The 55,746-nt window shown below is 60.3% G+C and carries 56 protein-coding genes (2 of these 56 running past the window's edge); 32 read left to right on the top strand and 24 right to left on the bottom strand.

The window, feature by feature from the left end:
* On the bottom strand, nucleotides 1-698 hold the 5' portion of the coding sequence (locus PG900_RS08620; RefSeq protein ID WP_024945712.1) for a ketopantoate reductase family protein. The gene continues 250 nt to the left of window position 1, outside the view; the window shows 698 of its 948 coding nt (coding positions 1-698); the start codon lies at nucleotides 696-698; the stop codon falls past the left edge of the window.
* A gap of 357 nt (nucleotides 699-1,055) precedes the next feature.
* On the opposite strand from PG900_RS08620, the gene PG900_RS08615 reads away from it, so the two are divergent.
* On the top strand, nucleotides 1,056-1,538 hold the full coding sequence (locus PG900_RS08615) for a YajQ family cyclic di-GMP-binding protein (protein ID WP_016349839.1): 483 nt from the start codon (nucleotides 1,056-1,058) through the stop codon (nucleotides 1,536-1,538).
* A 102-nt stretch (nucleotides 1,539-1,640) separates the two neighbouring features.
* Here the strand turns inward: PG900_RS08615 and PG900_RS08610 are convergent, their stop codons facing one another.
* The 6 genes from PG900_RS08610 to PG900_RS08585 all read right to left on the bottom strand — a co-directional run bounded on the left by PG900_RS08610 (nucleotide 1,641) and on the right by PG900_RS08585 (nucleotide 6,857).
* Nucleotides 1,641-2,483: a nucleoside-specific channel-forming Tsx family protein gene (locus tag PG900_RS08610; protein WP_011705056.1), complete on the bottom strand. Its 843-nt coding sequence runs from the start codon at nucleotides 2,481-2,483 to the stop codon at nucleotides 1,641-1,643.
* Between the two features lie 156 nt (nucleotides 2,484-2,639).
* The gene (locus tag PG900_RS08605) at nucleotides 2,640-4,019 is read right to left on the bottom strand and encodes an AmpG family muropeptide MFS transporter (protein WP_073349185.1); all 1,380 of its coding nucleotides are present in this window, start codon (nucleotides 4,017-4,019) and stop codon (nucleotides 2,640-2,642) included.
* Nucleotides 4,020-4,104: 85 nt separating this feature from the next.
* Nucleotides 4,105-4,434, bottom strand: coding sequence for a hypothetical protein (locus PG900_RS08600; RefSeq protein WP_073349187.1), 330 nt, complete (start codon nucleotides 4,432-4,434; stop codon nucleotides 4,105-4,107).
* Nucleotides 4,435-4,550: 116 nt separating this feature from the next.
* Nucleotides 4,551-5,102, bottom strand: coding sequence for a peptidylprolyl isomerase (locus PG900_RS08595; RefSeq protein ID WP_005303575.1), 552 nt, complete (start codon nucleotides 5,100-5,102; stop codon nucleotides 4,551-4,553).
* Nucleotides 5,103-5,117: 15 nt separating this feature from the next.
* Nucleotides 5,118-5,690, bottom strand: coding sequence for a YajG family lipoprotein (locus PG900_RS08590; protein WP_011705058.1), 573 nt, complete (start codon nucleotides 5,688-5,690; stop codon nucleotides 5,118-5,120).
* 24 nt (nucleotides 5,691-5,714) lie between these two features.
* Entirely contained in the window at nucleotides 5,715-6,857 is a 1,143-nt protein-coding gene (locus PG900_RS08585; protein WP_073349189.1) for a methyltransferase, read from the bottom strand.
* A gap of 206 nt (nucleotides 6,858-7,063) precedes the next feature.
* On the opposite strand from PG900_RS08585, the gene PG900_RS08580 reads away from it, so the two are divergent.
* The 9 genes from PG900_RS08580 to nqrM all read left to right on the top strand — a co-directional run bounded on the left by PG900_RS08580 (nucleotide 7,064) and on the right by nqrM (nucleotide 14,914).
* Complete coding sequence (locus tag PG900_RS08580) at nucleotides 7,064-7,372, top strand: BolA family protein (protein WP_011705060.1); 309 nt, start codon at nucleotides 7,064-7,066, stop codon at nucleotides 7,370-7,372.
* A 441-nt stretch (nucleotides 7,373-7,813) separates the two neighbouring features.
* Nucleotides 7,814-9,157, top strand: a complete 1,344-nt coding sequence (locus PG900_RS08575; RefSeq protein WP_268014475.1) for a Na(+)-translocating NADH-quinone reductase subunit A — start codon at nucleotides 7,814-7,816, stop codon at nucleotides 9,155-9,157.
* A gap of 3 nt (nucleotides 9,158-9,160) precedes the next feature.
* Nucleotides 9,161-10,390 carry an NADH:ubiquinone reductase (Na(+)-transporting) subunit B gene (locus PG900_RS08570; protein ID WP_011705062.1) on the top strand — a complete coding sequence of 410 codons (1,230 nt, stop codon included), beginning with the start codon at nucleotides 9,161-9,163 and terminating at the stop codon, nucleotides 10,388-10,390.
* The gene (locus PG900_RS08565; RefSeq protein WP_011705063.1) at nucleotides 10,380-11,168 is read left to right on the top strand and encodes a Na(+)-translocating NADH-quinone reductase subunit C; all 789 of its coding nucleotides are present in this window, start codon (nucleotides 10,380-10,382) and stop codon (nucleotides 11,166-11,168) included. Before PG900_RS08570 ends, PG900_RS08565 begins: the two co-directional genes overlap by 11 nt.
* Nucleotides 11,161-11,793 (top strand): NADH:ubiquinone reductase (Na(+)-transporting) subunit D, encoded by a 633-nt coding sequence (locus tag PG900_RS08560; protein ID WP_005303545.1) that lies wholly within the window; start codon nucleotides 11,161-11,163, stop codon nucleotides 11,791-11,793. Before PG900_RS08565 ends, PG900_RS08560 begins: the two co-directional genes overlap by 8 nt.
* A gap of 3 nt (nucleotides 11,794-11,796) precedes the next feature.
* Nucleotides 11,797-12,393, top strand: coding sequence for an NADH:ubiquinone reductase (Na(+)-transporting) subunit E (gene nqrE / locus PG900_RS08555; RefSeq protein WP_005303538.1), 597 nt, complete (start codon nucleotides 11,797-11,799; stop codon nucleotides 12,391-12,393).
* A 17-nt stretch (nucleotides 12,394-12,410) separates the two neighbouring features.
* Nucleotides 12,411-13,634 (top strand): NADH:ubiquinone reductase (Na(+)-transporting) subunit F, encoded by a 1,224-nt coding sequence (gene nqrF / locus PG900_RS08550; RefSeq protein WP_011705064.1) that lies wholly within the window; start codon nucleotides 12,411-12,413, stop codon nucleotides 13,632-13,634.
* Nucleotides 13,635-13,637: 3 nt separating this feature from the next.
* Nucleotides 13,638-14,678: an FAD:protein FMN transferase gene (locus PG900_RS08545; protein WP_270831265.1), complete on the top strand. Its 1,041-nt coding sequence runs from the start codon at nucleotides 13,638-13,640 to the stop codon at nucleotides 14,676-14,678.
* 11 nt (nucleotides 14,679-14,689) lie between these two features.
* Nucleotides 14,690-14,914 (top strand): (Na+)-NQR maturation NqrM, encoded by a 225-nt coding sequence (gene nqrM, locus PG900_RS08540; protein WP_011705066.1) that lies wholly within the window; start codon nucleotides 14,690-14,692, stop codon nucleotides 14,912-14,914.
* An 88-nt stretch (nucleotides 14,915-15,002) separates the two neighbouring features.
* On the opposite strand, the gene PG900_RS08535 is transcribed toward nqrM, so the two are convergent.
* Nucleotides 15,003-15,215: a hypothetical protein gene (locus PG900_RS08535; RefSeq protein WP_029301604.1), complete on the bottom strand. Its 213-nt coding sequence runs from the start codon at nucleotides 15,213-15,215 to the stop codon at nucleotides 15,003-15,005.
* Nucleotides 15,216-15,347: 132 nt separating this feature from the next.
* Between PG900_RS08535 and dinB the strand changes: the two genes are divergently transcribed.
* From dinB to rlmM, 6 genes are all read left to right on the top strand, one after another.
* Complete coding sequence (gene dinB / locus PG900_RS08530; RefSeq protein WP_270799522.1) at nucleotides 15,348-16,400, top strand: DNA polymerase IV; 1,053 nt, start codon at nucleotides 15,348-15,350, stop codon at nucleotides 16,398-16,400.
* A 68-nt stretch (nucleotides 16,401-16,468) separates the two neighbouring features.
* Nucleotides 16,469-18,610: a methyl-accepting chemotaxis protein gene (locus PG900_RS08525; protein ID WP_270831264.1), complete on the top strand. Its 2,142-nt coding sequence runs from the start codon at nucleotides 16,469-16,471 to the stop codon at nucleotides 18,608-18,610.
* 283 nt (nucleotides 18,611-18,893) lie between these two features.
* A complete protein-coding gene (locus tag PG900_RS08520; protein WP_005303519.1) occupies nucleotides 18,894-19,814 on the top strand; it encodes a transcriptional regulator GcvA in 921 nt (306 codons plus the stop codon).
* Nucleotides 19,807-20,439, top strand: a complete 633-nt coding sequence (locus PG900_RS08515; RefSeq protein WP_257688779.1) for an alpha/beta fold hydrolase — start codon at nucleotides 19,807-19,809, stop codon at nucleotides 20,437-20,439. The genes PG900_RS08520 and PG900_RS08515 overlap by 8 nt, the downstream gene beginning before the upstream one ends.
* A gap of 38 nt (nucleotides 20,440-20,477) precedes the next feature.
* Nucleotides 20,478-20,864, top strand: a complete 387-nt coding sequence (locus tag PG900_RS08510; RefSeq protein ID WP_011705071.1) for a DUF423 domain-containing protein — start codon at nucleotides 20,478-20,480, stop codon at nucleotides 20,862-20,864.
* Complete coding sequence (rlmM, locus tag PG900_RS08505) at nucleotides 20,857-21,951, top strand: 23S rRNA (cytidine(2498)-2'-O)-methyltransferase RlmM (protein WP_270799510.1); 1,095 nt, start codon at nucleotides 20,857-20,859, stop codon at nucleotides 21,949-21,951. Before PG900_RS08510 ends, rlmM begins: the two co-directional genes overlap by 8 nt.
* A gap of 71 nt (nucleotides 21,952-22,022) precedes the next feature.
* Here rlmM and PG900_RS08500 read toward each other — a convergent pair whose 3' ends face one another.
* From PG900_RS08500 to queF, 7 genes are all read right to left on the bottom strand, one after another.
* A complete protein-coding gene (locus PG900_RS08500; RefSeq protein WP_270831263.1) occupies nucleotides 22,023-22,463 on the bottom strand; it encodes a hypothetical protein in 441 nt (146 codons plus the stop codon).
* 118 nt (nucleotides 22,464-22,581) lie between these two features.
* The gene (locus PG900_RS08495) at nucleotides 22,582-23,592 is read right to left on the bottom strand and encodes an isocitrate dehydrogenase (protein WP_252451394.1); all 1,011 of its coding nucleotides are present in this window, start codon (nucleotides 23,590-23,592) and stop codon (nucleotides 22,582-22,584) included.
* A gap of 146 nt (nucleotides 23,593-23,738) precedes the next feature.
* The gene (xni, locus tag PG900_RS08490; RefSeq protein WP_162902007.1) at nucleotides 23,739-24,542 is read right to left on the bottom strand and encodes a flap endonuclease Xni; all 804 of its coding nucleotides are present in this window, start codon (nucleotides 24,540-24,542) and stop codon (nucleotides 23,739-23,741) included.
* A gap of 130 nt (nucleotides 24,543-24,672) precedes the next feature.
* Nucleotides 24,673-26,028 (bottom strand): nucleotide 5'-monophosphate nucleosidase PpnN, encoded by a 1,356-nt coding sequence (gene ppnN, locus PG900_RS08485; protein ID WP_011705076.1) that lies wholly within the window; start codon nucleotides 26,026-26,028, stop codon nucleotides 24,673-24,675.
* A gap of 150 nt (nucleotides 26,029-26,178) precedes the next feature.
* A complete protein-coding gene (locus PG900_RS08480) occupies nucleotides 26,179-27,798 on the bottom strand; it encodes a GGDEF domain-containing protein (protein WP_101614535.1) in 1,620 nt (539 codons plus the stop codon).
* A gap of 90 nt (nucleotides 27,799-27,888) precedes the next feature.
* A complete protein-coding gene (locus tag PG900_RS08475; protein WP_017408616.1) occupies nucleotides 27,889-30,159 on the bottom strand; it encodes a hypothetical protein in 2,271 nt (756 codons plus the stop codon).
* 134 nt (nucleotides 30,160-30,293) lie between these two features.
* A complete protein-coding gene (gene queF, locus PG900_RS08470; RefSeq protein WP_270799502.1) occupies nucleotides 30,294-31,142 on the bottom strand; it encodes an NADPH-dependent 7-cyano-7-deazaguanine reductase QueF in 849 nt (282 codons plus the stop codon).
* Between the two features lie 157 nt (nucleotides 31,143-31,299).
* Here queF and syd point away from each other — a divergent pair, with 157 nt between their 5' ends.
* A complete protein-coding gene (gene syd, locus PG900_RS08465) occupies nucleotides 31,300-31,848 on the top strand; it encodes a SecY-interacting protein (protein ID WP_270799500.1) in 549 nt (182 codons plus the stop codon).
* A gap of 69 nt (nucleotides 31,849-31,917) precedes the next feature.
* On the opposite strand, the gene PG900_RS08460 is transcribed toward syd, so the two are convergent.
* The 5 genes from PG900_RS08460 to PG900_RS08440 form a co-directional block, all read right to left on the bottom strand.
* On the bottom strand, nucleotides 31,918-32,703 hold the full coding sequence (locus PG900_RS08460) for a Zn-ribbon-containing protein (protein WP_039212951.1): 786 nt from the start codon (nucleotides 32,701-32,703) through the stop codon (nucleotides 31,918-31,920).
* A 3-nt stretch (nucleotides 32,704-32,706) separates the two neighbouring features.
* Nucleotides 32,707-33,003: a hypothetical protein gene (locus tag PG900_RS08455; protein WP_270799498.1), complete on the bottom strand. Its 297-nt coding sequence runs from the start codon at nucleotides 33,001-33,003 to the stop codon at nucleotides 32,707-32,709.
* An 88-nt stretch (nucleotides 33,004-33,091) separates the two neighbouring features.
* Nucleotides 33,092-33,328, bottom strand: a complete 237-nt coding sequence (locus tag PG900_RS08450; RefSeq protein ID WP_011705082.1) for a DUF2789 domain-containing protein — start codon at nucleotides 33,326-33,328, stop codon at nucleotides 33,092-33,094.
* A gap of 57 nt (nucleotides 33,329-33,385) precedes the next feature.
* The gene (locus PG900_RS08445) at nucleotides 33,386-33,685 is read right to left on the bottom strand and encodes a DUF3301 domain-containing protein (protein WP_011705083.1); all 300 of its coding nucleotides are present in this window, start codon (nucleotides 33,683-33,685) and stop codon (nucleotides 33,386-33,388) included.
* 69 nt (nucleotides 33,686-33,754) lie between these two features.
* On the bottom strand, nucleotides 33,755-34,783 hold the full coding sequence (locus PG900_RS08440; RefSeq protein WP_039212953.1) for a DUF3549 family protein: 1,029 nt from the start codon (nucleotides 34,781-34,783) through the stop codon (nucleotides 33,755-33,757).
* A 262-nt stretch (nucleotides 34,784-35,045) separates the two neighbouring features.
* Here PG900_RS08440 and PG900_RS08435 point away from each other — a divergent pair, with 262 nt between their 5' ends.
* The 6 genes from PG900_RS08435 (at nucleotide 35,046) to ptsG (ending at nucleotide 41,427) form a co-directional block, all read left to right on the top strand.
* On the top strand, nucleotides 35,046-35,381 hold the full coding sequence (locus tag PG900_RS08435) for a YqcC family protein (protein ID WP_011705085.1): 336 nt from the start codon (nucleotides 35,046-35,048) through the stop codon (nucleotides 35,379-35,381).
* A complete protein-coding gene (truC, locus tag PG900_RS08430) occupies nucleotides 35,378-36,151 on the top strand; it encodes a tRNA pseudouridine(65) synthase TruC (RefSeq protein WP_270831262.1) in 774 nt (257 codons plus the stop codon). Before PG900_RS08435 ends, truC begins: the two co-directional genes overlap by 4 nt.
* 76 nt (nucleotides 36,152-36,227) lie before the next feature.
* On the top strand, nucleotides 36,228-36,668 hold the full coding sequence (locus PG900_RS08425) for a flavodoxin (protein WP_085734646.1): 441 nt from the start codon (nucleotides 36,228-36,230) through the stop codon (nucleotides 36,666-36,668).
* Between the two features lie 528 nt (nucleotides 36,669-37,196).
* Entirely contained in the window at nucleotides 37,197-38,501 is a 1,305-nt protein-coding gene (locus PG900_RS08420) for a maltoporin (protein WP_286042392.1), read from the top strand.
* A 91-nt stretch (nucleotides 38,502-38,592) separates the two neighbouring features.
* Complete coding sequence (locus PG900_RS08415; protein WP_270831260.1) at nucleotides 38,593-39,564, top strand: MalM family protein; 972 nt, start codon at nucleotides 38,593-38,595, stop codon at nucleotides 39,562-39,564.
* Between the two features lie 432 nt (nucleotides 39,565-39,996).
* The gene (gene ptsG / locus PG900_RS08410) at nucleotides 39,997-41,427 is read left to right on the top strand and encodes a PTS glucose transporter subunit IIBC (RefSeq protein WP_016349865.1); all 1,431 of its coding nucleotides are present in this window, start codon (nucleotides 39,997-39,999) and stop codon (nucleotides 41,425-41,427) included.
* 179 nt (nucleotides 41,428-41,606) lie between these two features.
* Here ptsG and PG900_RS08405 read toward each other — a convergent pair whose 3' ends face one another.
* The 4 genes from PG900_RS08405 to map all read right to left on the bottom strand — a co-directional run bounded on the left by PG900_RS08405 (nucleotide 41,607) and on the right by map (nucleotide 46,653).
* Nucleotides 41,607-41,990 (bottom strand): DUF3461 family protein, encoded by a 384-nt coding sequence (locus tag PG900_RS08405; protein WP_011705091.1) that lies wholly within the window; start codon nucleotides 41,988-41,990, stop codon nucleotides 41,607-41,609.
* Between the two features lie 128 nt (nucleotides 41,991-42,118).
* Nucleotides 42,119-42,946, bottom strand: coding sequence for a 2,3,4,5-tetrahydropyridine-2,6-dicarboxylate N-succinyltransferase (gene dapD / locus PG900_RS08400; RefSeq protein WP_005303473.1), 828 nt, complete (start codon nucleotides 42,944-42,946; stop codon nucleotides 42,119-42,121).
* A 166-nt stretch (nucleotides 42,947-43,112) separates the two neighbouring features.
* Nucleotides 43,113-45,767, bottom strand: a complete 2,655-nt coding sequence (gene glnD, locus PG900_RS08395) for a bifunctional uridylyltransferase/uridylyl-removing protein GlnD (RefSeq protein WP_270799492.1) — start codon at nucleotides 45,765-45,767, stop codon at nucleotides 43,113-43,115.
* A 97-nt stretch (nucleotides 45,768-45,864) separates the two neighbouring features.
* Nucleotides 45,865-46,653, bottom strand: coding sequence for a type I methionyl aminopeptidase (gene map, locus PG900_RS08390; RefSeq protein WP_011705093.1), 789 nt, complete (start codon nucleotides 46,651-46,653; stop codon nucleotides 45,865-45,867).
* Nucleotides 46,654-47,012: 359 nt separating this feature from the next.
* Here map and rpsB point away from each other — a divergent pair, with 359 nt between their 5' ends.
* The 9 genes from rpsB to bamA form a co-directional block, all read left to right on the top strand.
* Entirely contained in the window at nucleotides 47,013-47,741 is a 729-nt protein-coding gene (gene rpsB, locus PG900_RS08385; protein ID WP_005303470.1) for a 30S ribosomal protein S2, read from the top strand.
* Between the two features lie 104 nt (nucleotides 47,742-47,845).
* The gene (gene tsf / locus PG900_RS08380) at nucleotides 47,846-48,727 is read left to right on the top strand and encodes a translation elongation factor Ts (RefSeq protein ID WP_016349867.1); all 882 of its coding nucleotides are present in this window, start codon (nucleotides 47,846-47,848) and stop codon (nucleotides 48,725-48,727) included.
* Nucleotides 48,728-48,798: 71 nt separating this feature from the next.
* A complete protein-coding gene (gene pyrH / locus PG900_RS08375; protein WP_011705095.1) occupies nucleotides 48,799-49,533 on the top strand; it encodes a UMP kinase in 735 nt (244 codons plus the stop codon).
* Nucleotides 49,534-49,627: 94 nt separating this feature from the next.
* Nucleotides 49,628-50,185: a ribosome recycling factor gene (gene frr / locus PG900_RS08370; protein ID WP_085734650.1), complete on the top strand. Its 558-nt coding sequence runs from the start codon at nucleotides 49,628-49,630 to the stop codon at nucleotides 50,183-50,185.
* A 72-nt stretch (nucleotides 50,186-50,257) separates the two neighbouring features.
* Nucleotides 50,258-51,034, top strand: coding sequence for a polyprenyl diphosphate synthase (uppS, locus tag PG900_RS08365; protein WP_017408605.1), 777 nt, complete (start codon nucleotides 50,258-50,260; stop codon nucleotides 51,032-51,034).
* A gap of 26 nt (nucleotides 51,035-51,060) precedes the next feature.
* Nucleotides 51,061-51,918 (top strand): phosphatidate cytidylyltransferase, encoded by an 858-nt coding sequence (locus PG900_RS08360; RefSeq protein WP_005303453.1) that lies wholly within the window; start codon nucleotides 51,061-51,063, stop codon nucleotides 51,916-51,918.
* A gap of 63 nt (nucleotides 51,919-51,981) precedes the next feature.
* Nucleotides 51,982-53,175, top strand: coding sequence for a 1-deoxy-D-xylulose-5-phosphate reductoisomerase (gene ispC, locus PG900_RS08355; protein WP_113994930.1), 1,194 nt, complete (start codon nucleotides 51,982-51,984; stop codon nucleotides 53,173-53,175).
* Nucleotides 53,176-53,257: 82 nt separating this feature from the next.
* Entirely contained in the window at nucleotides 53,258-54,610 is a 1,353-nt protein-coding gene (rseP, locus tag PG900_RS08350; protein WP_270799486.1) for a sigma E protease regulator RseP, read from the top strand.
* Between the two features lie 34 nt (nucleotides 54,611-54,644).
* Nucleotides 54,645-55,746, top strand: the beginning of a protein-coding gene (bamA, locus tag PG900_RS08345; RefSeq protein ID WP_011705100.1) for an outer membrane protein assembly factor BamA. 1,322 nt of this gene lie beyond the right edge of the window; only the first 1,102 of its 2,424 coding nucleotides appear in the window; the start codon lies at nucleotides 54,645-54,647; its stop codon lies off the right edge, out of view.

Genomic DNA, 55,746 nt, shown 5'->3' with positions numbered 1-55,746 from the left:
ATCTGCTGCAGGGCATCGGCAAAGCGCGGACCGGCCAGCTCGCCATTCTTGAGCTTGTAGAGTGCGGTGAGCGGGTTGATGGCGCAGTTGACCGCCAGCTTCTGCCACTGGCGCGCCTGGATCTGCTCATCCCAGCCGGCCTGGCCGAGGGCCGCCGCCAGATCGTCAGCCAGGGCGGCGTGGGCTCTGGCCGCCTCGTTGACCGGGCCGAGCCAGGTTTCGCCCTTGCCGGTGTGGCGGAACACGAAGTGGCCGCTCTGCATGGCTCCATGGCTGGTGACGCCGGCGATGATCGGATTGTGCGGGAACAGGGTGACTACCTGCTCGGCGATCCCCATGCCGTTGTGCAGCAGCACGATGGGCACGTCGGTCGCCAGCTGGCCCACCAGCGGAGTCAGTGCCTCGATGACCTGGCCAGCCTTGGTCATCACCAGCAGCCGTTTGACTTGGCCGGGCTGGCTGATGAAACCGCGCTCGATGTTGATGAGCTGGGTGTGGCCTTCCAGCGAGGTGAAGTCGATGCCGGGGTGCAGGGTGGAGCGGTGGCGCTCGCGCAGCAAGACGCGAGTGGCCTGGCCGCTTTGAGTCAACAGGGAGGCGAACACGCCGCCCAGGGCGCCGCAGCCCAGCAGTGTCCATTGGGGGGAGGAGGTGTGTCGACTTTGTGTCAGGTTGTAATCGCGTGATCCGCTTGGCATGGAGAGACTCAATCAAGGTAGGGGCTGCATTCCAGTCAACCGCCTGCCGGGGATAAGTGAAGATGTCGCCTGGCGGACACCAGAAACGAGTTCATCATCTTGCTGCGAGGTCGTGATCAAGGTTTGTATGAGACTTGCTTATAGGCAACCGGCAGCTGATGTATTCATGTACACGCCGGTTCCTGCGCTGCACTTTACCTTCTGGACGACCTATCGCGGCAGATCCTGAACAGGTTCTAACGGGTCTCGCCATTCCTGTGCGCAGGGGATTCTAGCAGAGCAGCCCCATCGAAATCAGCAAATTTGCCGTAATTCTGGTAGATTTGCCCCCTTATAGCGCAACATGAGGAGCCCACTATGCCGTCATTCGATATTGTCTCTGAAGTCAAAATGAACGAGGTGTTGAACGCCGTCGACAACGCCAATCGTGAACTGGCGACCCGTTTCGATTTTCGTGGTGTCGAAGCCAGCTTCGAATTGAACAAGGAAGAGGTCAAGCTGGAGGCCGATGCCGATTTCCAGCTCAAGCAGATGGTCGAGATCCTGCGCGCTGCCCTGCTCAAGCGCAACATCGAGAACAGCTCCATGGACGTGGGTGACAGCGTTCACTCCGGCAAGCGCTTCCACCTGACCGTGAAGTTCAAGCAGGGGATCGACAAAGAGATCGCCAAGAAGCTGGTGAAGCTGATCAAGGATTCCAAGATCAAGGTACAGGCCGCCATTCAGGGTGACGAAGTGCGCGTCACCGGCAAGAAGCGTGATGATCTGCAGGAAACCATGGCCCTGGTGCGCGGCGCCGAGCTGGGTCAGCCGATGCAGTTCCAGAATTTCCGCGACTGATGATGGCCGGGGGAGGGCGTGGCTCTCCCCTGTTGCCGGCAGCAAGCCATAAAAAAACCGGAGCAGCTGCTCCGGTTTTTTGTATCCCTGATACCCGTTCGATTAGAACTTGTAGGTAACGGAGAAGTAGTGGCTGAAGCCAGAGCTCTTCCACGGGGTACCGTCGTAGGCAGTGGAGCCATCTTTGGTGCCGTAGGCATCCATGAAGTACTTCAGGCCGTAACCGACGGCGTAGCGATCGGAGTGCCAGTAGATACCGTGGAAGGTAGCCAGGTTGTCGCTGGTACGGTCAGCACGGTTGTGGGTGTCCAGATCGAAGGCGTAGTCCAGGTAGCCCTGGTAGGAGACGAAGCTGCCGTTGCTGAAGGTGTAGAAAGGCTTGAACCAGTTCATGGCGAACCAGTAACCATTCCACTCACCCTCTTCTTCGGTGAAGAACTGGTTTTCGGTGGCGTGACGAGCATACAGGTTCATGCCCACTTTGCCGAACCAAGGCACTTGTACATCAGCACCCAGACCGATCATGTTCTCCATCTGGTTGTCGCCGATGTTGTTCAGGGAGGCGATGTAGACCTCTTGCACCGGACCAAAGGAGAGATCTTTACCAGTCAGCGCATCCAGAGACATACGCGGCGCAAACTTCATGAACAGGTTCTGACCCTTGTGCTTGTCGCTGTGACGGGAGTCGAAGATATCGAAGACGTCGACGTAACCGTACAGGTCAAACAGGCCGGAGCGACCACCGAATTCCATTTCGAAGTAGGTGTCGTTGTAATCTTCAGCACCAGTGGTGAAAGGACGTTGGTCGATGGTGTGCATGACGTTGAACTGCATCCACTTGTAGTCATTCTTGTGGATGTCACCGCTGTAGTCAGCAGCGAAGGCCGGGGTAGCGGCGGCAGCCAGCAGACCGGCAGCGATCAGAGTCTTGGTAAATTTGGCCATTTTATTGGTCTCTTGTGCGTTAGTTGAGGTTTTCCGTAGCCTGCCCACAAGGAGCGGAAGGGATTCTAGCCAAATAAATTCATCGGAGAAACCAGCATCGGGGAACTTTATTCGGAAGTGTGAATCTAATCACCCCCAATTTTACGCAAACGCTTGCTATTTATCCGATTCCGATAGCAAGTGTCTTCCTCGTTTGGCAACCAGCACGATCAGGATCAGCACCGGAATTCCGAGCAGGCTGGTGCTGATGAAGAAGCTGCTGTAGCCGAACTGTTCGACGAAACGACCGGAAAAACCCGCCAGCAGCTTGGGCAGCAGCAGCATGACCGAGCTGAACAGGGCGTACTGGGTGGCGGAGAAGGCCACGTTGGTCAGGCTCGACAGATAGGTCACGAAGGCGGCCGTGGCAATACCGGCGCTGAGGTTGTCCAGCGAGATGATCAGGGTCAGCAGCTCCAGGTTGTGGCCCACCTCGTTGAGCAGGGCGAACAGCAGGTTGGTGCTGGCGGTGAGCAGGGCGCCGAGGAACAGAATGCGCAGGGTGCCAAAGCGCATCACCAGCACACCACCCAATGCGGCTCCCACCAGGGTCATGATGACCCCGTACACCTTGGTGATGGTGGCCACCTCGGTCTTGCTGAACTGCATGTCCACGTAGAAGCTGTTGGACATCACCCCCATCACCACGTCCGAGATGCGATAACAGGCGATGAGCCCGAGGATCAGCAGGGCCGAGCCGCCGTAGCGGCGGAAGAAGTCGGCAAACGGACACCAGATGGCTTCGTGGCTCCAGGCGCCGAGCCCGGCCAGCGAAACGGGCCAGCCACGGGCGAGCAACAAGGCCTTGTGGGCCGCCTGCTGCTCATTCTGGCTGGCAAGGTCGATCACCGGTTCGTGACAGCAGAGGGTGGTGATGACGCCGAGGGACATCAATCCCGCCATCAGCAGATAGGTGAGTCGCCAGCCGTTGTAGTCATAACCGCTGTTGCTGCCGAGCCAGGCGGCCAGCGCCAGTGCGCCGGCGCCGGCCATGATCATCGCCAGCCGGTAACCGGTCATGTAGGAGGCCGCCATGGCCGCCTGCAGCCGCTCGGGGGCCGACTCGATGCGATAGGCGTCGATGACGATGTCCTGGGTGGCGGAGGCAAACGCCACCAGCAGGGCGAACAGGGCCAGCTGGGCGAGCTGGGTCTTGGGATCGCAGAAGGCCATGCCCACCAGCGAGGCGGCGATCAGAAGCTGGGAGAACAGCATCCAGCTGCGGCGCCGGCCCAGCCAGCGAGAGAGCAGCGGGAGCGGCAGCCGATCCACCAGCGGTGACCACAGCCACTTGAAGCCGTAGGCCAGCGCCACCCAGCTCATGTAGCCGATGTCGGTCAGGCTGACATCCGCTTCGCGCAGCCAGAACGACAGGGTGCCGAACACCAGCAGCAGCGGCAGGCCGGAAGAGAATCCCATGGCAAACAGGATGAGAACCCGAGTCTCAAGGTAGACGGCGAGTGAGTCTCGCCAGCTCGGTGTACGGACAGTGTTCAAATACCTGACTCCTCTGGGAAAATTGCGCCATTTTGTCAGGTTCGAGAAGGATAGCCAAGGCAAGCCGGGGGTGGCGTTGTGCGATTCAGGGGCGCAGACCGATGCAGTGGCGCGGCAGCGGCCCGTCCGTGGTCAGGTAATTGGCGCACTCCATCAGCTGCAGGCGCAGCCAGACGTCGGCGATGATCTGCTGTTCATCCCATTGATGCAGGCTGTGCAGCAGGTGCCAGAATACCCCCTCCTGCTCGGAGGCGGGGGCCTTGTCTGCGGGAACCTGGGGCAGATCCTGCCAGCGGGACAACAGCTGCCAGCTCAGATCTTCGAGCTGTTGATAGGGGATCTCTCGTGCCAGAAAGTGACGAACCGTCTGGGCCAGCGGGATGGCGTGCTGGGCGATGTAATCATTGCAGGTCACCGGAACCTCCTTCTCCTCTATGTGGGCCTAGTCCCGAACATCGGGGCAAGGCCAGAGTATAGAAAGGGGCGCCGGCGACCCAGCGCGCGGGGTGGCGGAATGTGATCCGCTCCGCGTTATTTGTCTGCCAGCAGCACCACTTTCTTCAGGATGATGGGGCTGGTGGGAACGTCATTGGCACGCAGGATCGGGCTGTAACCGGTCTGCACCTGGGCCAGCTTGTCCAGCACCTCCATGCCCTGCACCACCTGGCCAAACACGGTATAACCGGCGCCGGCATTGGCGTTGAGGTTGTTGTTGTCGACCAGGTTGAAGTAGAACTGGCGAGTGGCACTGTCGACCGCCTGGGTGCGGGCCATGGCGATGCTGCCGCGCTTGTTGGGCAGGCCGCCCTTGGACTCGTTGACCACGGGATCGAAGGTCGGCAGTTGTTGGAACTGCTGGTTGTAGCCGCCCCCCTGCACCACGAAGTCCTGGATCACCCGGTGGAAGATGCTGCCGTCATAGCTGCCATCCGCCACGTAGCGCAGGAAGTTTTTCACCGTCTGCGGCGCCTGTTTGGACGCCAGTTCCACCACGATATTGCCGTGGTTGGTCTCCATCCTGACCTTGGGGCCGGCGAACGCCAGCGGGGCGATCAGCATGGCCAGTAACCAGAGTTTTTTCATCTATCCGCTCCTCGCTCAGCTCGGCTGACCCTTGAGATAACCGCGCAGGGCATTGTCCGCCATGATCTGTTGCAGCAGGCTGCCCAGCTGCTGGTTCAGGATGGATTCCAGCTCGGCCATGCTCGGCTCACCCGGGCCTTCCTTGCTGGAGGACATGTTGAACTGCTTGGTCAACTTGCTGCCTTGGAAATCGGCGATCACCTGCAGGCTAACGCGGGACTTGGTGACATAGGTGAAGGTCTTCTCTTCCACCGTGACCGCGGCACTGGAGATGGCGAGGGTCAGGTTGGTAGTTCCGCTGTTGCCCACTTCCAGCCCCTGGCTGCGCAACCCTTCCGCCAGCTTTTCGGCCAGCAGGTTGTTGAGCGGCTGTTCGCTGTTGACCAGCACGGCAGCCTTCTCTTTCTTCTTGATGGAGAAGACGTAGGCGGCTTCACGCTTGTCCACCCCTTCCAGGGTGATGCGATTGCCGGAGTAGTACTGCTGATTGGAAGGGATCACCTGCGGGTTGAGCAGGGCGGTCTCCGGCCAGTGAGTCGCACAACCACCCAGCATCAGGGCGGCCAGCAGCAAGAGTGACTTTTTCATCATGGGTTTCCTTTAGCTTTCTGTTTAGCGTTTGATGGCTTTCAAAATAACGAATTTGCTGTTCGACGCAACGACTTGTGCGTTGGCAAACAGGCGCTTGAGCTTGTTGTGATAATCCAGGTGACGGTTGCCTACTATCCAGAGTTCGCCGCCCTTGGGCAACACCCGATGGGCATCGCTGAACATCTGCCAGGCGATATGATCGGTGATCGCCTGCAACTGGTGGAACGGCGGGTTGCAGAGGATCCGGTCGACCGAGCCGACCGCCACGCCGTCGAGACAGTTGTTGACCAAGAAGTGGGCACGGGGCAGGGCAGCCGGCAGATTGTGTTCGACGTTGAGCCGGGCCGAGGCGACCGCCATGTGGGACTCGTCGATGAAGGTCACCTCCACCTCGGCGTCCCGCGCCAGCAGGGAGAGCCCCAGCACGCCGTTGCCGCAACCCAGATCGATCACCTTGCGGGCGCTGTGGATGGGCAGGTTGTCCAGCATGAAGCGGGCGCCGATGTCCAGGCTGGTGCGTGAAAACACGTTGGCGTGGTTGTGGATGAGCATGTCGGTGCCCTCCAGCTGCCAGACCGTGGGAAAGGGATTGGCCAGCGCAGGCCGTTCGGCAGGCGTAGCCGCCGGGGTGCAGTGAATCAGGCGGGCCTTCTTCCAAGCCAGCGAGGTGCGGGTCGGCCCCAGGTATTTTTCAAACAGCGCCAGAGTGGAGCTGTGAATGTCTTTGGCCTTGCCGGCGGCGATGACGCGGGTAGCGGGGGTGGCCACCTGGCGCAGGGCCAGCAGTTGCTGCTCCAGCAGTGCCTGATACTTGGAGACCTTGATCACCACCAGCGCGGGGGCATCGGGCAGGGGGGTAAGTGCATCCTGCAGGTGGATGGCATGGGGATCCAGGCCGTTCTCGGCCAGATTGGCCAGGGTGGCCCGCTCGCTGATATGAGAGTCGGTCACGCTGACGGGAGCATGGCCGTGCAGATAGGCAGCCAGCGCGCCGAAGCCGTCATTCATGATGATGACCGGGCCGTCGCGCTCGAGAGGATCTTCGGCCAGGGTGTTGATCAGGTACTCGTCTGCGGCGTCCCAGGCCTGCAACGGATCCTGGAGCTGGCGTGGATAGCGATACAGGGTCAGGCGACAATGGGCCGTGTCGAGAAGGGTTTGCATAGGCGAAGTGTCCAGCTGATTCATGTAACGGGCGCCGACGGGGCGCAAAGTGGCGCTATTCTAGCGGGGGCGGAGAATTTCACCAGTCCCGGCCGCTGCGGCAGAACGGGAAAAGCGTGCCATTTTCCCGTTCTGGGTGATTTCGTCATACGGCTAACCCTGGCTACAATGGCCGGACATCCACTTTGGGAGTTTTGCTCGTGACCATGCAACAACAGATCGAGGCCAAGCTGGCCGCCGCCTTGTCCCCCAGCCATCTGGAAGTGATCAACGAAAGCTACATGCACCGGGTGGCGCCGGGCTCCGAGAGCCACTTCAAGGTGGTGGTGGTGAGCCAGGCGTTCGAGGGGCAGCGGCTGCTGGGTCGTCATCGTCAGGTCAACGGAGTGCTGGCCGAAGAGTTAGCAGGGGCCATTCATGCATTGGCGCTGCATACCTATACCGAGCAGGAGTGGCAACAGCGGGAGCAGGCACCGACCACCCCCAGCTGCGTCAGCAAAAACGGCCTCTCCTAAGGCTATTGACGAATTGATTACTCAATCTGCGACCAGTTAACAATTCATAAACGTTTTTCGGTGGCGTCCCGGGCTGTGGAACGGGACGTCAACCTCCCGTCCTGACATCAAGATTTCTAATCTTTTTTTGAACATAAAATTCATTACCCATTTTTAGGTAATAATGGCTAACTCGAAGTCGTGCCTGAGGTTTCGTGAAAAAAAACCGCATGATTAAATTTCGATGATTTTGTGATAGAGCGGGGATTTTCCCCATTTTGCATGGCAGGCAACTCGCCATAAGTGGTAAACTCAGGCGCTTTTGAATGACTCTGTATGTTGCTGATTTGTTTGTTTCTTCGACATCATCCCGCAACATCAACGGGCTCATTCAACAACTCGTCGTGATGTATTTCTCGGCGCTAACCAACCTGTCTTCCCTTAACGGTAGTGCAAGTGAGTATGATTACAATTAAAAGAGGACTGGACATCCCCGTGCTGGGTGCTCCGGAGCAAGTAATCTACGATGGCCCGGCCATCACCCGTGTTGCTACACTCGGCGAAGAGTTCGTGGGGATGCGTCCTACTATGTTTGTCAAAGTAGGTGATCGCGTCATTAAAGGTCAGGAGCTCTTCGAAGATAAGAAGAATCCCGGCGTTAAATTCACGGCCCCCGCCACCGGTGTGGTTTCAGAGATCAACCGGGGTGCCAAGCGCATTCTGCAATCCGTTGTCATCGATATCGATGGGTCCGACGAGCAGGTGACCTTCGAGCACTTTGCTTCTGCCGAGCTGGCCAAGCTCGAGCGCAGCAAGGTGCAGGAGATCCTGGTCGCATCCGGCCAATGGACCGCGTTGCGTACCCGCCCGTTCAGCAAGGTGCCGGCCGTGGGTTCCACCCCTCGCGCCATCTTCGTCACCGCCATGGACACCAACCCGCTGGCTGCCAGTGCGGAGCTGATCATCAAGGAACAGGCCCAGGCCTTCCTCGACGGTCTGGCCGTGCTGACTCGTCTGACCGATGGCGCCGTCTACGTCTGCAAGGGCGAGGCGAGCCTGCCGCACGCTTCCCTGGCGCAAGTCAAGGAAGAGGTGTTCGTCGGCCCGCACCCTGCCGGTCTGCCCGGTACCCACATCCACTTCCTGGACCCGGTCGGTGCCAAGAAGGTGCAGTGGCACATCAACTATCAAGATGTGATCGCCTACGGCAAGCTGTTCACCACCGGTCAGATCTTTACCGACAAGGTGATCGCGCTGGCCGGCCCGAACGTGGTCAAACCGCGTCTGCTGCGCACCCGCATGGGCGCCTGCATCAGCCAGCTGACCAACAACGAGCTGCGTGCGGACGAGAATCGCATCATCTCCGGTTCCCTGCTGAGCGGTGCCAAGGCCGAAGGGGTACATGACTACCTGGGTCGCTACCACAATCAGGTCAGCGTACTGGGTGAAGGTCGCGAGAAAGAGTTCCTGGGTTGGGTCAATCCCAGCGCCAGCAAGTTCTCCATCACCCGTACCACCCTCTCTCACCTGATGAAGGGCAAACTCATCAACTTCACTACCACCACCAATGGTAGTGACCGCTCCATGGTGCCTATCGGCAACTATGAGCGGGTGATGCCGCTCGACATCCTGCCGACCCTGCTGCTGCGGGATCTGGTCTCCGGCGACACCGACAATGCGCAAGCACTCGGCTGTCTGGAACTGGATGAGGAAGATCTGGCGCTCTGTACCTTCGTCTGCCCCGGCAAGACCGAGTACGGCCCAGTCTTGCGTGAGTGCCTGACCAAGATCGAACTGGAAGGTTAAGCGATGAGTTTCAAGCAACTTCTTGAAAATATGGAACATCACTTCGAGCCGGGTGGCAAGTACGCCAAGTACTATGCCCTGTTCGAAGCGGCGTACACCCTGTTTTATACCCCGGGTTCCGTGACCCGAAATGCTGCCCACGTCCGTGATGCAATCGATCTGAAGCGCATGATGATCATGGTGTGGCTGGCCGTGTTCCCGGCCATGTTCTGGGGCATGTACAACGTCGGCAACCAATCCATCGCCGCCATCGCCCATCTGGGCACGGCTGCCGGTGCCGACACCTGGCAATACACCATCGCCACCCTGCTGGGTGCTTCGCTGGATCCGGCCGTCGCCGGCATCGGCAGCAAGATGCTGATCGGTGCTGCCCACTTCCTGCCCATCTACCTGACCGTGTTCCTGGTCGGTGGTTTCTGGGAAGTGCTGTTTGCCATGGTGCGCAAGCACGAGATCAACGAAGGCTTCTTCGTGACCTCCATCCTGTTCGCGCTGATCGTGCCGCCCGAGCTGCCCCTGTGGCAAGCTGCCCTGGGTATCACCTTCGGTGTGGTGCTGGCCAAGGAAGTGTTCGGTGGTACCGGCAAGAACTTCCTGAACCCGGCGCTGGCGGGTCGTGCATTCCTGTTCTTCGCCTATCCGGGCCAGATCTCCGGTGATGCAGTCTGGGTTGCCGTCGATGGCTACTCGGGTGCTACCGCACTGAGCCAGTGGGCCCAGGGCGGTCAGATGGCGCTGATCAACGGTGCTACCGGCCAGACCATCAGCTGGATGGACGCCTTCCTTGGCAACCTGCCCGGTTCCATCGGTGAAGTCTCCACCCTGATGATCCTCATCGGTGCAGCCATGATCGTCTACATGCGGATCGCCTCCTGGCGCATCATCGCCGGTGTGATGATCGGTATGGTAGCAACCTCTCTGCTGTTCAACGTCATCGGTTCCGATACCAACCCCATGTTCAACATGCCGTGGCACTGGCATCTGGTGCTGGGCGGCTTCGCCTTTGGTATGGCCTTCATGGCGACCGATCCGGTCTCCGCTGCCTTCACCAACAAGGGCAAGTGGTGGTATGGCGCCCTGATCGGGGTGATGGTGGTGCTGATCCGGGTGGTGAACCCCGCCTTCCCGGAAGGCATGATGCTGGCCATTCTGTTTGCCAACCTGTTTGCCCCCTTGTTTGACCATTTCGTGGCGCAGGCGAACATCAAGCGGAGGATCGCTCGTGGCGTTTAATAAAGACTCTACTGTCGGCACCCTCACCATAGTGACCGGTCTGTGCCTGGTCTGCTCCATCGTGGTCTCCGTGGCCGCCGTGGGACTACGTCCTGCCCAGCTGGAAAACCGGGCGCTGGACAAGCAAAGCAACATTCTGTCCGTCGCCGGTGTCGACATCAGCAGCGTGGCCAAGCGCGATCTGGCCCAGCTGTACGGTGACAAGATTGAAGCGCGTCTGGTTGATTTGACTACCGGTGAGTTCGTTGACGGCGATGCCGACAACTTCGATACCAAGCTGGCGGCAAAAGACCCGGCCAAGAGCATTCGTCTGGCCCCGGCAGACGACAAGGCCGGCCTGCGTCAAATCTCCAAACTGATCCCGGTGTTCTTCGCGAAAGATGCCGAGGGCAAGGTCGACAACATCATCCTGCCGATCTACGGCCAGGGTCTGTGGTCCACCATGTACGCCTTCGTGGCGGTCGCGGCCGATGGCCAGACCATCAAGGGCATCACCTACTACGACCACGGTGAAACCCCGGGTCTGGGCGGCGAGATTGAAAACCCGGCCTGGCGCGAGCTGTTTGTCGGCAAGAAGCTGTTCGATCAGGATGGCATGCCGGCACTGCGGGTGATCAAGGGTCATGCTCCGGCTGGTTCCGAGCATGAGATCGACGGCCTGTCCGGCGCGACCCTGACCGGTAACGGCGTACAGCATACCTTCGACTTCTGGATGGGTCCCAAGGGCTTCGGTCCTTTCCTGGCCAAGGTTCGTGCAGGAGAAATCAACAATGGCTGACAAGAGCGAAATGAAAAAGTTGCTGTTGACGCCTGTGCTCGGCAACAACCCCATCGCACTGCAGGTGCTGGGGGTCTGTTCCGCGCTGGCCGTTACCAGCCAGATGAAGACGGCGTTCGTGATGACGCTGGCCGTTACCGCGGTCACCGCCTTCTCCAACCTGTTCATCTCCCTGATCCGCAACCAGATCCCGAACAGCGTGCGGATCATCGCCCAGATGGCGGTGATTGCCTCGCTGGTTATCGTGGTTGACCAGGTGCTCAAGGCGTATGCCTACGACATCTCCAAGCAGCTGTCGGTGTTCGTCGGCCTCATCATCACCAACTGTATCGTGATGGGTCGTGCCGAAGCCTACGCCATGAAGAGTGCCCCGCTGCCCTCCTTCCTGGACGGTATCGGCAACGGTCTGGGTTATGGTGCCGTGCTGCTGACCGTGGCCACCGTGCGCGAGATCCTGGGCTCCGGTACCTGGTTTGGCATCGAACTGCTGCCGCTGGTGAACAATGGCGGCTGGTATGTGCCCAACGGCCTGCTGCTGCTGCCGCCGAGTGCGTTCTTCATCATTGGTCTGATCATCTGGGGCGTACGCACCAAGGATCCCAAGCAGGTGGAGGCGAAGGATTAAGGTATGGAACACTATATCAGTCTGTTGATTCGCTCGATCTTCATCGAGAACCTGGCACTCTCCTTCTTCCTGGGGATGTGTACCTTCCTGGCGGTGTCCAAGAAGGTCAAGACCGCCATGGGCCTGGGGATCGCCGTTATCGTGGTTCAGACCGTGGCCGTCCCGGCCAACAACCTGATCTACAACTACGTCCTCAAGGATGGCGCCCTGGTTTCCGGCCTGGATCTCAGCTTCCTGAGCTTCATCACCTTCATCGGGGTGATCGCGGCACTGGTGCAGATCCTGGAGATGGCGCTGGACAAGTACTTCCCGGCTCTCTATAACGCGCTCGGTATCTTCCTGCCGCTCATCACCGTGAACTGCGCCATCTTCGGTGGCGTCTCCTTCATGGTGCAGCGTGACTACAACTTCGTTGAGTCCGTGGTCTATGGCGTGGGTTCGGGTGCCGGCTGGATGCTTGCCATCGTCGCGATGGCGGGGATCCGCGAGAAGATGAAGTATTCCGATGTTCCGGAAGGCCTGCGCGGCCTCGGCATCACCTTCATCACCGCGGGTCTGATGGCGCTGGGCTTCATGTCCTTCTCTGGTATTTCCCTGTAATCGGAAAGGAAATATAGATGGAAATTATTCTGGGTGTGGTCATGTTCACCGTGATCCTGCTGGCCTTGGTGGCAGTCATTCTGTTCGCCAAGTCCAAGCTGGTGACCGCCGGTGACGTGACAATCAGCATCAACGGCGACCCGGCCAAGGCTGTGACCAGCCCGGCGGGTGGCAAGCTGCTCGGCGTGCTGGCCGGCAGCGGTATCTTCGTCTCCTCCGCCTGCGGCGGCGGCGGCTCCTGTGGTCAGTGCAAGGTACGGGTGAAATCCGGTGGCGGCGATATCCTGCCGACCGAGCTGGATCACATCAGCAAGGGCGAAGCCCGTCATGGCGAGCGTCTGGCCTGTCAGGTCACCGTTCGTTCCGACATGGACATCGAACTGCCGGAAGAGATCTTCGGGGTGAAGAAGTGGGACTGTACCGTCATCTCCAATGACAACAAGGCCACCTTCATCAAGGAGCTCAAGCTGCAGATCCCGGATGGCGAGAGCGTACCGTTCCGCGCCGGTGGTTATATCCAGATCGAAGCGCCGGCTCACCACGTGCAGTACAAGAACTTCGATATTCCCGAGGAGTATCGTGGTGACTGGGATCGCTTCAAGATCTTCGAGCTGGAGTCCAAGGTCAACGAGCCGATCATCCGTGCCTACTCCATGGCGAACTATCCGGAAGAGTTCGGCATCATCATGCTGAACGTGCGGATCGCGACCCCGCCGCCGAGCAACTGGACAGCACCTCCCGGCCAGATGTCCTCCTACATCTTCAGCCTGAAGGCTGGCGACAAGGTGACCATCTCAGGTCCGTTCGGCGAGTTCTTCGCCAAGGACACCGATGCCGAGATGGTGTTCATCGGTGGTGGTGCCGGTATGGCGCCGATGCGTTCCCACATCTTCGACCAGCTGCGCCGTCTGAAGACCAAGCGCAAGATGAGCTTCTGGTACGGTGCCCGTTCCAAGCGCGAGATGTTCTATGTCGAAGACTTCGACATGCTGCAGGCCGAGAACGACAACTTCCAGTGGCACGTCGCCCTGTCTGATCCGCAACCGGAAGACAACTGGGACGGCTACACCGGCTTCATCCACAACGTGCTGTTCGAGAACTATCTCAAGAACCACGAGGCGCCGGAAGATTGCGAGTTCTACATGTGCGGGCCTCCCGTCATGAACGCTGCCGTCATCAACATGCTGAAAAACCTCGGTGTTGAAGACGAAAACATCCTGCTGGATGACTTTGGTGGTTAATCAATGCACAGTGTTGTAAAGACCTGGCTAGCCTTCGGGCTAGCCTTTTTCTTGACTGGGTGCGGTCAGGAACAAGCGGTCCAATCGAAGCCGGAGATCCACATTACCGGCAGCACCATGGGTACCTATTACTCCATCAAGGTGGCGGACAGCGTCATCACGGATCCCGCCAAGTTCCAGGCCGAAGTAGATGTGCTGCTGGAGCGGGTCAACGATCAAATGTCGACCTACCGCCCGGATTCCGAGCTGTCGCGCTTCAATCAGCATCGTGGCTCGACTCCGGTGGTGGTCTCCCGCGATACCGCGCGGGTGGTGACCGAGGCCATTCACATTGGCCGTGAGAGCCGCGGGGCGCTGGACGTCACCGTCGGCCCCTTGGTCAATCTGTGGGGCTTCGGGCCCGATGCCAGACCGACCAAGATGCCCTCCGACGAGCTGATCACCCAGACTCGCCAGAAGACCGGACTCGGCAATCTGCACGTGATCACCTCGGCCGATGCCGATACCTTGCAAAAGGACATCCCGGATCTCTACGTGGATCTCTCCGCCATCGCCAAGGGCTTTGGGGTCGACAAGGTGGCCGAGTATCTGGAGTCCATGGGATCGCGCAACTATCTGGTGGAGATCGGCGGCGAGCTGCGGATCAACGGTGTCAACGGCAAGGGACATCCCTGGCGCGTCGCCATCGAGAAGCCGACCGCCAACGCCGGTTCGGTGCAGGAAGTGATCGTGGCCGGTGACAACGGGGTGGCTACCTCGGGCGAGTACCGCAACTATTACGAGCTGGACGGCAAGCGTTTCTCCCACACCATCGATCCCATGACCGGCAAGCCGATCCAGCATCGGATGGTGTCGGTGACCGTCATTCACCCCTCCTGCATGACCGCAGACGGGCTGGCGACCGTGTTCATGGTGCTCGGGCCCGAGAAGAGCCTGGCCTATGCCAAGGAGCGGGGCTTGGCTATCTTTGTGATCACCAAGACGGATGATGGTTTCGAGGAGTCCTACTCCGATGCCTTCAAACAGTATCTGGTTAGAAAATAAGGGGCGGTAACATGCAGATTTTTTTGATCACCTTCGGGGTATTTCTGGCGGTAGTGGTGGCCATGGCCATCGGTTACATCTTCCAGAAGAAGACCATCTCCGGCTCCTGCGGCGGGCTCGGCAGCATAGGTATCGAAAAAGAGTGTGATTGCCCGGAACCCTGTGACAACCGCAAGAAGAAGATGGCCAAGGAAGAGGCCCGTCGCAAGATGCTGGCGGAGAACCGGATCATCTGAGCGGACAGGGCGCCCAGTCGTACTCGACCCCGTGCCGGATAACCGACGGGCTGACCTGATGGTCAGCCCGTTATTTTTTGCAAAAGACTCAGTAGTCGTATTGCTGGCAGGCTTTCTTTTTGAACTCAGCCCGCCAGCGTGCCAGCTCCTCCCGGGTGCCCAGCTCGTCGCCCTGTTTGATGGCCTGCTCCAGCGCCGCGATGCGGTCATACAGCCAGCTGCATTCGGCGGTCGGGTTGTCCTTGCTGCTGCCCGGCTGTGCCAGCAGGCAGAGCCCCAATCCCAGCCAACCTATCTTCATCTCACCCTCCTTGCATGATGCGCTAACCAATGGTGCCTTAAGAGTCTATATCTGACCCTCATTTCATGCCGATGGCAGAAATGGCAGCACTGGGTTAGCATAGGCAGGTTACCTGTTTATTCGTACAGTGGTATGCGCAAGATCATTCACATCGACATGGACTGCTTCTATGCCGCGGTAGAGATGCGGGACAACCCGGCCCTGCGCGAGGTGCCGCTGGCCATCGGCGGCTCGGCTGACAGGCGCGGCGTCATCTCGACCTGCAACTATGTGGCGCGCCGCTTCGGGGTGCGCTCCGCCATGCCGAGCGCTCTGGCTCGCAAGCTCTGCCCGCCGCTGGTGCTCATTCCCGGTCGGATGGCGGTCTACAAGGAGGTTTCCCGTCAGCTGCGGGCCATCTTCCTGCGCTACACCGAGCAGGTGGAGCCGCTCTCCCTCGATGAGGCCTATCTCGATGTGACGATGAGCCCCTGCTGTGGTGGCAGTGCCACCCTGATGGCCCGCGAGATCCGCGCCGCGATCAATACCGAGCTGGGGCTGACCGGCTCGGCCGGGGTGGCGCCGAACAAGTTTCTGGCCAAGCTCGCCTCCGAGCAGCGCAAGCCGGATGGACTGTTCGTGATCCGCCCGCAGGAGGTGGATGAGTTCGTGCGCCAGCTGCCGCTTGGCAAGTTGCCCGGCATCGGCCGCAAGACCGCGGACCGGCTGGAGTCGCTCGGCCTTTACTCCTGCGAAGATGCCCGCCAGCTCGGCAATGAGGAGCTGATCGCCCGTTTCGGCAAGCTCGGGGAGATGCTGGCCGGGCGGATCTGGGGCCACGACGAGCAGCCGGTGCAGGCCCAGCGGGTGCGCAAGACCATCGGGGTGGAGACGACGCTCGCCAGCGACGTGCTGGATGAGGCCGCCTGCTGGCAGGTGCTCCGCCAGCTCATCCCCGAGCTGGAGCAGCGTTTCTCGGTCAGCCACGGCAAGGAGCAGCTGATGGGGCAGGGGATCAAGCTCAAGTTCGCCGATTTTCAGCAGACCACCGTCTACCGGCGCGGCGGTTACCAGCCGGAGCGGTTTCACGATCTGCTGCACGAAGGCTTGCTGCGGGCGCAGGGCAAACCCATTCGGCTACTGGGATTGGTGGTCGGCCTGCCCGCAGCCGGCGAAGTGAACCAACTTGCCCTGGATTTAGCGTGATAAGGTTAAGTTTTTGTTTCTAAAACCGATACACTGATCACATCTGTAAAAAGCTAGGAAATGGTGGCATGAGTTCTCTTTCTGTTCAGGGGCGGATCACCCTGATCGCCGGTTGTTGTTTGGTGGCCAGTGCCGGAGCCTTGGTGGCCTCTTCCCTCTTCAGTGCTGCCAACATGCAGGATCAGGTGCTGACCTCCACCACGGCGGAAGCCCAGAGTGCGGCCGAAAACTGGATGAAGGCGATGGGTTCCGAGCAGGCGGCCAAGGTGACCAGCTATCTGGACGAGGCCTACTTCCGGGCCACCCTACTGGGGCAGGGGATCCTGTTCCAGCGCAAGAATGCGGCCGACAATTTCGGCTCCTCCGAAACGCTGCGCACCGCCGTCAATCAGCAACTGCACGACGCGGCCGCCTCCTCTGACAACCTGCTCGGCGTCTATGCGGTGTTCGAGCCGGATCAGCTCGACGGTGAAGACAGCAATTATCACGGCTCCAGTGCGCTGGGCTCCAACGATCAGGGCCGCTTCTCCACCTACTGGGCGCGGGTCGACGGCAAGATAGAACCCGAGGTGCAAAACGAATCCGTGCTGGCGGACCAGAGCCCGACGGTGGCCGGCGGAGTGGAGAACGAGTGGTATCGCTGCAGCATCCGCAGCAAGGCGCTCTGTCTGCTGGAACCTTACCTCGATGATGTGGGCTCGCAGAAGGTGTTGATGACCTCGGTGACCGTGCCCCTGCTGGAGCAAGAGAAGCTGCTCGGCATGGTGGGCGTGGATATCTCGCTGACCGCGCTGCAGAGCCTGGTCAAGGAGATGGATCAGGAGCTCTACGAGGGGCAGGGCAAGGTGCTGCTGGTCAGCAGCCAGGGCCGTGTCGCCGGCGTGGACGGTTTTGATGTCACCCTGGGCAGCCCGCTCGGCCAGCAGTATCAGACCCTGGCCGGCGAGCTGCTGGGCTGGCTGGGTCAGGGACAGGTCAGCAGCCGCTGGAGTCCTGACGGCACCCTGCTGCAGACTTTCGTGCCGGTCAAGATGCGGGGCACCGAGCAGAAATGGGGCATCTACATCGAACTGCCGCGCAGCGTGGTGCTGGCGTCGGCCCTCCAGCTGCAGGACGAGCTCTCCGGTCAGGCCAGCCGCAGCGTGATGACCCAGCTGCTCATCGGCGGCCTCATCTCGGCGGTCGCGCTGATCTGCATCTGGCTGATGGCCCACCAGATAGTGGCCCCCATCCGCGCCGTGGTGGCCCGCCTCAAGGACATCGCCAGCGGCGAGGGGGACCTCACCCAGCGCATCGAGCTGCGCCGTGACGACGAGATTGGCGAGCTGGCCAAGTGGTTTAACAGCTTCCTCAACAAACTGCAGAGCACCATCAGCCAGGTCATCGATACCGTTGCTGGCACCCGGGCCAGCGCCGAACAGGCCGCCAGCGTTGCCGAGCGTACCAGTGCCGGCATGCAGGCCCAGTATCAGGAGGTGGATCTGGTGGCGACCGCGTTCGAGGAGCTGAGCGCCACCGCTCTGCAGGTAGCGGGCAATGCCAATTCGGCGGTGGCCGCGGCCAATCAGGCGGATACGGCGGCGCAGGAGGGCAAGTACGTGGTGGCGGATACCCAGGAGGCGATGCGCAAGCTGATGGCGGTGATCAGCGACGCCAAGCCGGTGGTGGAGCACCTGTCAGCCAACAGCGAGAACATCAACGACATTCTGGTGGTGATCCAGGGGATCGCCGAGCAGACCAACCTGCTGGCGCTCAATGCCGCCATCGAGGCGGCGCGGGCCGGTGAGCAGGGCCGTGGCTTTGCGGTGGTAGCGGACGAGGTGCGCAACCTGGCGGGTCGCACCCAGAACGCCATCGTCGAGATCCAGACCCTCATCGGCCAGCTGCAGTCCGGTACCGAGGCCGTGGTGAAGGCGATCATGACCGGCCACAGCCAGGCGGATCTGACGCTCACCAAGGTGGACTTGTCGGTCAGCGTGCTGGAGCAGATCATCCACGCGGTGGCGACCATCCATCAGATGAACGAGCAGATTGCCAGGGCGGCGCAGGAGCAGAGCGGGGTGGCGGACGAGATCAATCGCAACGTCAGCAACATTCGCGACGTGAGCCACACCATCCGTGCCGAGGCGGCCAGCTCCGCCGAAAACGGTCGCGAGTTGTCGGCGCTGGCCGACAAGCAGCAGCAACTGGTGGGGCAGTTCAAGGTATAGGGATAAGAAAAAAGGCGCCATCCAACCGGAGGCGCCAAACACATTCAGATGACAGACTGGGTTAAATCGGTCCGATTTAAACCCCTCTTCCCGCAGAGGAAGAAACACAACACCACAATCGCAGTCCAGTGACTCACAAAAATCACATGTAAACCAACATGGAAGAGAAAAAGTGAGCCATATGACAACGGATTGCGAAGCGAATTATGTTTATTCACTGGTCGACCCGCAACCGACAAATTATAATGCGGCCCATTAGAAAAACTCATCGTCGGCTGGTCTCATGTCTCGTCGTTTACCCCCGCTCAATGCACTGAAAGCATTCGAAGCCGCGGCTCGTCATTTAAGCTTCACCCGGGCTGCGGAAGAGCTTTTCGTGACCCAGGCCGCCATCAGTCACCAGATCAAGGCGCTGGAAGAGTACCTCGGCATCAAGCTGTTTCGCCGCAAGAACCGCTCCCTGCTGTTGACCGAGGAAGGGCAGGGCTACTTCCTCGACATCAAGGACATCTTCACCTCCATCTCGGAGGCGACCGACAAGCTGCTGGCGCGCAGCGCCAAGGGGGCGCTCACCGTCTCCCTGCAGCCGAGTTTCGCCATCCAGTGGCTGGTGCCCAGGCTGGTGAAGTTCAGCGAGCGCCACCCCGACATCGATGTGCGGATCAAGGCGGTGGACATGGACGAGGGCTCGCTCACCGACGATGTGGATGTGGCCATCTATTACGGCCGTGGCAACTGGCCTGGGCTACGCGCCGACAAGCTGCACACCGAGTATCTGATCCCGGTCTGTTCGCCGCTGCTGCTGACCGGCCCCAAGCCGCTGCGTACCCCGGACGATCTGACCCGCCACACCCTGCTGCACGACACCTCGCGCCGCGACTGGAAGGCCTGGTTTCGCCAGCTCGACATCGATGCGCCCAACGTCAATCAGGGGCCCATCTTCAGCCACTCCACCATGGTGATCCAGGCGGCCATTCACGGCCAGGGGGTGGCCCTTGGTCACAGCGTGCTGGCCCAGCCCGAAATAGAGGCCGGCCGCCTCATCTGCCCGTTCGAGCAGGTGCTGGTGAGCAAGAACGCCTTCTATCTGGTGTGCCAGGAGCAGCAGTCCGATCAGGGCAAGATAGTAGCCTTCCGCGACTGGATGCTGGAGCTGGTGGAGCAGGAGGAGGCCCGTCGCCGGGCACGGCTGGCCGATGCATGAGGTGATCCGGGAGGGGGCTGTCGATGCCCCTGTCCGCATTCTGCTGGCCCATGGCGCCGGCGCGGGCATGGAGCATGCCTTTCTGGCCGAGTTGTCGCGCCTGCTGGCCGGGCCGGACATCGAGGTGGTGCGCTTCAACTTCCCCTACATGAGCAAGCGTGCGCTGGATGGCAAACGCAGACCACCGGACAGGCAACCCGTGCTGCTGGCGCACTGGCGCCAGATGGCGAAGGAGTTTGCTCATCCCCGGCTGTTTCTGGCCGGCAAGTCGATGGGCGGGCGGATGGCGGCCGAACTCTATCAGGATGGCGAGGACGAGATGAATGCTGCAGGATTGCTCATTCTCGGGTATCCTTTCCACCCCCCGGCCAACCCCGACCGCTGGCGGGGTGACGTGCTCAAGCAGATCAAGACGCCGACCCTGCTGTTGCAGGGGGAGCGCGATACTTTCGGCACCCGTGCCGAACTGGCTGATTTTCCCTTCTCACCCGCCGTATCGGTCCATTGGCTGACCGATGGTGATCATGGCTTCAAACCGCGCAAGAGCAGCGGGGTGAGCGAGCAGGAGAACCTGCGGCAGGCGGCCGGGCAGATCAAGAACTTCATCGCGACCATCCCGACGTAAACGTGAGGATGGGAAGCGGAACGACGAGGAGGCAAGGGATGCAATTCCATCGACATTGGCTGGTGCTGGCGGGCGTGTTCGGCCTGACGGCAACCCTGCTGGGGGCCTACGGTGCCCATGGTCTGGCGGCCAGCGGGATCGAGCCTTCACGTCTGGCGGCGTTCAATACCGCCGTGCAGTATCAGTTTTTCCACGCCCTGGCCCTGTTGGTGCTGGGGTGGTGCGGTGTGCGCAGCAAGGTCATCACCTTTGCCGGCACCGCCTTCGTGCTGGGGATCCTGGGATTCTCCGGCAGTATTTATGCCATGGTGCTGCTCGGCAGCAAGGGGCTGGGGCTGATTACCCCGGCCGGTGGCCTCTGTTTTATGTTGGGATGGGCGGCTCTGATATGGGCTGGCTGTCGTCTTGGAGGAAAAAATGAATAATCTGCTGCTTTATTGCCGCCCCGGTTTTGAGAAAGAGGCGGCGGCAGAGATCACCGAGCGTGCCAGTAACATGCAGTGCTACGGTTTCGCCCGGGTCAAGGACGACAGCGGTTACGTGATATTCGAGCTGTATGACGAGGAGCAGGCCGATCTGCTGGCGCGCAAGTTGCCGTTCAGAGAGCTCATCTTCATTCGCCAGATGCTGGTGGTGACCCATGAGCTGAAGGATCTGGATCTGTCGGATCGCATCACCCCCATCCTGGAGGCGACCCGCGAGTACGCCATCTGCGGCGATCTGCGGGTGGAAACCGCCGATACCAACGAGGCAAAAGAGCTGTCGGCCTTCTGCCGCAAGTTCACCGTGCCGCTGCGCCAGGCGCTGCGTGGCAACGAGTTGCTGACCAAGAAGGAGACGCCGCACCGGCCGGTGTTCCACGCCTTCTTCCTGGCCAATGATCACGTGTTGCTGGGTTACTCCTACTCCTTCAACAACTCCGAATTCCACATGGGCATCCCGCGTCTGCGCTGCCCGGCCGATGCCCCGAGCCGCTCCAGCCTTAAGCTGGAAGAGGCCTTCTACGTGTTCGTGCCGCGGGAAGAGTGGGACCTGCGCCTCACCTCCGGCATGAAGGCCGTCGACCTGGGCGCCTGCCCGGGTGGCTGGACCTATCAGCTGGTACGTCGCGGCATGATGGTGACGGCGGTGGACAACGGCATGATGGCCCAGTCCCTGATGGATACCGGTCAGGTCAAGCACATCCGCGATGATGGTTTCGTGTGGCGTCCGAGCAAGAAGAACACCTATTGGCTGGTGTGCGACATGGTGGACAAGCCGGCGCGGGTCACCCACATGATCGCCGACTGGTTCCGGGAGAGCGATTGCCAGGAGGCGATGTTCAACCTCAAGCTGCCGATGAAGAAGCGCTACGCCGAGGCAGTGCACAACATCGAGGTGCTGCGCGAGCTGCTCAAGGAGATCGACAATGCCTTCGTGATCCAGGCCAAGCAGCTCTATCACGATCGCGAAGAGATCACGGTGCACGTCTACAACAAGTACTGGGTTTCCAAGCTCTCCGCCAAGGAGTAATTGCTTAGCGGCAAACCACTGACCACGAGGCCGACAACCCACGGGTTGTCGGCCTTGTGATTTCAGCGCCATCAGAAACGGTAATCGAAACGCAGCGAGGATTCGCCGTCGGTGAGCTTGAGCTCGATGTCGAGCGGTATGGTGCGATCGGTCGGGCTGAACTCCAGCTTCACCCCGTTGCCGCGCAGCTTGATGGAGGTATTCATGCCGGCGGTCTTGAACTTGATCCTGGGTTTGTGCTGCTCGAAGGAGAGGCTCACGCTCTTCTCGGCGGTCAGGTTCAGTTTCTGGTAGGGAGTGACCTGACTGTTGCCATCGCTGTCGGTCACGACATCCATCCCGAAGGAGAGCGGTTTGGGTGCCTTGAGCAGGTCGTTGGTATCCACGTTGGAGCGCCAGACCTGGCTTGCCTGCTGGGAAGAGGGGGGCAATTGCGGCCAGGCATTCTCGAGCGGTCTGTCTACTGCCATGGCGTTGCTGCTGATGAGCAGCAGGGTAACGATAGCGCGCATAATGGATCTCCTTATCCCTTATCTATTGAACATAGTAGCCAATCGACAAAGGGGGGAGAGCGCCGCGAGATAAAACAAAGGGAGCCGAAGCTCCCTTTTAAAATCAATATCTTGGGTGTTATTGCAAACGGTCGATGATGGATTGGGTGAACTCGCTGGTGGAAGCGGTGCCCCCCAGATCCCGGGTCACCCGGTCGCCTGATTCGATGGTGGCGCGTACCGCCTCACGGATCCGTTCGGCCTTGTCCTGCATGCCCAGATACTCCAGCATCTGGATGGAGGCGAGGATCACCGAGGTCGGGTTGGCGATGTTCTTGCCGGCGATATCCGGCGCCGAGCCGTGCACCGCTTCGAAGATGGCGGCGCCATCGCCGATATTGGCGCCAGGCGCCATTCCTAAGCCCCCCACCAGACCGGCACACAGGTCCGACAGGATGTCGCCGAACAGGTTGGTGGTGACCATGACGTCGAAGCGCTCCGGGTACATCACCAGGTTCATGCAGGCGGCATCGACGATCATCTCTTCGCTCTGGATGTCCGGGTAGCGGCTGGCCACTTCACGGGCCACTTCCAGGAACAGGCCGGAGGTGGACTTGAGGATGTTGGCCTTGTGGATGATGGTGACTTTCTTGCGTCCTTCCTGGCGCGCCAGCTCGAAGGCGAACTTGACGATGCGTTCCGCCCCTTCGCGGGTGATGATGCTCATCGCCTCGGCGCTCTTGTTGTCGTCGCTGCGCTTCTGACCGGCGCCCGAATACATGCCTTCGGTGTTCTCGCGTACCGTGATGATGTCGATGTTGTCGTAACGGCTGCGGGTCCCCTTGAAGGAGAGCACCGGGCGGACGTTGGCGTAGAGGTTGAATTTCTTGCGCAGGGAGACGTTGATGGAGGTGAAGCCACCGCCGACCGGAGTGGTGAGCGGGCCCTTCAGGCTGACCTTGTTCTTCTCGATGAGATCCAGCGTCGCCTGGGGCAGCAGCTCGCCGTGCTTCTCCAGCGCCACCAGGCCGGCGTCTGCGTATTCGTATTCGAAGTCACAACCGGCGTGGGTCAGGATCTGGATGGCGGATTCGATGATGCTGGGGCCGATGCCGTCGCCCGGGATGACGGTAATTTTTCTTTTTGACATGAGACGTATCCACTTCTAGGGAACAGAGGGGGAGGATTCGGCGGTTTTATACCATTTCTACACCTAACCCTCCATGTTTCTTTACATTCTATCTGTTTTTGTCAACAGCGAGAGTGAGTCCGGTCATGGTTGGCGGTTTCGCTTTATCAGGCTTCGGGAGCCGGTGGGTAGCGGATCTCCCGCAGGTTGAAGCCGAGCGGAATGTCCCGCTGCAGGCGCACCAGCCGTTGGGCCAGCAGGGCCTCATCCTGGTGCTGGCGCAGCTTGAGCAGCGCCTTGGCGGCGTCTTCCTGCTGGCAGGCCGCCAGCAGGCTGGCCAGATCGCCGTATTGCTGCAGCAGCTGGGTGGCGGTCTTGGGGCCGATGCCGGGCACCCCCTTGATGTTGGAGCCGCCGATGCCGGTGAGAGCCCAGAAATCCACCAGTTGCGTCGGCGCCACCCCGTACTGTTGCTCGACGAAGGCGGCATCCAGCCAGCGCTTGTTGAAGTAGTCGCGGATCTGGATCTGCGGGCAGATGAGCTGGCAGAACCCCTTGTCGGTGGAGATGATGGTGGCTCTGGCACCGTGCTGGGCAATGCCGCTGGCGAGGGTGGCGATGAGATCATCTGCCTCGTCGGTCTGGGAGAGCAGGGCGTCCACGCCGCACTCCCAGAACGCATCCTGCAACTCGTTCAAACCCTCGCGCAGCTCGGTCGGCATGGGGGTTCGCCCCTCCTTGTACGCCGGGTAGACCTCTTTGCGCCAGCTGTGCACCTCGCCGTCAAACACCGCGATGACGTGGGTCGGCTCACTGGCGGCCAGCAGCTTGCGGCAGGTGTTGATGAGGTTGGCACGGGTGGCGATCAACGCCTGGGCCGGGGTCAGCGCCTGCTGGGCCTGAACCGCGTGCAGCCGGCGAATGAGATTGAGGGCATCGATGATGAGCAGGTGTGGCCTTGGGTTTGACATGGGGCACTCTTGGCAGTCGGGACGCCCCATTGTAACAAACCAGCGGGCTCGATGGGGGATTGATGGCCGCGGGCATCCCCTGCGACAAAAAAGGGGCGCCATGCGCCCCTCGTTTCAGCTGTGCTGTCCGTCAGCGCACGATTTCATAGCAGGGCACATACTGGCTGCCCGGCAGCTTCATACGTTGCTGCTTGACGAAGCTCTCCAGCAGTTTGTCCATCAGGTGCATCAGCTCCTTGTCGCCGTGCAGCTTGAAGGGGCCCTTCTTCTCGATGGCGCGGATGCCCCCTTCCTTGACGTTGCCGGCGACGATGCCGGAGAAGGCACGGCGCAGGTTGGCCGCCAGCAGCTGGGGCGGCTGGTTGCGGTGAAGGTCGAGGCTGGCCATGTTGGCGTGATCCGGCTCGAACGGCAGCTGGAACTCCGGCTCGATCTTGAGCGACCAGTTGAAGGAGTAGGCATCGCCGACCGATTTGCGGTATTCGCGGATCTTCGGCATCGCCTCTTTCATGACCCGGGCCACTTCCGGGGCATCGCCGACGATGATCCGGTAGAGGCTGGTGGCCGGCTCGCCCAGGGTCGCCTTGACGAAGTCGTCGATGGCGCGGAAGTAATCGGCGCTCTCCTTCGGGCCGGTCAGGATGATCGGCATGGGCTGCCGTTCGTTGGCCGGGTGCATCATGATGCCGAGCAGGTAGAGCAGCTCTTCGGCGGTACCGACCCCGCCCGGGAAGATGATGATGCCGTGGCCGAGGCGCACGAAGGCCTCCAGCCGCTTCTCGATGTCCGGCAGGATCACCAGCTCGTTGACGATGGGGTTGGGCGGCTCGGCGGCGATGATGGAAGGCTCGGTGAGGCCGATGTAGCGGCCGTTGCGCACCCGCTGCTTGGCGTGGCCGACAGCGGCGCCCTTCATCGGGCCCTCCATGGCTCCCGGGCCGCAGCCGGTGCAGATGTTGAGTTCACGCAGGCCCAGCTCGCTGCCCACCGCGCGGGTGTACTGGTACTCGATCTCGTTGATGGAGTGACCGCCCCAGCAGACCACCAGATTGGGGTCAGCGCCCGGCAGGATCGCCTTGGCGTTGCGCAGGATGGCGAACACCACGTTGGAGATGTGGGTGGAGCTGGTCAGGTTGACCAGCCGGTTGGACTCCAGCTGGGTCGACACGTAGAGGATGTCGCGCAGGACGGAGAACAGGTGCTCCTGAATGCCGCGGATGATCTCGCCATCGACGAAGGCGTGCTCGGGGGCGTTGAACAGCTCGAGCTTGACCCCGCGCTCGCGCCGGATCACATGAATATCGAAGGATTTGAAGCGCTCCAGTATCTCTTTGGAGCTGTCGGTATGGCTGCCGGAGTTGAGTACCGCCAGCGAGCAGTTGCGAAACAGTTGATAGATATCGCTGGAAGCGGTTTGCTTGAGGCGGTCCACCTCGAGCTGGGACAGCAAGTCCATGCTGCCGACTGGATTGATGTGCGTAATCATAGGTTCCCCTTTCACTCGCTTGTTATCGTTGTGCTTTTCCCTGGGGAGAAAACGGGATGCCCTGTGGCATCCCTTGAATTTGATAGTAGATGTAAGCGGTGGGGCAGGGGAATAGGGGGAAAGTGCGTTTGCTGCTTTTTTAGTCGCCGATCAGGCCAGATTGACCTGATCCCGACCCGAGTTCTTGGAGCTGTAGAGTGCCTTGTCGGCCCGCTCGAACGCGTCCGTGGTGTGATCCCCCTCCCTAAACAGGGTGGCACCGATGGAGATGGTGATCTCGACCCTGGCATCGCGAAAACGGAACGGAATGCTCTTGATGGTCTGGCGCAAGGTCTCCAGCGGCTTCTGGAACTTGTCCGGGTTGATGTTCGGCAGCAGCACCACGAACTCCTCGCCACCGAAGCGGGCGATGAAGTCGGTGTCGCGCAGGGCCCCCTGCAGCGCCTTGGCCACCACCTTCAACGCCTTGTCGCCGGCCATGTGGCCGTAGTTGTCGTTGATGTGCTTGAAGTGGTCGATATCGATGATGGCCAGGCACAGCGGCGTGTTGTAACGCAGCCAGCGCTTGTATTCGAGCTCGAGCCGCTCGTCGAGGGCCGCCCGGTTGTGCACCTGGGTCAGGCTGTCGAGGAACAGCTTGTGTTTCTGGATGGTGAGCCGCTTCTTGTATTCGGCGGTCTCCTCCTTCATCAGCCGCAGCTTGGCCTCCATGGTGGAGAGACGGGTCAGCAGGTGGCGCTCGCGGGCGGCCATGGCCTCCCTGTCCTGCAGCAGCAAGTTGATGGCCCCCATGTGACCGGAGATGGCCCCCTTGAGGTCATCAATGGTGTCATGGCTGGCCAGGGTGTGATCGATGGCCTTGAGCTCCCTGTCGATGGCCTTGCGGGTATCCAGGGTGGCGCTTTGCAGGGCGCGCCCCTCGTCGAGGGATTCGGTGAAGCTGAAGTGGACCGCCGAGAGGCTCTCGTTGAGGGTGCTGAGAAACGCTTGGGAGGCTTTGCGCTCCTCGCGGGTGCCCTCGATGATGAGCTCGATCACCTGCAGGCAGATCTCCGCCAGCAGGGGAGGGGTGATGCCATTGAGCAGCTGGCGGCGAATGTCCGCCAGGCTCTCGCCGACGGCGCCGGCAAAGTCGAGCTCGGTGATGAGCCGCTGCAGCTCGTCGGCGATGTGGGCATGTACCTTGACGTCAAAGGGGGCGCCCGGCTCCGGCGTGGCTAGGTCGGTGGCCGTTTCTGCCTGGTTGCCGGCGGGTGTGCTCTGGGCCAGCAGGGGCTGGGTGGGCAGCAGCTGGATCTTGATGGCCTGCTGGTAGAACTCCAGCAACCGGATCACCTTCTTCTGGTGATCGCCGATGCCATAGCCATCCGGGCTTGCCAGAAACTCCTTGAGGGATTTGCGGGTCTCCTCCGGGAAGCCCTTGAGGGCCTTGAGCTGCTTGCTGCCGAGCTCGATGGTGGACTTGGTCAGGGAGATGGACTCTTCCAGCGCATTGCCGTGCTGCTGCAGCAGCTTCTCGATGACGGCGAGGTCGGCATCGAGGGAGGAGAGCGGCGGGTTGCCATCGAGTTTCTGCTTGAGCTTGGCAAGCTTGTTGTCCAGCTCGCGATCGTGGCCGCGACAGGCCTGCATCAGCTTGGCGATGAACTGGATGCTGCGGGCGCGTTCGGTGTCGGAGAAAGAGACGACGCCGTCCAGCTCCAGCTGCTTTTGCTGAAGGGATTCCCTGAGTCTGGCCAATTGTCCGGCTACGGCAGCGATATCATTCATTATTCAGGTCGCCCTGTTGTCATTATCGTTGTTGTGTTGGATAGCAACAGCGGTCGAACCCAGTTCCAGACCCAGTTGATTATCTATTTGTCATTGATCAACCGGCGCTTTCGTCCGTGAAAGTCGAAGCCAATTAACCCATTGCTTTTCATGAGAAGAATTTACTTTTACCAGTCCCTTGTCAATTGCCATCAAGCAGCATTGCCACACATCCCCATTAAAAAATGCGGCCTGCTGGCAATCGATGGCGGCCAGCTCCAGCCAGACGCTTTGCTGGTGTTTTTCGCTGAGCTGAATGGCTCCTGCCAGGGCCAGATAACAGAGGTCGAACAGGCCGTGATGATCGAGGGCGGTGGCCGCCTTGGGCAGGAAGGGGTGGCTGACGATGCCGAGGCTGATGTGGCGATCGAGCGGGTGCTGGCAGGGGAATTCGGCCAGTGCCGCGAGCAGTTCGCGGGCCAGTCGGTGCAGGTCTTCCACATGGCGCTGGGGCACCACATAGAGCAGGTGGCCTTCACGCAGGTCGTAGATGCGGCCATCCTGCGGGGTGAGGCCGTTGACGTAGGCGCCGAAGGCCTGCTCTATCTCGCGACTCACCTGATAACCGTGCTGTTCCAGGCTGTTGACCAGGAAGGGCACCCGAAACAGCAGGTAATGCAACTTGTCGTCGAACTCGCTGGTGGGCAGCTCGCTTAAATACCAGCGCTCGGATTTTTGCTGGCGCTTGGCCATCTCCCGCGGCCAGCGGCTCATCAGTCGCTGCCAGTTGGCCAGCCCGGTGCGTGGCTCGAGCAGCAGCGCCTCGCCCAGCTGTTTGCCCTGCAGACGGGCGACCCGCAGCTTGAGCCAGAGGGTGAAGAACAGATAGATGAACAGGGTCAGCAACAGACCGGTCACCACGCTCGACCAGAGGTAGCGATCCTGCTGATGCTTGCTGGTGCTCAGCTGCTGCTGCAGCTCCTTGATCTGCTGCTCCCGCTCCACCTGGGCGTAGTTGTCGCGGATCGCCTCCTGCTCCAGATCGACCTGCTGCTGGCGGACCTGCTCGCTGCGCTGGTGGAAATTCTTGTAGCTGTCCAGCGCCTGCTGCAGATAGCCCTTCTGCTCGTAGGCCGCCGAGAGCAGGCGGAAGATCTCGAACTGGCGCTGGGCGTCGCCGATCTGGTTGGCCAGTGCCAGCGCGTTTTCCAGCTGCAGGATGGCGATGCCCGCCTCCTTCTGCTTGAGGTGCAGCTCACCCAGCAGCAGCAGGGTGTCGATCAGCGGCTCCTTGTCGTCCCCCAGCTCGTGGGACTGGCGGGCCGCGGTGAGGTAGTTGCGGGCCAGGGTCAGGTTGCCGGTTTCCAGATAGGTTTTGCCTATCTCGTACTTGAGGTGGGCGATGCGGGTGCGGTTGTTGCCCTCGTCCAGCAGATCCAGGGCATTGAAGAAGTAGACCAGCGCCATGTTCATCTCGCCCTGTTCCCGGTTGAGGCGGGCCAGCACGATGAGGGCGTCGCTCAGCAGGGAGGGATTGCCGAGGGCATGGAAGTAGTTGGCCGCCTCGTTGGCGTATTGCAGCGCCTTCTGCGGCTCCTGCTCCTCCTGATAGAGGTTCACTATCTGGTTAGACAGCAGGCCGAGAAACAGTGGATCCTGCAACCCTCTGGCCTGCTGCTGGGCATCGATGTAGTCGCCCAGCGAGAGCTGGGGCTGCTTGAGGGCGTGGTAGAGGTCGCCGCTCACCGCGCTGACCCAGGCGCTGGCCAGCGGATTCTTGGTCTGATCCGCCCAGCGGCGAGCTTCGGCCAGCTGACGCTTGGCCTCGTCGAACTGGTGCGCCTCTATGCTGGCGTTGGTGCGCAGCAGCCGGCTGTAAACCTGCAGCTGGCTCTCTTTCAGGCTGGGGGTACTGAGCAGGGTCTCCAGCTGACCGAGCAGGCCGCCGCTGGCGCCGTGGGAACGCTCCTGCAGGTTCTGGCTGCGGATCTTCAGATAGAGGCCGTGGGCCTGCAGCTCCAGTTGCTGCTCTTTGGCCGCCATGGCGATGCCCTGATCGAGGGATTTCTGCGCCGCCTGGAACTGGCCAAGCTGCAGCAGGCACTCCCCCTTGAGCAGGTGGGCACCGGTGGCCTGGGCGGCGGTGCCATAGCTCAGCAGCGGCTCCCGATAGCCGTACTCTTGGCGATTGCTGATGATTTGCTTGGGATTATTGGCCGTGCGGGTGAGGAAGGCGGAGGTGATCTGCACGCATCTGGCGGGATCGGTCAGCACCAGGGTCTGGGCCTGTTGCAGATCGATGGACAACTGCTCCTTGGCCAGATCCAGATCAGGAGCCGACAGGGAGGACATCATCATTGCCAGAAAAAACAGTTGATTCATTGGATTAAGGGCAGCACGGGAGTGAGGGCATGTTATCCAAGCCCGCCCCCGTGCGTCCAGAGTTTACTGACAGATTGCGCGCCGGCCCCGCGATCCGGGCCGTGGCAGCACTGCAGGCCCGGCGGGTTGACCGGTTATTGCCGGATCAGGCGCAGGTTGACCGGCACCACTTCCCAGTCGCTGCGAAACGGGTTGATGTCCAGGCCGCCGCGGCGGGTGTAGCGGGCGTAGACCGTCAGCTGGCTCGGGCGGCAGAAGTGCTTGAGATCGGTGAAGATCCGCTCGATACACTGCTCGTGGAATTCGTTGTGCTGGCGAAACGAGATGAGGTAGCGCAGCAGTTTTTCCCGGTCCAGCTGCGGGCCGCGATAGTGGATCACCACGGATCCCCAGTCCGGCTGGCTGGTCACCAGGCAGTTGGACTTGAGCAGGTGGCTGTGCAGGGTCTCCTCCACCTCCTGGCTGCCGGCCGCACCTTGCAGCAGGTCGGCATCGAACTCGTAACAGTCCACGGCGATGTCCTGCTCGTCGATGCACTCGCCCGGCAGGGCGGCAATGTGGTGCGGAGCCTGGGCCAGCGGGAACAGGGTGACGCTCACGTCGCTACCGGCACAGGCGCTCAAGTCCTTGACCAGCATGGCCTGCACCGCTTCCAGCGAGTCACAGCGGGTCTGGTTGAAGGAGTTGAGATAGAGCTTGAACGACTTGGATTCGATGAGGTTCGCGCTGGTGGCGGGCACCGAGACCTCGCCGACGGCGACCATGGGCTTGCCCTTGGCATTGAGCCAGGAGAGCTCGTACAGGGTCCAGACATCGCAACCCTGGAACGGCAGTTCGCCGCCAAGACCGAGGTCGTCGCGGTTCAGGCTGCGCGGCACCGGCTGCAGCAGGGCCGGGGTGTACTGGCTGATGTAGGCCGACTGTTGACCCAGGCTCAGCCCCTGCAGGGCGCTGGCTCCGGCGTATCTCTCTTGTTTGCTCATGTGTGCTGACTCGAACGTTGAATGGGCGATGGCAGAGCATGCGCCCGATGGGGGCGGCAAGGCGGGGAGCGCTGGCTGGCGATCCGCGCTGCACCTTGTCTGCTCATGGCTTTGATGGTGCAATAGCGAACTTTGGCAGCAATTGTGGGGAATTTCGATGTCGGATCAAGTCTTGTCTGCCCTGGAACACTTTTTTTTGCGCTGGCAGCGCGATGGCGAGGCGAGGCGAGGGCTGCCCCTGTGCGAGTGGGAGGCAGACTGGCGCTCCCCCTGCGAGCTGGATGAGTCCAAGGAGGGGCGGGTGGCCTGGCGCCCGCATCGGCGCGCCGAGCCCGCCGATTTCACGGCGATGAACGAGGCGCTCGAGCTGACCCTGCATCCGGCCGCGCAGGCCCTGTTTGGTGGCTGGTTCAGCCGCCCTGTGCCCTGCCTCTACAAGGGGTTGCGGCTCGAGTTTGTGCTGCCCTGGAACGAGGCGGATCTCGACTTGCTCAAGGAGAACCTCATCGGCCACCTGCTGATGCTGCGCAAGTTGAAGCGCTCACCCTCTTTGTTCATCGCCACCACCCGCAACGAGATGACACTGGTGTCGCTCGACAACGAGAGCGGGCAGGTGTGGCTGGAGTGGCTCGACTCGGGTCGCCGGTTGGTGCTGGCCCCCTCACTGCCGGCGTTCCTCGAGCGGCTGGAGACTTTGCCGCAATAAACGGCGTCAGTTGCAATGAAAAACGCCTTGCCGACCGGCAAGGCGTTTTTGTTTGGTTCACCGCCGGGCTCAGTCCTTGAAATCCCAGGAGAGGTTGGCGACCAGCCGGCAGGGATCGCACTTGAAGTCGAAGATCTCGTGCAAGGGTTCGGCCAGTGCCCACTCGCCGCCGCAGATCGGACAGGGGCGGGCTTTCTCCTCGGCCGCACTCCGGCCGCCCACCCGGTAGAGGTAGTAGTAGGTGGGGATGCCGGTGAGGGCTTCCAGCCGCTTGCCGAGATCGCTGCCACGGCGATGGAGCCGGCTGCCCACCTCACCGATTTCATGCAGCGCCGCATGCTCGGCAATGGAGCCGTTCATCTGCAGCTGATCGCACGCCTCCCAATCCTCTTGCCACTTGATGATCTGTTTTTGGTCGCCGTTGGCGACGGCCGGCAGCCGATAGAGCGGGATGGGGGCGAAGTGGTCACCGCAGCGCAGCGGCGAACAGGTGTGCAGGAAGCTGGTGTAGAGCAGCATCCAGCTGGGGCGCTCGCCATCATGGCCGCAAGGGTCGGTGCTGTCGGAGAGCAGATCTGCCCCCTGCAACTGGAGTTTGGGGGCGAGCAGCCCGGCCTGATTGAGCTGCTGCTCCGCCAGCTTGACCTGCTCGCTCTGGTTGTCCGGGTGCAGGCTGTCCTGCTCAGGGCAGACCACCCGGCTGACGAAATAGCCCTCGTGCATGCTGGTGGGGAACTCCCGGCCGAGGATCTGGCCCTGATAGCGCAGCATGTCGAGGTAGTTGACGATGGCCCGTTCGGCCTCGCCCAGCGAGGTGTCGCGATAGCACTCAAAGCAGAGTTCGACGATGTACATGGCTTACTGTTTCCCCTGCTGGAGCAGCAGCTCGGTCAGCCGATCCACCTTCTGTTCGAGCCGCTCAAGCCGTTCGGCAAGCTGCAGCAGGGTGGGCTCGGCGGCGGGTGCGGGGGTCATCTGTGCTGTGCTGGCGGCTTCCGGGGCGCTGGCGGGCTGCTGCTTCCACTGGCTCAGCACTTTGAGCAGCTCGGCCATGGGAACGGGCTGGCTGAGGCGGGCCTTGACCATGGCGGTGGAGGGGGTGATCCCCTTGACGGCCAGTTCATTGGCGATGCGGATGATCTCTTGGGCTGACATGGGACTCCTGCGCAGGATGAAAAGTGGTTCGGGCTGGACGGGCAGAGAGCTTAACCAAAGCGCGGGGCGCTGAACAGCGGGGCAAGGGTCAGTCAGGCCGGCGCAGCAGCACATCCAGTTCGTCGATGGCTTCCGACCAGTCCGCATCATTCCACAGGGCATCGCGCAGAAAGTCGGCCTGGGCGCGATTCCAGAAGGGGGCTTCCGGCAGCAGGGTCTGGTTGTCCAAGCGGTGCTCGTGAATGAAGCGGTGCAGGCTCAGCTCGTCGTTGGCCAGCCCCAGCTGGGCAAACAGGGCGGCCAGATCGTGGGTCAGGAATTCCATCTCATCTCTCCCAAGAGGCATTCCTGAACATTATAGGCCCGCCCCGTGGCGGCAGATTTACAGGGTGGGCACCCGGTGGGGTGGCAGCTCGACGCCAACCACCTGCAGCCCCTGCATGCGCAGTTGCCCCAGATAGTGGCTCTCGCCATCGCTGGAGAATTCAAACTCGTAATAGGTGAGCAGCCGCAGTGGCTGGTGGGCCAGCGCACGGTGGCTGCGTGCCAGCGACAGCAGTTGCAGGTCGTGATGCTGGCAGTAGCGGCGCATGTATTGCCAGGCGAGCTCGGCCTGACGTCGCTGGTGCCAGAAGGCACCGGCACCGAGGATAAGCAGCAAGATTGCGAACATTTCACCCATCGCGGGCTCCTTCCGGGGTGTGATCCGTGGCGACAGGCGACCCGCTATGGTGGCGGGTCGCCGACATCATCAGGCCGAGGCGAACAGGCGACCGATGGCCTGTCCCAGGGCATCGCTGCGCTCGGGGTCGCGCAGCCTGGCCAGCATATCATTGCGCAGGGCCGGCAGGGTCACCAGCTCGGCAAATACCTGATTGAAGAACTGGGTCGGCTGCAGGGCCAGCTGTTCCAGGAACAGGCTGAGCAGGCCGGCATCCTTCAGGTCGGGCCAGAGTCGGCCGGCGATGGCCAGCAGCAGGGCCGGGCTTGGCTGGGTTTGCAGCAGGGTCAGCAGCTTGTTGGTGCGCATGCTGCTGCCGTTGCAGGATGCCAGTGCCCGGCACAGGTAGGCCAGGGTCTCGGCATTGGGTTCGGCACACTCCTGCTCCTTGCCGATGCGCTCGAACAGGGCGCCCTGTACGGCCGGCGGCAACGGGGCGTTTTCCAGGCTCTGACAAAGGGCGTAGAGCGGCTCTTGCGGCAGTTTTGGCAGTGCCTTGCACACCAGCGCCAGGTTGCGTTCATCCTGCAGCCGCTCCGCCAGATCGGCAAAGCCCTGTACGCCGAGGGTCTGCCATCCCTCTGGCGTCGGGGCCGCCAGATAGTGGCAGAGCCCCTCAAAGTAGGTCGAGGGGGCCTGCTCCAGCTGACGGGCCAGTTTGGCGTGCAGGCTGGCCATCTTGGCCTCGGCCGGGCGGAAGGTGTAGGGATTCTCCGCCAGACGCTGGGCTTTCTCTTCGTCGAGCTCGCCGGTCAGTTTGTAGCCCAGGGTTTCCACCACCTGATCCATGAAGTGTTTGGGGCCGCTGGCGATGAGCAGACCGCGCTCGTCGAGGGCAAACTTGAGAAACCACAGGTAGTGACGGGATTCGGCCGGCTGGAAGAAGTGGACGCCGAGCCAGGCGTGCTGCTGCAGAGGCCAGGGGTAGGGCTCCTGCTGCTGCTCGATGCGCTCGAAGGTGTCGCTCGCCAGTGGTCGCACCTGGCGGCCCATGTCGAACAGTTGAAACTGGGTGTCGGCCTGGGTCAAGAATTCGGTCAGCGTATTGATGGTGGACATGAGGTGATCCGGCTAAGGGTGATGCGGGCCGATTATAAGCAGGTTGCACAAGATAGCCAGTGGGGGCGCGCCGCCCGGCATCCGGCCCGGTACGCAGAGGCGGGAGCTGTCTTGGCTCTTCGCCCGTGTTGCCGGCCGCAAGGGGCATGGCAGAGGATAGGGGGGAGGGTGTATAGTAACGCCCTTTTTTGCAAAGTTCGGCCTGCCGCCAGCGACACAGGATTGGCGGCGGACGGTGTGTGGTGATGAGGAAGAGAACGCAATGAATCAATATCTGCTGGTAGCCGGCCTGTTGGGTGAACTGACCGCCGAGCTGCAACGTCTGGAACGCTGGCAAGCGGCCCATCCGGGTGAAGAGGCCCTGGCCAGCGAGCTGCCATTTTGCGTCGATACCCTGAGCTTCGATCAGTGGCTGCAGTTCGTGCTGATCCCGCGCATGGAGCAGCTGGTGCTGCTACAGGCACCGCTGCCCAGCAGCGTCTCCCTCTATCCCATGGCCAGCGAAGTCTACAAGGAGGAGCTAGCCGAGGTCGAAGCCCTGCTGCGCCTGATCGCCCGCTTCGATCTGCTGCTCTCCGGCAAAGTGGTTGAGCAATGATGCGTGAGCAGGCACAGGAAGAGAACGCCTTGCAGCTGACCCTGCTTTATCAGGATGACTGGCTGGTGGCGGTCAACAAGCCCTCCGGCCTGCTGGTGCACCGCAGCTGGCTCGACAAGGCCGAAACCCGTTTCGCCATGCAGATGACCCGGGATCTTATCGGCGGTCGCCACGTCTACCCGGTACACCGGCTTGACCGGCCCACCTCGGGGGTGCTGCTGTTTGCCCTCGATCCCGCCGTGGCCCGCACCCTGACCGAAGCCTTTGCCGCCCGTCAGGTGCACAAGGAGTATCTGGCGCTGGTGCGTGGCTGGGCCCCCGAGCAGGGGCTCATCGACTATCCGCTTAAGGAGCAGCTGGACAAGATCGCCGATGCCATGAGCGATCCGGATCGTCCGGCCCAGGAGGCGGTGACCGCGTTTCGTCGCCTGCATCAGGTCGAGCTGCCCCATGCGGTCTCCAAGAAACACCCTACCAGTCGCTACAGCCTGGTTCGGCTGTTCCCCAAGACAGGCCGCAAGCATCAGCTGCGCCGCCATATGGATCATCTGTTCCACCCCATCGTCGGTGACACCACCCATGGCGATGGCCGCCACAACCGCTTTTTTCGCGAGCATTATAGTTGTGATCGCCTGCTGCTGGTGGCTCGCACTCTCAGCTTTGAGCACCCGGTGCTGAAGGTGCCGATGCGGATCCAGGCACCGCTGGGGCAGGAAGTTCTGCAGCTGTTTGCCGAACTGGGCTGGCCTGCCAGCGAGAGCGACTACTGAGGCTGACGATCGCGGGGTGTTGCCCAAGCTGTTGCTGTGGCATGCTGAGCATCCATGTTGGTCAAAGGGGTCCGTGATGGCGCAGATAGACATAGTGGTGGGAACCGTATACGGCGCGGCCATGCTGGTGGCCGAGACGCTGGCGGCACAGCTGGAGCAGGCGGGGCACGGCTGCCAGGTGTTCGAAGACGCCGAGCTGGCAGATCTGGATGCGAGTCGATTCTTGCTGGTCATCACGGCTACCACGGGGCAGGGTGATATTCCGCCCAATCTGCAGCCACTGGCCACCGCTCTGGCTGACCGGGCCCCCTACATGAAAGGGTGGCGTTATGCACTGGTCGCCATGGGAGACAGCAGCTACGAGCACTTTTGCGGTGCCGGTCGTCACCTCGATGCGCTGTTGCAGGAGCTCGGTGCCAGTCCTCTGCTGCCCCGGCTGGAGATAGATGCCACCGTCGACGATGAGCCGGAAAAGGTGGCGCTGGCCTGGCTCAATGGCTGGCTAAATAAACTGTAGCGATCGTCCGTTTTTATCCTTTATTCATCCCCGCTCAGCCCGTCTGGCGGGGATGTTTATTTTGCGGTAATCAGCAGTCTCAACTGACCATATTTGCCCGATATTTATCCGGTTATTTTCCACGTCATCCCCGCTTTGCTCAGCGATTTATTTCGGGGGCAGCCGACATGCTTCAAATTTAAAAGTTCCCCATTGAAAGCGATTTCAGTCATGTTTTTGTCATCAATTTGAATATTTATAACTTATTCATCGAAGCGAATTAATGGTTGGTAGCGGTTTCATGGTGGATCTTTTCGCTTTTACTCCCGTGTGGATAGTGAGTTATTGCATGGTTAGGTTGATTATCATCGTACAAAACCCTCTACAGCCAATGCTGGGCGATTTGTCGCCATTTTGTGAATCAGCTCATGTTTGTCCTGAAATTGGCTACCTATAATCGGCCTCGGTTATCACCTAAACGTTTTTATGGTGATAAGAACTTGGATATTCAGGATCACACTCCTCTCAGCGGGAATAAGGAAAATGAAAATGAAAGCAAAGTGGCTCCCGATCGCTGCAGCAGTAACCGCAGCCCTGGCTTCCCAAGCCGCCTTCGCCGTTGATTTCCACGGCTACTTCCGTTCAGGTGTCGGCGTTTCCGGTGACGGCGACATGGTGAAATATAGTGTCAACAAGGTTGGCCGTCTGGGTAACGAAAATGATACCTATGGCGAAGTTCAGCTGGGCCAGGAAGTCTTCAACAAGGATGGCAAGACTTTCTACGTAGACTCCATGTTTGCCATGACCTCCAACGGTTCCAACGACTGGGAAGGTACCGGCACCGTCTGTAACTTCGACGCTAAACAGTGCAACGGCGACTCCGAATTCGCCCTGCGTCAGTTCAACGTGCAAGCCAAGGGCCTGCTGGGCTTCGCGCCGGAAGCCACCCTGTGGGCCGGTAAGCGTTTCTACCAACGTCACGACATCCACATCTCAGACTTCTACTACTGGAACATCTCCGGTGCCGGTGCCGGTATTGAAGGCATCCAGGCTGGTCCTGGCAAGATCTCCTTCGCCTGGATTCGCAATGACCGTTCTTCCACAGATGTTTTTGGCAAGACAGGTATTAATGGTGATCAGCCAAATCTTGCTGATTCAGTTAATGTAAACACCTTGGATCTGCGCTATGCCGGTATTCCGCTGTGGCAAGACGGTTCTCTGGAAGTCGGCGCCATGTATGCCCTGGTCAACGAGACCGACGCTCAGAAACAGCTGAAAAACAACAACATGAAAGACGGTGTCATGCTGACCGCCGAACTGACTCAGGGTGTGTTGGGCGGCTTCAACAAGACCGTACTGCAGTACGGTACTGAAGGATACTCCAAGACCATGGCCTACTACGGTGACGGCTCTTGGTATGGTGCCGAAGCCAAAGACGGTGCCGATGGTTATCGCCTCATCAACTGGGGTGTAGTCCCGATGGGCAACAACTGGGAGATGGGTCACCAGCTGGTCTACGGGGTAGCCAACGAGATGTGGGATACTCAAGACAAGTTTGAAACCATGTCTGTCGTTGTTCGCCCGATGTACAAGTGGGATGACTTCAACAAGACCATCTTCGAAGGCGGTTACTTCAAAGAAAAAAATACCTTTACCAACAAGGCTGATGAGAAAGATGCTGGCTACAAGCTGACTCTGGCTCAAGCCTGGTCTGCCGGCTCCAGCTTCTGGGCCCGTCCTGAGATCCGTGTGTTCGCCTCCTACCTGGCCAACGACGAAGACAAGAAAGTGTTCGAAGGTGATACCTCCAAAGACACCTACCAAGTTGGTGTTCAAGCGGAAGCTTGGTGGTAAGCAGCTGTTTAAGTTAAGTTAGTCACTGCCCCCGTATGGGGGCAGTTTTGTTTCGCCGGGTAACGGCAACCGGGTTATGGAGATAAGAAGAATGAAACTGGTAAAGATGTCTATCGCAGCCGTGGTTACTGCGCTGTTGGCCGGTTGTTCCGGTAGCATGTTGGTCCCCGTGCAGGATCATGCATCTATCCTGAGTAATGCCGATCAGGCCAAGCAGGCGCTCTCGCAGGCGACCAGCTGCTGCGCTGCTTTCAGTGATTTCAATTATGTGGCGTTGCCGGAGGGCGACACTCTACTGGCCCTCGACAGCAAGCAACCCAGTTTTCAGTTTGACGAGGGGATGAGCTATTTCGCCGCTTATCGCCTGCCGGCCAATACCGGCAATCTGGCCATCAGCATCGCATCCCAGGTGAGCAAGACGGTGCTGATCCCGCAGGTCATCATGCTGGATGCCCAGTTCAAGGTGACGCGCGTGCTGGGTGAATCGGTATTCACCTATCAGCCGGCCCATCTGCTCGATAACGACAGGATTGAGGGCAAGTTGTTCGTCGACCGCAGCATGCCGGGCAATCCGGCGGCCGAGATCTATATGATTGTCTATGCCCCGGCCAACAAGCTGGCAGGCAGCACCACCATACTGCACCCCTCCAAGGCGTTTGCCAGAGCCAACGGGACGGTTGAACCGGATATCAAGGACCCCGTGATCCCGCACTCCCCATGGGGTCTGGTACAGATCAAGGTGGCCGACATGGCAAAAGGGCAGGGACTGGAAGCGGTCTTCAAGCCTGAATATGCCGACAAGGTCGCAATGAGCAAGGCTGTACCGGCGGCGACGGCCGTTGCGGCAGGCACTGTGGCGACCGCTGCGGTAGCCGCGCCTGCCAAGCCTGCGCCCGCCATGCTGAGCGAAACCGAAGCCTTCTATCAATCCCAGATCGAAAAAGCGGTGAAAGCCGGTGATATCGACAAGGCGATGCAACTGGTCAGCGAGGCGGAGCGGGCCGGTTCGACCAAGGCGAAATCGGTCTTTATTGATGCGGTGAAGCGCTCCCAAAAGGGCTGAATATTGCCCGGTCTGTAAAATATAATATTTATTTGAGGCCTCCCTTGTTGGAGGCCTTTTTAATCGGTAGACTAAAATAGAAAAAACAGCAAATGGTTACATTAAGTTACAATGCGTTTCGTTGGGTATTAATTTGATTGGCTAAAATACAATGCGAAACAGCACTTTTCATATTTATGGCTTAGCATGAAGATGCCGAAATATATCCGTAATTAGCCGAAAATTCCCGCCAAAATTATCTTGTGATCTCCCCTCCAAATTTTTTATTCGCTTACCCCTGATGGAAGATATTTGCGATCTGCTGGGTTATATTCAGCTGGTCAAAATAAACAAACCCGCGTCGAATTCATGCCGATGAGAGATGATGTTGATGATCGTCTATAAATTGGACTGAAGCGTCTACGGTAAGACATTCCATTCAGGAGCGCACACATGTTAAAAAATGCTTTCTCTAATCTGCAAAAGGTCGGTAAGGCGCTGATGCTGCCAGTATCGGTCTTGCCCGTTGCAGGTATTCTGCTGGGGGTGGGTGCTGCCCACTTCAGCTGGTTGCCGGAAATTGTCTCCCAATTGATGGAGCAGGCTGGTGGTTCCGTATTTGGTCAGATGGCCCTGCTGTTCGCAGTGGGCGTGGCCCTCGGCTTTACCAATAACGACGGCGTGTCCGGTCTGTCAGCCATCGTTGGCTACGGCATCATGGTCGCCACCCTGAAGGTCATGGCGCCCGTGATGGGCGTTGAGACCATCGAAACCGGCGTCTTGGGCGGTATCCTCGCCGGTGGCGTGGCCGCATGGGCGTTCAACCGCTTCTACAAGATCCAGTTGCCCGAGTATCTGGGCTTCTTCGCCGGCAAGCGCGCCGTGCCCATCATCACCGGTTTCGTCTCCATCGGCCTGGGCGTGATCCTGTCCGTCATTTGGCCGCCGGTGGGCGCTGCCATCGGAGCCTTCTCCGACTGGGCTGCCAACCAGAACCCGGTACTGGCTTTCGGTATCTACGGCGTGGTTGAGCGCTCCCTGATCCCGTTCGGTCTGCACCACATCTGGAACGTACCTTTCTTCTATCAGGCGGGTACCTGTGTCAACGCTGCCGGTGAAACCGTACACGGCATCATGACCTGCTTCCTGACTGCTGACGACGCTTCCCGCGCTGCCGGCAACGGCTTCGGTCAGCTGGCCGGTGGCTACCTGTTCAAGATGTTCGGTCTGCCTGCCGCCGCGTTTGCCATCGCGCACTCCGCCAAGCCGGAAAACCGCGCCAAGATCGTAGGTATCATGGCCTCTGCCGCCCTGACCTCTTTCCTGACCGGTATCACCGAGCCGATCGAATTCTCCTTCCTGTTCATCGCCCCGGTACTGTACGCCATCCACGCCGTGCTGGCTGGTCTGGCCTACGTGCTGACCAACTCCCTGGGCGTGGTACACGGTCACACCTTCTCCAACGGCTTCATCGACTTCGTGGTGCAATCCCCGCGTGCCGATCACATGCTGCTGCTGGTGGGTCTGGGTCTGGTCTATGCCGTCATCTACTACGTGGTCTTCACCGTGGTCATCCGTGCCATGAACCTGAAAACCCCGGGTCGTGAAGACGAAGCGGCCGAAGAGAGCGTTGGTCAGAGCAAGGACGAGATGTCTGCCGCACTGGTCTCTGCCTTCGGTGGCAAGGAGAACATCGCTTCGCTGGACGCCTGCATCACCCGTCTGCGGGTCGGTGTGAAAGACGTGGCCAAGGTTGACCAGGCTGGTCTGAAGAAACTGGGCGCTGCCGGTGTGGTAGTGGCAGGTTCTGGCGTACAAGCCATCTTCGGTACCAAGTCCGACAACCTGAAAACCGACATGGACATCTGGATGAAGAGCAACTAATCCTGTTGCCTGAATACCAGAGTTGTTGAAAAGGGAGGCGCAAGCCTCCCTTTTTGCTGGGCGTCATAGGGTAGCCGATGCGGTGGTGCATGTTTCGACCGGCGCGGTATCAATGTTGCCATCGGTCTTCAGTTCAAAGAAAAAGGCGCCCACGGGCGCCTTTGCTGCATCAGACCGGTTTAGAGCTTTTCCAGATCCCGCTCGATTTCGCTGATCTTGTTCTGCACCACTTTTTCCAGGTGGCGCAGGTCGCGCAAGATCTTCTGCTTGATGTCCGGGTCGGCCTGCACGTGCACGCCCTGGGTCAGGTTGTCGAGCTCATCCACCACGTACTTGAGATTGGCGTTGATCTCGGTGACATCCTTGTACTCGTGGGTGCCCGAATCGACCAGCATGGTCTTGCGCTGGCGCGGATATTTGAACTTGACGCTCTTGGCGAAGAACTCGCCCTTCTGTTTCTTGAAGTAGATCTTGAGGATGTCGTGATTGGCTTCCTGGCGCAGGGTATAGCTGTCCACTGAGGTGGGTTCCTGGATCCCCAGGCTCTTCAGATTCTCGTACATCGGGCTTCCTCGGTTTGAAACGATCCTGACCAATCTATCTTAACCGAGTCGGTGTGGCTTGCCTGTGACAGGGGCGCCAAAATCAAAAGGGCGCCATCAGGCGCCCTTTTAAATCACTGCAAAACCGCTTACTCGTCGATGGAGCGCAGCAGGGCGTTGATGCCGACCTTGGCGCGGGTCTTGGCATCCACCTTCTTGACGATCACGGCGGCGTACAGGCTGTATTTGCCGCACTTGGAGGGCAGGGAGCCGGAGACGACCACCGAGCCGGCCGGGACGCGGCCGTAGTGGATCTCGCCGGTTTCACGGTCATAGATGCGGGTGGACTGGCCGATGAAGACGCCCATGGAGATGACGGAGCCCTCTTCCACGATCACCCCTTCCACCACTTCGGAACGGGCACCGATGAAGCAGTTGTCTTCGATGATGGTCGGGTTGGCCTGCAGCGGCTCCAGTACGCCACCGATGCCGACGCCGCCGGAGAGGTGCACGTTCTTGCCGATCTGGGCGCAGGAGCCCACAGTGGCCCAGGTGTCGACCATGGTGCCTTCATCGACGAAGGCGCCGATGTTGACGTAGGAGGGCATCAGCACGGTATTGGGCGCGATGAAGGAGCCTTTGCGGGCGGTGGCCGGCGGTACCACGCGCACACCGGCAGCCTTGAACTGCTCGGCGCTGTAGTCGGAGAACTTGAGGGGAACCTTGTCGTAATACTGGGCGTCGTCACCCTTGATGATGCCGTTGTCATTGATGCGGAAGTAGAGCAGTACCGCCTTCTTCAACCACTGGTGTACCACCCACTCGCCGGCAATCTTCTCGGCGACGCGAGCCTTGCCGGAGTCCAGCAGGTCGATGGCTTGCAGGATGGCGGCCTTGGTGGCGGCATCGACGGAGCCGGGAGTGATGGAATCACGGCGCTCGAAGGCCGCTTCGATGATCTGTTGCAACTCGGTCATGACAGGTTTCCTTTAAAAAATTCCGTTTGTTGTATCACACTTTTCCAATTGTTTTTAAGGGCTCGGGCCGATTTCTTCACGGGAACGCTGATTTATTGTGCTGGCGTGGTCCAACCTTTTGTTCTGCTTGATAAATCAGGGGCAGACTCGGCGTCTTGTGAAGCCTTCACGGGCCCGGCCTGCCCTCATCATCGGCCGACTCTTGCGGGTTGAGCTGGTTGACCAGCCGCTCCTCCAGCGCCTGCTGCTCGGCCTGGGTCAACGGCTCGCCGGCCAGGGTGGTGAGGCTGAAAAAGTCCTCCACCCGCTCGCCGATGGTGGTGATCTTGGCGGCATGGAGCGACAGGCCGCACTGCTGAAACACCGCGCCGATGCGGGCCAGCAGCCCCGGGGTATCGAGCGCGGTCAGCTCCAGCAGGGTGTGGCGGGTCTCCCCCTTATGGGGCAGAAAGACCACCCGGGTCGGCACGCTGAACTGGCGGTGGCGCCGTGACAGTGGCTTACTGCGTAGCACCAGCTTGCCCGGCTCCTGCAGCGCCTTCTCCAGCGCCTTCTTGATGGTGGCGGTGCGGTTGGGGCTGATGGGCTCGCCGTTGGGTTCGAGCACCACGAAGGTATCGAGCACGTAGTCGCTGCGCGAATTCATGATCTGGGCGTCGTGGATGTTGAGGTTCTTCTGATCCAGCGCCGAGGCCACGGTGGCGAACAGATTCGGGGTGTCGCGACAATAGATGAACACCTCGCTGCCGCCGCGGGTCGGGTGCTTGCCGATGATCACCAGCGGCGCCGGGTTGTCGCCGTGTTCGATGATCTTGCGGCAGTGCCAGGCGATCTGCTCCGGCGTATGGCGCAGGAAGTAGTCGGCCTTGAAGTCGCTCCAGAGCTGGTTGATAGCCTCCTCCGGCACGTCGCGCTGGGCCAGGATCTGCTTGGCCTGGCGCTGGTTCTCGCGGATCTTGAGACGCATGTCGGGCGGGTTTTCCAGCCCCTGGCGCAGCGCCTTCTGGGTGGCGAAGTAGAGCTCGCGCAGCAGGGTGCCTTTCCAGTCGTTCCAGAGGGTGTCGTTGGTGGCGCAGATATCGGCCACGGTCAGGCAGTAAAGTAGGTCGAGGTGCTGTTCGTCGCGCACCTTCTGGGCAAAGTCGGTGACCACCTCGGGGTCATAGATGTCGCGGCGCTGGGCGGTGACCGACATCAGCAGGTGATGGCGCACCAGCCAGGCGACCAGCCGGCTCTCGTAGCGATCCAGGCCGTGCAACTGGCAGAACTCCAGCGCATCGACGGCGCCGAGCTCTGAGTGGTCGCCACGCCGGCCCTTGGCGATGTCGTGGAACAGGGCGGCGATGCTGAGCAGCTCCGGCTTGCGCAGCCGGGTGAACACCTCGTGGCAGAGCGGGTGGGTCTGGCGGCTGGCCGGGTTGGGAAACTGGTGGATGTTCTTGAGCAGCCGGTGGGTGTGTTCATCCACCGTGTAGGCATGGAACATGTCGAACTGCATCTGGCCGACGATGAGGTTCCACTGCGGCAGGTAGGCCGCCAGGATGCCGTACTTGTGCATCAGGGTGAGCGGCTGGCCGATGCCGTTGGGGTGGCGCAATAGCGCCATGAACAGGCGGCGGCAGTCGGGCAAGTCCTGCAGCCAGCAGTTGAGCTTGCGGCGCGCCTCGCGCAGCTGGCGCAGGGTGGCGGAGTGAATGCCGGCAATCTCCGGATGCTGTGCTATCTGGTAGAAGAGGCGCAGGATGGCGGCAGGCTCACGGCCGAACAGCTCGGAATCCACCGCATCGATGAGGCGCCCGCGCAGCTGGAACTCGTCGGAGAGGCGGCGCACGTCCATGGCGGTGTTGCCAAGGATCGCCTCGTCAAACAGCTGCAGCAGCATCTCGTTGAGCTCGGAGACCCGCCGCACCGTCTGGTAGAAGCGTTTCATCATCTGCTCGACCGGGGCGTTGCCTTCCCCCTCGAAGCCCAGCATCTGGGCCACGGTACGCTGGCGATCGAACAGCAGCCGGTTGTCGCCCTTGTTGATGGCCATGTGCAGGGCGAAGCGCACCTTCCACAGAAAATTCTGGCAATCGAGCAGCTCGCGATACTCGGCCCGGTTGAGAAAGCCGTGGCTGGTCATCTCGAACAGGGTGGTGGCGCCGAAGTGGCGGCGGGCCACCCAGGCGAGGGTCTGGATGTCGCGCAGGCCGCCGGGATTGCTCTTGAGATCCGGCTCCAGCTTGTAGGCGGTGCCGAGAAACTGCTGGTGGCGCTGGGCCTGCTCTTCGCGTTTGGCCTTGAAGAACTGCTCGCTCGGCCAGAAGTGCTGGGGGCCGGTGGCCTCCTTGAGCTGCTGGAAGCCCGCCTCGCGGCCGGTGATGTAGCGCGCCTCGATCAGGTTTGTGGCGACCGTGATGTCGCCGCGCCCCTGCTCGAGGCACTCGGCCACGTTGCGCACCGCCTGGCCCACCTCCAGCTTGAGATCCCACAGCAGGGTGATGAATTCGCCGATGCGCAGCCCCAGCACCTCGTCCAGTTCGTCCCCTTCATAGAGGATCAGCAGGTCGATGTCGGAGTGGGGGTGCAGTTCACCACGGCCATAGCCGCCCACCGCGATCAGGGTGAGCTCAGTTTTGTCGAAGCCGAACTTTTGCCACAACCGGGTCAGCAGCTCGTCCATGTATTCGGAGCGGGTAGCCACCAGTTCGATGATGTTGTCACCGGCATCGAAGCGGGCGTGCAGCCAGCCGAGAAAACGGCTCAGGTACTCCTTGCAGTTCTCGCGGGTGAGCTGAGCGTCGGGTAACAGGTGGGGGGAAAGCAGGCTGGCATCCATGGCGTCTCACACTCTACTGTCGCACGCATGTGCGCTGTTTTCGCACGGGTTCGCGGCTGATAAAAACAAAACCCCGGCGGGAGGCCGGGGTTTGATGTTAACCGTGTTTGATGAGACGGTCGATAGTGTCATCCGGGCGCAGCGTCAGCACCTCGCAGCCATCCTCGGTCACCAGCAGGGTGTGTTCCCACTGGGCGGAGTCGCCGCCATCCTTGGTGGTCACGGTCCAGCCATCCTTCGGATTGACCTTGCAGTGGTACTTCTTGCTGTTGACCATGGGCTCGATGGTGAAGCACATGCCCGGCTTGAGCTCCTGCTTGCCGCCGTTGCGATAGTGCAGGATCTGCGGCTCTTCGTGGAACTCGGCCCCGATGCCGTGGCCACAGTAGTCGCGCACCACGGAGAAACCGGCCTTCTCGACGATGGGCTGGATCACGGCGCCGATCTCGGTGATGCACATGCCCGGACGCACCTGCTTGATGGCGGCGTAGAGGCTCTCCTGAGCGACCTTGCACAGCTGACGGCGCAGCGGGGTGGTCTCACCCACGATGAACATGGCCGAGGTATCGCCGTGGTAGCCATCCTTGATGACGGTGATGTCCAGGTTGATGATGTCCCCTTCCCGCAATTTCTTGTGGTTCGGGATGCCGTGGCAGATCACATCGTTCACCGAGGTGCAGATGGACTTGGGGAAGCCGTGGTAGTTGAGCGGCGCAGGGATGGCCTGCTGCACGTCGACGATATAGTCGTGGCAGAGGGTGTTCAGTTCGTCGGTGGTGACGCCCGCCTTGACGTGGGGGGCGATCATGACCAGCACATCGGCGGCCAGTTGGCCGGCAACGCGCATCTTTTCAATCTCTTCCGGTGTCTTGATTTTAATGGACATGGGATCTCTCTTGGGACCTGATCGCGCATCTATCGATGTCCGGCAATCAGGTAATGAAAAATAGATGCGTTTGCAATCAGGCCAAAATTTTATCCCCAACCCCCGTTTACTTCCAGTGTGATTGTCATCACAGCGTCAAATCGGCGCTTCAGCATGCTGCCCAGGGATCCATTTTTAGCGGTTAGGCTGGTGGTGTCCTGACCAAAGTTATGGTATAAAGCGCGCCGGAATGGGGAACTTGTGTCCTCATTCCATCACCCTTACTTAAACAACACACACACATCGACACATATGCCGGGGTGCCTTAACGGGTCGGTTATATGGGATGTGTGGAGGCCTAACCCCAATAGAGGTATAAAATGGCTAAAGTTTCTATGCGCGACATGCTGCAAGCCGGCGTTCACTTCGGTCACCAGACTCGTTACTGGAACCCGAAAATGAAATCCTACATCTTCGGTGCCCGCAGCAAGGTTCACATCATCAACCTGGAAAAAACCGTTCCGATGTTTGACGATGCCATGAACTTCATCAGCTCCGTAGCTGCCAAGAAGGGCAAGGTACTGTTCGTAGGTACCAAGCGTGCCGCGTCTGAAGCCGTAAAAGAAGCCGCTGAGCGTTGCGACCAGTTCTATGTTAACCACCGCTGGCTGGGCGGCATGCTGACCAACTGGAAAACCGTTCGTCAGTCCATCAAGCGCCTGAAAGATCTGGAAACCCAGAGCCAAGACGGTACCTTCGACAAGCTGACCAAGAAAGAGGCGCTGATGCGTACTCGCGAAATGGAAAAGCTGGAGAAGAGCCTGGGTGGTATCAAGAACATGGGCGGCCTGCCTGACGTTCTGTTCGTTGTCGATGCCGACCACGAGCACATCGCTATCAAAGAAGCCAACAACCTGGGTATCCCGGTAGTTTCCATCGTTGATACCAACTCCAACCCGGACGGCGTTGACTATGTCATCCCGGGTAACGACGACGCTATCCGTGCCGTTCAGCTGTACCTGAATGCTGCTGCTGACACCGTACTGGAAGCTCGCGCTCAGGACATCGTTGTTCAAGCCGAACAAGATGGCTTCGTTGAAGCTGAGTAATTGATAAGGACTGCAAAGCCCTTATTAACCAAGCTGATGTAATTGGTTAGCAGGGGCCCTTGTGGCCCCTGTTTCTTGTCAATTCAAGACCGAGGATACTGGACATGGCAAACATTTCTGCCGCCCTGGTAAAAGAACTGCGCGAGCGCACCGCCGCTGGCATGATGGATTGCAAAAAAGCACTGGAAGAAGCCAACGGTGATATCGAACTGGCTATCGAAAACATGCGCAAATCCGGTCAGGCCAAAGCCGCCAAGAAAGCTGGCCGTATCGCCGCTGAAGGTGTGATCTTCGCCCGTACCGAAGGCAACGTTGCCGTCATGATCGAGCTGAACTGCGAGACTGACTTCGTTTCCAAGGATGCCGGCTTCCTGGCCATGGGTCAGAAAATCGTTGAAATCGCCGCTACCCAGAAGATCGCTGACGTTGACGCGCTGAAAGCCGCCGACTTCGGCAACGGCGAGTCCGTTGAGCTGACCATCACCAACCTGATCGCCAAGATCGGTGAGAACATGAACCTGCGTCGCGTGATGCTGGTTGAAGGTGACAACCTGGGCACCTACGTTCACGGCTCCCGCATCGGTGTTATCACCAAGCTGGCCGGTGGTTCCGACGAGCTGGCCAAAGATCTGGCCATGCACGTTGCTGCCAACAGCCCGCAATTCGTCAAGCCGGAAGATGTATCTGCCGAAGTCGTTGCCAAAGAGCGCGAAATCCAGATCGACATCGCCATCAACTCTGGCAAGCCGAAAGAGATCGCCGAGAAAATGGTTGAAGGCCGCATGAAGAAGTTCACCGGTGAGGTTTCCCTGACTGGTCAACCGTTCGTGAAAGATCCTTCCATGACCGTTGCCGAGCTGCTGAAGAAAGAAGGCGCTGACGTTGTTTCCTTCACCCGTTTCGAAGTGGGCGAAGGCATCGAGAAGCAAGAGACCGATTTCGCTGCGGAAGTTGCAGCCCAAATCGCGGCCGCTCAAAAGGCCTAATCGAACCGGTTTTTCCGTTTCCCCAGACCGCGACTTATGTCGCGGTCTTTATATGACCAGGAATCAGTGACATGAGTACCAATCCCAAGCCTGCATACAGACGTGTTCTTCTGAAGTTGAGTGGTGAAGCCCTGCAAGGATCCGAGGGTTTTGGCATTGATCCGGCGGTGCTGGATCGGATGGCCCAAGAGATCAAAGAACTGGTTGAGCTGGGTGTTCAGGTCGGTCTGGTCATCGGTGGCGGCAACCTGTTCCGTGGTGCCGGTCTTGCCAAGGCGGGCATGAACCGCGTGGTGGGCGACCACATGGGTATGTTGGCTACCGTGATGAACGGTCTGGCCATGCGTGATGCCCTGCATCGTGCTTATGTGAATGCCCGTCTGATGTCTGCCATCTCCCTGCAAGGCATCTGTGACTCCTATGTCTGGGCCGAAGCCATCAGCCAGCTGCGTGCCGGCAAGGTGGTGATTTTCTCCGCCGGTACCGGCAACCCCTTCTTCACTACCGATTCTGCGGCCTGTCTGCGCGGGATCGAGATCGAAGCTGACGTCGTGCTCAAGGCTACCAAGGTCGATGGCGTGTTCACCGACGATCCGGTCAAGAACCCGGATGCCGTGCTGTGCCATGAACTGAGTTATGATGAAGTTCTTGAAAAAGAACTCAAAGTAATGGATCTTGCTGCTTTTACTCTGGCCCGCGACCACGATCTGCCGATCCGGGTGTTCAACATGAACAAGCCGGGTGCGCTGCGTCGGGTGATCATGGGCGAGCCGGAAGGTACCCTGATCCATCACGTCAGCAAGTGAGACAAGCGTGAGCTTCGGCTCGTTTGTCCATGACGCCAGCCAATAAGATAGATACGGGCCGGTTGACGGCTCGTTCGCCAAAAGGAAAACCACTGTGATCAACGAGATTAAAAACGACGCCAAGGACCGCATGGCCAAGAGCGTAGAATCGCTCAAGACCCAGATGTCCAAGATCCGTACCGGCCGTGCTCACCCGAGCCTGCTCGACGGTATCCAGGTGGAGTATTACGGTGCGGCCACTCCTCTGAAACAGTTGGCCAACGTGGTGGCTGAAGATGCCCGCACCCTCTCCATCTCCATCTTTGACCGCTCCATGATCCAGGCGGTGGAAAAGGCCATCCTGACCTCCGATCTGGGCCTCAACCCGTCCAGCAACGGCCAGACCCTGCGCGTGCCGCTGCCGCCGCTGACCGAAGAGCGTCGTCGCGACCTGACCAAGATCGTGCGTGCCGAAGCGGAAGGTGCCCGGGTTGCCGTGCGCAACATCCGTCGCGATGCCAACGCCGACTTCAAAGCGCTGCTCAAAGACAAAGAGATCTCCGAAGACGACGACCGTCGTGCTCAGGAAGAGATCCAGAAACTGACCGATTCCTTCATCAAGCTGGTAGACGAAGCGCTGGCTCTGAAGGAAAAGGAGCTAATGGAAATCTAAGCCTCTGACAGGTATATTACGAGCGCCGTGTAGTGCCCCTGCACGGCGCTTTTGTCTTTGTGGGAGAAATGAATGTCGCTTTTGGCAGCCGTAGGTGATTGCGCCAATTCGTCCTTGCCTCGTCACGTCGCCATCATCATGGACGGCAACGGACGCTGGGCCCAGAACCGTGGCAAGATGCGGGTCTATGGCCACAAGGCAGGCGTGAAGTCTGTTCGCGAGGCGGTAACCTTTGCTGCGCGGGCCAAGATAGACGCGCTGACCCTGTTTGCGTTTTCCAGCGAGAACTGGCGTCGCCCGGAAGGGGAGGTCAGCGCCTTGATGGAGCTGTTCATGACGGTGCTGGGCCGTGAGGTGCAGAAGCTGCACAGCAACGGCATCCGGCTCAAGGTGATCGGCGATACCGCCCGTTTCAGCGAGCGTCTGCAGGCCAAGATTGCCAAGGCGGAGGCGCTGACCGCCAACAATCAGGGGCTGACTCTCAATATCGCCGCCAATTATGGTGGTCAGTGGGACATCGCCCAGGCGGCCCGCAAGCTGGCCCGTGCCGTGGCGAGCGGGGAACTGGCTGCCGACCAGATAGATGAAGCCATGCTTGGCCGCGAGGTATGCATGGCCGACCTGCCGCCGGTGGATCTGCTGATCCGCACCGGGGGCGATCATCGCATCAGCAATTTTGTGTTATGGCAGCTCGCCTATGCCGAGCTCTATTTTACCCCGGTGCTGTGGCCTGATTTCAACGAGGCCGAGTTCAGCGAGGCCGTTGCCTCCTTCGTGGCCCGTGAGCGTCGTTTCGGCTGCACGGGTGAACAGATCCGGGAATTGATCGCCGAGCAACAGACCGGCTAACCCCCCTCCCAAGAGAGAGGCTTCTTTTGCTAAAACAACGAATTATTACCGCATTGCTACTGGTTCCCCTGGTGTTGGGGGCGCTGTTTTTTCTGCCGTTGAAATTCTTTGCCCTGTTGGCATCCCTGGTATTTCTGTTGGCCAGCCGCGAGTGGAGCGGCTTCGTCTCTGCCAAGCCGCAGCAGTGGCTGCCGCTGGTGTACTGCCTGCTGCTCGGGGCCAGCCTGTTCTGGCTGCCGGTGGAGCAGCTGTGGACTCCTCATCTGCATCCGCTGGTGATGGGCGTGCTCTGGACCGCCGTCAGCTGGTGGCTGCTGGGGCTGCTGCTGGTGTTGCGCTATCCCCAGAGCGCCAAGCTGTGGAAGGAGTCCATCTGGCTCAAGTCCCTGTTCGGCCTGGTGACCCTGGTCCCCTTCTTCTGGTCCCTGGTGGCCATCCGTGGTTACAACTTCTATCACGACCCCATGATGGGGGCCTGGATCCTGCTGTTCGTGATGGGACTGGTCTGGGCGGCAGATTCTGGCGCGTATTTTTTCGGCAAGGCGTTCGGCAAGCACAAGCTGGCGCCGGCCGTGAGCCCCGGCAAAACCATCGAAGGCATGTGTGGCGGCCTGTTTACCGCCAGCCTGCTGGCGGTCGGGGTGACCTGGTTCATGGGCTTTGTGCCCGCCAAGATGGCCATCGTGCTGTTCTGCTCCTTGCTGGCGGTGCTGGCCTCGGTGCTCGGCGATCTCACCGAGAGCATGTTCAAGCGCGAAGCCGGCATCAAGGATTCAGGCACCCTGTTGCCCGGCCACGGTGGCATTCTCGACCGGATCGATAGCCTGACCGCCGCACTGCCGGTGTTCCTGCTCAGCTATCTGCTGCTCAGCCAGGAGTTTTGATGCTCAGCCTGATGCGTCTGCCTGCGGCGGGCGCCATCCATTCGTCATACAGCGGGAGTTTTGATGCATAACCTGGTGATTCTGGGAGCCTCCGGCTCCATCGGTCAGAGTACGCTCAAGGTACTGCGGCACAATCCGGGGCGCTGGCAGGTGCTGGCGCTGACCGCGGCCCGCAGCGTGGAGGCCATGCTGCGCGATTGCCTCGAATTCTCTCCCCGCTTCGCCGTCATGGTGGACGAGGCCGCCGCCAGCGAGCTGGCCGCTCAACTCAAGACCCACGGCAGTGCGACTCGCGTCATGGCTGGCCCGGCCGCCCTGTGCGAAGTGGCCGCTCATCCCGATGCCCACAGCGTGATGGCCGCCATCGTCGGCGCCGCCGGGCTTGCGCCCACCATGGCTGCGGTGCGTGCCGGCAAGCGCATCCTGCTGGCCAACAAGGAGGCCCTGGTGATGTCCGGCGCCTTCTTCATGGAGGCGGTGCGCGAGCACGGGGCCGAGCTGCTGCCCATCGACAGCGAACACAACGCCATTTTCCAGTGCCTGCCCGAGGCCATCCAGCGCCAGCCGGGCTTTTGTGACCTGGCGGGAGCGGGCATCAGCAAGATCCTGCTGACCGGCTCCGGCGGCCCGTTCCGTTATACCGACATCGCTGAGCTGGCCCGCGTCACCCCGGCCCAGGCCATCGCCCATCCCAACTGGTCCATGGGCGCAAAGATCTCGGTCGACTCCGCCACCATGATCAACAAGGGGCTGGAGTATATCGAGGCGCGCTGGCTGTTCAACGCGGCGCCCGAGCAGATCCAGGTGGTGATTCATCCCCAGTCGGTGATTCACTCCATGGTGCAGTACAAGGACGGTTCCGTGCTGGCCCAGCTAGGCAACCCGGACATGTGCACCCCCATCGCCCACGCCCTGGCCTATCCGGCTCGAATCGAGTCCGGTGTGGAACCTTTGGATTTCTTCAGTGTCGGAGAGTTCAGCTTTATCCGTCCCGACTATGAGCGCTATCCCTGCCTGCAGCTTGCCATGCATGCCTGTCAGCAGGGACAGGCCGCAACCACGGCCCTCAATGCCGCCAACGAGGAGGCCGTGGCGGCTTTCCTTGCAGAGCGGATCGGTTTTATGGATATTGCCAGAGTCAATGAGGCCACCATGCTCGCCCTGGGCGGTACGGCGGCCGGTTCGCTGGACGATTTGATTGCGCTGGATGGGGCGGCCCGTGCCCGTGCTCACAATTTGATTGAGGAGCTTAGCTGATGAGAGCTGTTTCGTGGCATTGTGCTGCCTTCACCCTGATTGTCGGAGACAGGACCATGCATGAACGCGAGGTGATGGGCTGATGGGCGGTGTGTTGTGGAACATCGGTGCCTTTATCGTCGCCCTCGGGCTGCTGGTTGCGGTACATGAATTCGGCCACTTCTGGGTGGCCCGTCGCTGTGGCGTCAAGGTGGAGCGTTTCTCCATCGGTTTCGGCAAGGCCATCTGGCGTCGGCTCGGCAAGGATGGCACCGAGTACGTGCTGGCCCTGATCCCCCTCGGCGGTTACGTCAAGATGCTGGACGGTCGGGTGGACGAGCTCAAGCCCGGTGACGAGCAGTACGCTTTCAATCACAAGAGCGTCTGGGCGCGGATGGCCATCGTGGCTGCCGGCCCCATGGCCAACTTCGTGTTTGCCCTGTTCGCCCTCTGGCTGATGTTCATGATCGGCGTACCCGCCGTCAAACCCGTGGTGGGGGAGGTGCGTCCCACCTCCATCGTGGCGGCGGCCGGGGTGGAACCCGGCATGGAGATCGTCGGCGTCGGTGGCGAGGAGACCGGTGACTGGGAGAGCGTGACCTATGCCCTCATCAGCCACCTTGGCGATGACTCGGTCCAGCTCAAGCTCAAGGCAGCCAACACCAGCTACGCGGTGGACAAGACACTGCAGCTGGCCGGCTGGAAGTTTGATCCCGACAAGGAGTCTCCCATCGGCAGCCTGGGCATAGTGCCGCTTGGTGGCAAGGTGCTGCCGGTGGTCGATGCGGTGGTGGCCGCGAGCGCCAGCGAGAAGGCTGGCGTTCAGGCGGGCGATCGCATCAAGCGGGTAGGGGAGCAGGAGATCACCGAGTGGGCCCAGTTTGTCCACCAGGTGCAGCAGTCGCCCCAGCAGCCGCTTGAGGTGACCGTCGAGCGGGCGGGCAGCGAGCTGACCCTGACCCTGACGCCGGATGCCAAGAAGGTGCGGGGCCAGCTGGTCGGTTTTGTCGGCCTGTCGCCGCAACTGGTTCCATTACCGGATGAGTATCGGATTCTGTTACAGTATGGGCCTTTGCAAGCCCTGTGGCAGGGCGCCCAGAAGACCTGGAGCCTGACCACCCTGACGTTCGACATGATCGGCAAGCTGATCGGTGGCATCGTCTCGCTGGACAACCTGAGCGGCCCCATCTCCATTGCCAAGGGCGCGGGCAGCAGTGCCGACTACGGTCTGGTCTACTTTCTCGGCTTTCTGGCGCTGATCAGCGTCAACCTGGGGATCATCAACCTGTTCCCCCTGCCGGTGCTGGACGGTGGCCATCTGGTCTACTTCCTCATCGAGGCGGTCACCGGCAAGCCGGTATCAGAAAAAATTCAGGAAGTGGGTTTCCGGATTGGCGCCGCCATTCTGATGTTACTGATGGGTATTGCGCTGTTTAATGATTTCGCTCGCCTCTGAGGCCAGAGCATCAACAAGGACACATAAGAACAAAATGGCTGTTAAAAAAGCATTGGTGTTGAGTTGCCTGCTGGGTGCCAGTTTCCTGGCCCAGGCGGCCCCTGCCTCTTTTGTGGTGCAAGATATTCAGGTTGAAGGTCTGCAGCGGGTGACCCTGGGTGCTGCCCTGCTGAACCTGCCGATCCGGGTGGGCGATTCCGTCGATTCCGTGACGCTGGCCAACGCCATCAAGAAGCTCTATGCCTCCGGCAACTTCGAGGACGTCAAGGTCTACCGCGACGGCCAGGTGCTGCAAGTGGCGGTCAAAGAGCGGCCGACCATCTCCAGCATCGAGTTCTCCGGCAACAAGGATATCAAGGAAGAGCAGCTGACCCAGAGCCTGGAGTCCTCCGGCATCCGGGTGGGTGATCCGCTGGATCGCACCGTGCTGAGCTCCCTCGAGAAGGGGCTGGAAGATTTCTACTACGGCGTGGGCAAGTACTCCGCCAAGGTCAAGGCCATCGTCACCCCGCTGCCGCGCAACCGGGTAGACCTCAAGTTCACCTTCGTGGAAGGGGAAGCGGCCAAGATCCAGCAGATCAACATCGTCGGCAACAACGTGTTCCCGGAAGAGAAGCTGCTGGCTCAGCTCTCCCTCAAGGACGACGTGCCCTGGTGGAACTTCACCGGTGACCAGCGCTACCAGAAGCAGAAGCTGGCCGGCGACATCGAAACCCTGCGCTCCTACTACATGGATCGCGGTTACATCCGCTTTACCCAGGAGTCGACCCAGGTCTCCATGACCCCGGACAAGAAGGGGGTCTACGTCACCCTCAACGTCAAGGAAGGGGATCAGTACAAGGTGTCCGGCATCCAGCTCAAGGGCGATCTGATCGATCGCGGCGGCGAGATGAAGGGGCTCATCCCCATCGAGACCGGCAGCATCTACTCCGCCAGCCAGGTGACCCACACCGAAGAGGTGCTCTCCAAGTTCCTCGGTCGCTACGGCTACGCCTACCCGAAAGTGGTCACCTTCCCGCAGGTCAACGACCAGACCAAGGAAGTGGAGCTCATCGTCAACATCGAGCCGGGCCCCCGCGTCTATGTACGCAACATCAACTTCACCGGCAACGTCACCACCAAGGACGAAGTGCTGC

The organism is Aeromonas sp. QDB03, assembly GCF_027707985.1.
Taxonomy (GTDB): domain Bacteria; phylum Pseudomonadota; class Gammaproteobacteria; order Enterobacterales; family Aeromonadaceae; genus Aeromonas; species Aeromonas hydrophila.
Note: the sequence above shows the minus strand (reverse complement) of the source record. Positions and strands in the feature narration are given on the sequence as shown.

Bases quoted from the DNA above. Each gene is read 5' to 3' on its own strand.
- PG900_RS08615 (WP_016349839.1), top strand. From the start codon at position 1,056: ATGCCGTCATTCGATATTGTCTCTGAAGTCAAAATGAACGAGGTGTTG.
- PG900_RS08610 (WP_011705056.1), bottom strand. From the start codon at position 2,483: ATGGCCAAATTTACCAAGACTCTGATCGCTGCCGGTCTGCTGGCTGCC.
- PG900_RS08595 (WP_005303575.1), bottom strand. From the start codon at position 5,102: ATGAAAAAACTCTGGTTACTGGCCATGCTGATCGCCCCGCTGGCGTTC.
- PG900_RS08590 (WP_011705058.1), bottom strand. From the start codon at position 5,690: ATGAAAAAGTCACTCTTGCTGCTGGCCGCCCTGATGCTGGGTGGTTGT.
- PG900_RS08585 (WP_073349189.1), bottom strand. From the start codon at position 6,857: ATGCAAACCCTTCTCGACACGGCCCATTGTCGCCTGACCCTGTATCGC.
- PG900_RS08580 (WP_011705060.1), top strand. From the start codon at position 7,064: ATGCAACAACAGATCGAGGCCAAGCTGGCCGCCGCCTTGTCCCCCAGC.
- PG900_RS08575 (WP_268014475.1), top strand. From the start codon at position 7,814: ATGATTACAATTAAAAGAGGACTGGACATCCCCGTGCTGGGTGCTCCG.
- PG900_RS08570 (WP_011705062.1), top strand. From the start codon at position 9,161: ATGAGTTTCAAGCAACTTCTTGAAAATATGGAACATCACTTCGAGCCG.
- PG900_RS08560 (WP_005303545.1), top strand. From the start codon at position 11,161: ATGGCTGACAAGAGCGAAATGAAAAAGTTGCTGTTGACGCCTGTGCTC.
- nqrE (WP_005303538.1), top strand. From the start codon at position 11,797: ATGGAACACTATATCAGTCTGTTGATTCGCTCGATCTTCATCGAGAAC.
- nqrF (WP_011705064.1), top strand. From the start codon at position 12,411: ATGGAAATTATTCTGGGTGTGGTCATGTTCACCGTGATCCTGCTGGCC.
- PG900_RS08545 (WP_270831265.1), top strand. From the start codon at position 13,638: ATGCACAGTGTTGTAAAGACCTGGCTAGCCTTCGGGCTAGCCTTTTTC.
- nqrM (WP_011705066.1), top strand. From the start codon at position 14,690: ATGCAGATTTTTTTGATCACCTTCGGGGTATTTCTGGCGGTAGTGGTG.
- PG900_RS08535 (WP_029301604.1), bottom strand. From the start codon at position 15,215: ATGAAGATAGGTTGGCTGGGATTGGGGCTCTGCCTGCTGGCACAGCCG.
- dinB (WP_270799522.1), top strand. From the start codon at position 15,348: ATGCGCAAGATCATTCACATCGACATGGACTGCTTCTATGCCGCGGTA.
- PG900_RS08525 (WP_270831264.1), top strand. From the start codon at position 16,469: ATGAGTTCTCTTTCTGTTCAGGGGCGGATCACCCTGATCGCCGGTTGT.
- PG900_RS08520 (WP_005303519.1), top strand. From the start codon at position 18,894: ATGTCTCGTCGTTTACCCCCGCTCAATGCACTGAAAGCATTCGAAGCC.
- PG900_RS08515 (WP_257688779.1), top strand. From the start codon at position 19,807: ATGCATGAGGTGATCCGGGAGGGGGCTGTCGATGCCCCTGTCCGCATT.
- PG900_RS08510 (WP_011705071.1), top strand. From the start codon at position 20,478: ATGCAATTCCATCGACATTGGCTGGTGCTGGCGGGCGTGTTCGGCCTG.
- rlmM (WP_270799510.1), top strand. From the start codon at position 20,857: ATGAATAATCTGCTGCTTTATTGCCGCCCCGGTTTTGAGAAAGAGGCG.
- PG900_RS08500 (WP_270831263.1), bottom strand. From the start codon at position 22,463: ATGCGCGCTATCGTTACCCTGCTGCTCATCAGCAGCAACGCCATGGCA.
- PG900_RS08495 (WP_252451394.1), bottom strand. From the start codon at position 23,592: ATGTCAAAAAGAAAAATTACCGTCATCCCGGGCGACGGCATCGGCCCC.
- xni (WP_162902007.1), bottom strand. From the start codon at position 24,542: ATGTCAAACCCAAGGCCACACCTGCTCATCATCGATGCCCTCAATCTC.
- ppnN (WP_011705076.1), bottom strand. From the start codon at position 26,028: ATGATTACGCACATCAATCCAGTCGGCAGCATGGACTTGCTGTCCCAG.
- PG900_RS08480 (WP_101614535.1), bottom strand. From the start codon at position 27,798: ATGAATGATATCGCTGCCGTAGCCGGACAATTGGCCAGACTCAGGGAA.
- PG900_RS08475 (WP_017408616.1), bottom strand. From the start codon at position 30,159: ATGAATCAACTGTTTTTTCTGGCAATGATGATGTCCTCCCTGTCGGCT.
- queF (WP_270799502.1), bottom strand. From the start codon at position 31,142: ATGAGCAAACAAGAGAGATACGCCGGAGCCAGCGCCCTGCAGGGGCTG.
- syd (WP_270799500.1), top strand. From the start codon at position 31,300: ATGTCGGATCAAGTCTTGTCTGCCCTGGAACACTTTTTTTTGCGCTGG.
- PG900_RS08460 (WP_039212951.1), bottom strand. From the start codon at position 32,703: ATGTACATCGTCGAACTCTGCTTTGAGTGCTATCGCGACACCTCGCTG.
- PG900_RS08455 (WP_270799498.1), bottom strand. From the start codon at position 33,003: ATGTCAGCCCAAGAGATCATCCGCATCGCCAATGAACTGGCCGTCAAG.
- PG900_RS08450 (WP_011705082.1), bottom strand. From the start codon at position 33,328: ATGGAATTCCTGACCCACGATCTGGCCGCCCTGTTTGCCCAGCTGGGG.
- PG900_RS08445 (WP_011705083.1), bottom strand. From the start codon at position 33,685: ATGGGTGAAATGTTCGCAATCTTGCTGCTTATCCTCGGTGCCGGTGCC.
- PG900_RS08440 (WP_039212953.1), bottom strand. From the start codon at position 34,783: ATGTCCACCATCAATACGCTGACCGAATTCTTGACCCAGGCCGACACC.
- PG900_RS08435 (WP_011705085.1), top strand. From the start codon at position 35,046: ATGAATCAATATCTGCTGGTAGCCGGCCTGTTGGGTGAACTGACCGCC.
- truC (WP_270831262.1), top strand. From the start codon at position 35,378: ATGATGCGTGAGCAGGCACAGGAAGAGAACGCCTTGCAGCTGACCCTG.
- PG900_RS08425 (WP_085734646.1), top strand. From the start codon at position 36,228: ATGGCGCAGATAGACATAGTGGTGGGAACCGTATACGGCGCGGCCATG.
- PG900_RS08420 (WP_286042392.1), top strand. From the start codon at position 37,197: ATGAAAGCAAAGTGGCTCCCGATCGCTGCAGCAGTAACCGCAGCCCTG.
- PG900_RS08415 (WP_270831260.1), top strand. From the start codon at position 38,593: ATGAAACTGGTAAAGATGTCTATCGCAGCCGTGGTTACTGCGCTGTTG.
- ptsG (WP_016349865.1), top strand. From the start codon at position 39,997: ATGTTAAAAAATGCTTTCTCTAATCTGCAAAAGGTCGGTAAGGCGCTG.
- PG900_RS08405 (WP_011705091.1), bottom strand. From the start codon at position 41,990: ATGTACGAGAATCTGAAGAGCCTGGGGATCCAGGAACCCACCTCAGTG.
- dapD (WP_005303473.1), bottom strand. From the start codon at position 42,946: ATGACCGAGTTGCAACAGATCATCGAAGCGGCCTTCGAGCGCCGTGAT.
- glnD (WP_270799492.1), bottom strand. From the start codon at position 45,767: ATGGATGCCAGCCTGCTTTCCCCCCACCTGTTACCCGACGCTCAGCTC.
- map (WP_011705093.1), bottom strand. From the start codon at position 46,653: ATGTCCATTAAAATCAAGACACCGGAAGAGATTGAAAAGATGCGCGTT.
- rpsB (WP_005303470.1), top strand. From the start codon at position 47,013: ATGGCTAAAGTTTCTATGCGCGACATGCTGCAAGCCGGCGTTCACTTC.
- tsf (WP_016349867.1), top strand. From the start codon at position 47,846: ATGGCAAACATTTCTGCCGCCCTGGTAAAAGAACTGCGCGAGCGCACC.
- pyrH (WP_011705095.1), top strand. From the start codon at position 48,799: ATGAGTACCAATCCCAAGCCTGCATACAGACGTGTTCTTCTGAAGTTG.
- uppS (WP_017408605.1), top strand. From the start codon at position 50,258: ATGTCGCTTTTGGCAGCCGTAGGTGATTGCGCCAATTCGTCCTTGCCT.
- ispC (WP_113994930.1), top strand. From the start codon at position 51,982: ATGCATAACCTGGTGATTCTGGGAGCCTCCGGCTCCATCGGTCAGAGT.
- rseP (WP_270799486.1), top strand. From the start codon at position 53,258: ATGGGCGGTGTGTTGTGGAACATCGGTGCCTTTATCGTCGCCCTCGGG.